This window comes from Janthinobacterium leeuwenhoeki, assembly GCF_051380795.1.
Lineage (GTDB): Bacteria > Pseudomonadota > Gammaproteobacteria > Burkholderiales > Burkholderiaceae_D > Janthinobacterium.
In genome coordinates, this window is record NZ_JBNYXT010000004.1 from 169,059 (window position 1) to 225,157 (window position 56,099).

Annotated in this window: 54 protein-coding genes and 1 pseudogene (2 of these 55 cut by a window edge); 25 read left to right on the forward strand and 30 right to left on the reverse strand. The window is 61.8% G+C overall.

The genetic code is table 11. The annotated features are described in order from the left end of the window. The 3 genes in view from nadA to ACQ4WS_RS05550 are tightly spaced (each overlapping or abutting the next) and all read left to right on the forward strand, a layout consistent with a single transcriptional unit that may run on beyond the window. A protein-coding gene (nadA, locus tag ACQ4WS_RS05540; protein WP_436474399.1) for a quinolinate synthase NadA crosses the window boundary here: on the forward strand, window positions 1-695 show its 3' portion. Its footprint begins 439 nt before the window's first position; the window shows 695 of its 1,134 coding nt (coding positions 440-1,134); its start codon lies off the left edge, out of view; its stop codon occupies window positions 693-695. Then, on the forward strand, window positions 692-1,558 hold the full coding sequence (gene nadC, locus ACQ4WS_RS05545) for a carboxylating nicotinate-nucleotide diphosphorylase (protein WP_436474401.1): 867 nt from the start codon (window positions 692-694) through the stop codon (window positions 1,556-1,558). The genes nadA and nadC overlap by 4 nt, the downstream gene beginning before the upstream one ends. Continuing rightward, window positions 1,558-2,316 carry a substrate-binding periplasmic protein gene (locus tag ACQ4WS_RS05550; RefSeq protein ID WP_436474403.1) on the forward strand — a complete coding sequence of 253 codons (759 nt, stop codon included), beginning with the start codon at window positions 1,558-1,560 and terminating at the stop codon, window positions 2,314-2,316. The genes nadC and ACQ4WS_RS05550 overlap by 1 nt, the downstream gene beginning before the upstream one ends. Before the next feature lie 74 nt (window positions 2,317-2,390). Here ACQ4WS_RS05550 and ypfJ read toward each other — a convergent pair whose 3' ends face one another. Beyond that, on the reverse strand, window positions 2,391-3,284 hold the full coding sequence (ypfJ, locus tag ACQ4WS_RS05555; RefSeq protein ID WP_436474405.1) for a KPN_02809 family neutral zinc metallopeptidase: 894 nt from the start codon (window positions 3,282-3,284) through the stop codon (window positions 2,391-2,393). 153 nt (window positions 3,285-3,437) lie between these two features. On the opposite strand from ypfJ, the gene ACQ4WS_RS05560 reads away from it, so the two are divergent. Then, a complete protein-coding gene (locus tag ACQ4WS_RS05560) occupies window positions 3,438-4,331 on the forward strand; it encodes a GNAT family N-acetyltransferase (protein WP_436474407.1) in 894 nt (297 codons plus the stop codon). 137 nt (window positions 4,332-4,468) lie between these two features. Here the strand turns inward: ACQ4WS_RS05560 and ACQ4WS_RS05565 are convergent, their stop codons facing one another. From ACQ4WS_RS05565 to ACQ4WS_RS05595, 7 genes are all read right to left on the reverse strand, one after another. Then, on the reverse strand, window positions 4,469-5,149 hold the full coding sequence (locus tag ACQ4WS_RS05565; RefSeq protein ID WP_436474409.1) for a DNA alkylation repair protein: 681 nt from the start codon (window positions 5,147-5,149) through the stop codon (window positions 4,469-4,471). A gap of 66 nt (window positions 5,150-5,215) precedes the next feature. Beyond that, complete coding sequence (locus tag ACQ4WS_RS05570) at window positions 5,216-5,992, reverse strand: peptidylprolyl isomerase (protein WP_436474411.1); 777 nt, start codon at window positions 5,990-5,992, stop codon at window positions 5,216-5,218. A 116-nt stretch (window positions 5,993-6,108) separates the two neighbouring features. Then, window positions 6,109-6,888: a peptidylprolyl isomerase gene (locus ACQ4WS_RS05575; RefSeq protein ID WP_077404793.1), complete on the reverse strand. Its 780-nt coding sequence runs from the start codon at window positions 6,886-6,888 to the stop codon at window positions 6,109-6,111. An 85-nt stretch (window positions 6,889-6,973) separates the two neighbouring features. Then, the gene (locus ACQ4WS_RS05580) at window positions 6,974-7,276 is read right to left on the reverse strand and encodes a BolA family protein (protein WP_436474413.1); all 303 of its coding nucleotides are present in this window, start codon (window positions 7,274-7,276) and stop codon (window positions 6,974-6,976) included. Further along, entirely contained in the window at window positions 7,273-7,902 is a 630-nt protein-coding gene (locus ACQ4WS_RS05585; protein WP_436474415.1) for a septation protein A, read from the reverse strand. Before ACQ4WS_RS05585 ends, ACQ4WS_RS05580 begins: the two co-directional genes overlap by 4 nt. Before the next feature lie 83 nt (window positions 7,903-7,985). After that, window positions 7,986-8,387, reverse strand: a complete 402-nt coding sequence (gene msrB / locus ACQ4WS_RS05590; protein ID WP_436474417.1) for a peptide-methionine (R)-S-oxide reductase MsrB — start codon at window positions 8,385-8,387, stop codon at window positions 7,986-7,988. 9 nt (window positions 8,388-8,396) lie between these two features. Further along, window positions 8,397-9,875 (reverse strand): protein adenylyltransferase SelO, encoded by a 1,479-nt coding sequence (locus tag ACQ4WS_RS05595; RefSeq protein WP_436474419.1) that lies wholly within the window; start codon window positions 9,873-9,875, stop codon window positions 8,397-8,399. A gap of 214 nt (window positions 9,876-10,089) precedes the next feature. Between ACQ4WS_RS05595 and ACQ4WS_RS05600 the strand changes: the two genes are divergently transcribed. After that, window positions 10,090-11,742, forward strand: coding sequence for a 3-(methylthio)propionyl-CoA ligase (locus ACQ4WS_RS05600; protein WP_436474421.1), 1,653 nt, complete (start codon window positions 10,090-10,092; stop codon window positions 11,740-11,742). A 104-nt stretch (window positions 11,743-11,846) separates the two neighbouring features. On the opposite strand, the gene ACQ4WS_RS05605 is transcribed toward ACQ4WS_RS05600, so the two are convergent. From ACQ4WS_RS05605 to ACQ4WS_RS05620, 4 genes are read right to left on the reverse strand one after another with little or no spacing between them, the layout of a single operon-like run. Beyond that, the gene (locus ACQ4WS_RS05605) at window positions 11,847-13,382 is read right to left on the reverse strand and encodes a chemotaxis protein CheW (protein ID WP_436474423.1); all 1,536 of its coding nucleotides are present in this window, start codon (window positions 13,380-13,382) and stop codon (window positions 11,847-11,849) included. Next, window positions 13,369-13,905, reverse strand: coding sequence for a chemotaxis protein CheD (locus tag ACQ4WS_RS05610; RefSeq protein WP_436474425.1), 537 nt, complete (start codon window positions 13,903-13,905; stop codon window positions 13,369-13,371). The genes ACQ4WS_RS05605 and ACQ4WS_RS05610 overlap by 14 nt, the downstream gene beginning before the upstream one ends. Next, window positions 13,902-14,726 carry a CheR family methyltransferase gene (locus ACQ4WS_RS05615; RefSeq protein WP_436474427.1) on the reverse strand — a complete coding sequence of 275 codons (825 nt, stop codon included), beginning with the start codon at window positions 14,724-14,726 and terminating at the stop codon, window positions 13,902-13,904. The genes ACQ4WS_RS05610 and ACQ4WS_RS05615 overlap by 4 nt, the downstream gene beginning before the upstream one ends. A 3-nt stretch (window positions 14,727-14,729) precedes the next feature. Further along, window positions 14,730-16,793: a methyl-accepting chemotaxis protein gene (locus tag ACQ4WS_RS05620; RefSeq protein WP_436474429.1), complete on the reverse strand. Its 2,064-nt coding sequence runs from the start codon at window positions 16,791-16,793 to the stop codon at window positions 14,730-14,732. A gap of 567 nt (window positions 16,794-17,360) precedes the next feature. On the opposite strand from ACQ4WS_RS05620, the gene ACQ4WS_RS05625 reads away from it, so the two are divergent. Beyond that, on the forward strand, window positions 17,361-19,448 hold the full coding sequence (locus ACQ4WS_RS05625) for a 3-hydroxyacyl-CoA dehydrogenase NAD-binding domain-containing protein (protein WP_436474431.1): 2,088 nt from the start codon (window positions 17,361-17,363) through the stop codon (window positions 19,446-19,448). A gap of 93 nt (window positions 19,449-19,541) precedes the next feature. On the opposite strand, the gene ACQ4WS_RS05630 is transcribed toward ACQ4WS_RS05625, so the two are convergent. The 3 genes from ACQ4WS_RS05630 to ACQ4WS_RS05640 form a co-directional block, all read right to left on the reverse strand. Beyond that, a complete protein-coding gene (locus ACQ4WS_RS05630) occupies window positions 19,542-20,390 on the reverse strand; it encodes an alpha/beta fold hydrolase (protein ID WP_436474432.1) in 849 nt (282 codons plus the stop codon). 114 nt (window positions 20,391-20,504) lie between these two features. Beyond that, complete coding sequence (locus tag ACQ4WS_RS05635) at window positions 20,505-20,903, reverse strand: VOC family protein (RefSeq protein WP_436474434.1); 399 nt, start codon at window positions 20,901-20,903, stop codon at window positions 20,505-20,507. A gap of 101 nt (window positions 20,904-21,004) precedes the next feature. Beyond that, complete coding sequence (locus tag ACQ4WS_RS05640; protein ID WP_436474436.1) at window positions 21,005-21,244, reverse strand: DUF2798 domain-containing protein; 240 nt, start codon at window positions 21,242-21,244, stop codon at window positions 21,005-21,007. Window positions 21,245-21,354: 110 nt separating this feature from the next. On the opposite strand from ACQ4WS_RS05640, the gene ACQ4WS_RS05645 reads away from it, so the two are divergent. After that, window positions 21,355-22,296 carry a LysR family transcriptional regulator gene (locus ACQ4WS_RS05645; protein WP_436474438.1) on the forward strand — a complete coding sequence of 314 codons (942 nt, stop codon included), beginning with the start codon at window positions 21,355-21,357 and terminating at the stop codon, window positions 22,294-22,296. Window positions 22,297-22,408: 112 nt separating this feature from the next. Continuing rightward, window positions 22,409-22,612: a hypothetical protein gene (locus ACQ4WS_RS05650; protein ID WP_436474440.1), complete on the forward strand. Its 204-nt coding sequence runs from the start codon at window positions 22,409-22,411 to the stop codon at window positions 22,610-22,612. Window positions 22,613-22,720: 108 nt separating this feature from the next. On the opposite strand, the gene ACQ4WS_RS05655 is transcribed toward ACQ4WS_RS05650, so the two are convergent. Further along, on the reverse strand, window positions 22,721-24,421 hold the full coding sequence (locus tag ACQ4WS_RS05655; protein ID WP_436474442.1) for an MFS transporter: 1,701 nt from the start codon (window positions 24,419-24,421) through the stop codon (window positions 22,721-22,723). Between the two features lie 227 nt (window positions 24,422-24,648). Between ACQ4WS_RS05655 and ACQ4WS_RS05660 the strand changes: the two genes are divergently transcribed. From ACQ4WS_RS05660 to ACQ4WS_RS05675, 4 genes are all read left to right on the forward strand, one after another. Beyond that, on the forward strand, window positions 24,649-25,827 hold the full coding sequence (locus ACQ4WS_RS05660; RefSeq protein WP_436474444.1) for an acetyl-CoA C-acyltransferase: 1,179 nt from the start codon (window positions 24,649-24,651) through the stop codon (window positions 25,825-25,827). 86 nt (window positions 25,828-25,913) lie between these two features. Then, window positions 25,914-26,216, forward strand: coding sequence for a Dabb family protein (locus ACQ4WS_RS05665; RefSeq protein ID WP_436474446.1), 303 nt, complete (start codon window positions 25,914-25,916; stop codon window positions 26,214-26,216). Window positions 26,217-26,332: 116 nt separating this feature from the next. Continuing rightward, a complete protein-coding gene (locus ACQ4WS_RS05670) occupies window positions 26,333-27,328 on the forward strand; it encodes an NADP-dependent oxidoreductase (RefSeq protein ID WP_436474448.1) in 996 nt (331 codons plus the stop codon). A gap of 60 nt (window positions 27,329-27,388) precedes the next feature. After that, on the forward strand, window positions 27,389-27,814 hold the full coding sequence (locus ACQ4WS_RS05675) for a GNAT family N-acetyltransferase (RefSeq protein WP_436474450.1): 426 nt from the start codon (window positions 27,389-27,391) through the stop codon (window positions 27,812-27,814). A 97-nt stretch (window positions 27,815-27,911) separates the two neighbouring features. Here ACQ4WS_RS05675 and ACQ4WS_RS05680 read toward each other — a convergent pair whose 3' ends face one another. From ACQ4WS_RS05680 to ygfZ, 9 genes are all read right to left on the reverse strand, one after another. Continuing rightward, window positions 27,912-28,922, reverse strand: coding sequence for an ABC transporter permease subunit (locus ACQ4WS_RS05680; RefSeq protein ID WP_436474452.1), 1,011 nt, complete (start codon window positions 28,920-28,922; stop codon window positions 27,912-27,914). A 24-nt stretch (window positions 28,923-28,946) separates the two neighbouring features. Continuing rightward, complete coding sequence (locus ACQ4WS_RS05685) at window positions 28,947-30,446, reverse strand: sugar ABC transporter ATP-binding protein (RefSeq protein WP_436474454.1); 1,500 nt, start codon at window positions 30,444-30,446, stop codon at window positions 28,947-28,949. Window positions 30,447-30,523: 77 nt separating this feature from the next. Continuing rightward, on the reverse strand, window positions 30,524-31,459 hold the full coding sequence (locus ACQ4WS_RS05690; protein WP_077404737.1) for an ABC transporter substrate-binding protein: 936 nt from the start codon (window positions 31,457-31,459) through the stop codon (window positions 30,524-30,526). Between the two features lie 64 nt (window positions 31,460-31,523). Next, window positions 31,524-32,474, reverse strand: coding sequence for a transaldolase (tal, locus tag ACQ4WS_RS05695; protein ID WP_436474456.1), 951 nt, complete (start codon window positions 32,472-32,474; stop codon window positions 31,524-31,526). A 2-nt stretch (window positions 32,475-32,476) separates the two neighbouring features. After that, window positions 32,477-33,961 carry a xylulokinase gene (gene xylB, locus ACQ4WS_RS05700; protein ID WP_436474576.1) on the reverse strand — a complete coding sequence of 495 codons (1,485 nt, stop codon included), beginning with the start codon at window positions 33,959-33,961 and terminating at the stop codon, window positions 32,477-32,479. A gap of 31 nt (window positions 33,962-33,992) precedes the next feature. Further along, the gene (locus tag ACQ4WS_RS05705; protein WP_436474458.1) at window positions 33,993-35,000 is read right to left on the reverse strand and encodes a LacI family DNA-binding transcriptional regulator; all 1,008 of its coding nucleotides are present in this window, start codon (window positions 34,998-35,000) and stop codon (window positions 33,993-33,995) included. A 294-nt stretch (window positions 35,001-35,294) separates the two neighbouring features. After that, the gene (locus ACQ4WS_RS05710; RefSeq protein ID WP_436474460.1) at window positions 35,295-36,032 is read right to left on the reverse strand and encodes an NRDE family protein; all 738 of its coding nucleotides are present in this window, start codon (window positions 36,030-36,032) and stop codon (window positions 35,295-35,297) included. Beyond that, window positions 36,023-36,313, reverse strand: a complete 291-nt coding sequence (locus ACQ4WS_RS05715; RefSeq protein ID WP_436474462.1) for a DUF4936 family protein — start codon at window positions 36,311-36,313, stop codon at window positions 36,023-36,025. The genes ACQ4WS_RS05710 and ACQ4WS_RS05715 overlap by 10 nt, the downstream gene beginning before the upstream one ends. A gap of 7 nt (window positions 36,314-36,320) precedes the next feature. Next, window positions 36,321-37,436, reverse strand: coding sequence for a CAF17-like 4Fe-4S cluster assembly/insertion protein YgfZ (ygfZ, locus tag ACQ4WS_RS05720; RefSeq protein WP_436474464.1), 1,116 nt, complete (start codon window positions 37,434-37,436; stop codon window positions 36,321-36,323). Window positions 37,437-37,612: 176 nt separating this feature from the next. Between ygfZ and mltG the strand changes: the two genes are divergently transcribed. From mltG to ACQ4WS_RS05765, 9 genes are all read left to right on the forward strand, one after another. After that, the gene (gene mltG, locus ACQ4WS_RS05725) at window positions 37,613-38,599 is read left to right on the forward strand and encodes an endolytic transglycosylase MltG (RefSeq protein WP_436474466.1); all 987 of its coding nucleotides are present in this window, start codon (window positions 37,613-37,615) and stop codon (window positions 38,597-38,599) included. Between the two features lie 24 nt (window positions 38,600-38,623). Further along, the gene (gene tmk / locus ACQ4WS_RS05730) at window positions 38,624-39,265 is read left to right on the forward strand and encodes a dTMP kinase (RefSeq protein WP_436474468.1); all 642 of its coding nucleotides are present in this window, start codon (window positions 38,624-38,626) and stop codon (window positions 39,263-39,265) included. A 15-nt stretch (window positions 39,266-39,280) separates the two neighbouring features. Further along, entirely contained in the window at window positions 39,281-40,309 is a 1,029-nt protein-coding gene (locus ACQ4WS_RS05735) for a DNA polymerase III subunit delta' (protein ID WP_436474469.1), read from the forward strand. 10 nt (window positions 40,310-40,319) lie between these two features. After that, window positions 40,320-40,505, forward strand: a complete 186-nt coding sequence (locus ACQ4WS_RS05740; RefSeq protein WP_436474471.1) for a VOC family protein — start codon at window positions 40,320-40,322, stop codon at window positions 40,503-40,505. Between the two features lie 97 nt (window positions 40,506-40,602). Further along, a complete protein-coding gene (locus tag ACQ4WS_RS05745) occupies window positions 40,603-41,382 on the forward strand; it encodes a TatD family hydrolase (RefSeq protein ID WP_436474473.1) in 780 nt (259 codons plus the stop codon). A 16-nt stretch (window positions 41,383-41,398) separates the two neighbouring features. After that, window positions 41,399-42,049 (forward strand): ankyrin repeat domain-containing protein, encoded by a 651-nt coding sequence (locus ACQ4WS_RS05750; RefSeq protein WP_436474475.1) that lies wholly within the window; start codon window positions 41,399-41,401, stop codon window positions 42,047-42,049. 270 nt (window positions 42,050-42,319) lie between these two features. Further along, entirely contained in the window at window positions 42,320-43,243 is a 924-nt protein-coding gene (locus ACQ4WS_RS05755) for a class I SAM-dependent methyltransferase (protein WP_436474477.1), read from the forward strand. 100 nt (window positions 43,244-43,343) lie between these two features. Further along, a complete protein-coding gene (locus ACQ4WS_RS05760) occupies window positions 43,344-43,592 on the forward strand; it encodes a hypothetical protein (protein ID WP_035819046.1) in 249 nt (82 codons plus the stop codon). Window positions 43,593-43,745: 153 nt separating this feature from the next. Then, the gene (locus tag ACQ4WS_RS05765; RefSeq protein ID WP_436474479.1) at window positions 43,746-43,940 is read left to right on the forward strand and encodes a hypothetical protein; all 195 of its coding nucleotides are present in this window, start codon (window positions 43,746-43,748) and stop codon (window positions 43,938-43,940) included. 63 nt (window positions 43,941-44,003) lie between these two features. Here the strand turns inward: ACQ4WS_RS05765 and ACQ4WS_RS05770 are convergent, their stop codons facing one another. Further along, window positions 44,004-45,122, reverse strand: coding sequence for a phospholipase A (locus ACQ4WS_RS05770; RefSeq protein WP_436474481.1), 1,119 nt, complete (start codon window positions 45,120-45,122; stop codon window positions 44,004-44,006). 271 nt (window positions 45,123-45,393) lie between these two features. On the opposite strand from ACQ4WS_RS05770, the pseudogene ACQ4WS_RS05775 reads away from it, so the two are divergent. From ACQ4WS_RS05775 to ACQ4WS_RS05785, 3 genes and pseudogenes are all read left to right on the forward strand, one after another. Further along, window positions 45,394-45,477 (forward strand): annotated as a pseudogene (locus ACQ4WS_RS05775) (GTP-binding protein); the annotation flags it as partial. Between the two features lie 29 nt (window positions 45,478-45,506). Further along, window positions 45,507-46,037, forward strand: a complete 531-nt coding sequence (locus ACQ4WS_RS05780; protein ID WP_436474483.1) for an SRPBCC family protein — start codon at window positions 45,507-45,509, stop codon at window positions 46,035-46,037. Between the two features lie 651 nt (window positions 46,038-46,688). Further along, window positions 46,689-47,177, forward strand: coding sequence for a hypothetical protein (locus ACQ4WS_RS05785; protein WP_436474485.1), 489 nt, complete (start codon window positions 46,689-46,691; stop codon window positions 47,175-47,177). 27 nt (window positions 47,178-47,204) lie between these two features. Here the strand turns inward: ACQ4WS_RS05785 and ACQ4WS_RS05790 are convergent, their stop codons facing one another. After that, a complete protein-coding gene (locus ACQ4WS_RS05790) occupies window positions 47,205-48,116 on the reverse strand; it encodes an alpha/beta hydrolase (RefSeq protein WP_436474487.1) in 912 nt (303 codons plus the stop codon). Window positions 48,117-48,256: 140 nt separating this feature from the next. On the opposite strand from ACQ4WS_RS05790, the gene ACQ4WS_RS05795 reads away from it, so the two are divergent. Beyond that, window positions 48,257-51,457, forward strand: coding sequence for a PAS domain-containing protein (locus tag ACQ4WS_RS05795; RefSeq protein WP_436474489.1), 3,201 nt, complete (start codon window positions 48,257-48,259; stop codon window positions 51,455-51,457). A 4-nt stretch (window positions 51,458-51,461) separates the two neighbouring features. Here ACQ4WS_RS05795 and ACQ4WS_RS05800 read toward each other — a convergent pair whose 3' ends face one another. The 3 genes in view from ACQ4WS_RS05800 to ACQ4WS_RS05810 are tightly spaced (at most 7 nt apart) and all read right to left on the reverse strand, a layout consistent with a single transcriptional unit that may run on beyond the window. After that, complete coding sequence (locus tag ACQ4WS_RS05800; protein ID WP_436474491.1) at window positions 51,462-54,341, reverse strand: hybrid sensor histidine kinase/response regulator; 2,880 nt, start codon at window positions 54,339-54,341, stop codon at window positions 51,462-51,464. A 7-nt stretch (window positions 54,342-54,348) separates the two neighbouring features. After that, window positions 54,349-55,536, reverse strand: coding sequence for a hybrid sensor histidine kinase/response regulator (locus ACQ4WS_RS05805; protein ID WP_436474493.1), 1,188 nt, complete (start codon window positions 55,534-55,536; stop codon window positions 54,349-54,351). After that, window positions 55,536-56,099, reverse strand: the 3' portion of a protein-coding gene (locus ACQ4WS_RS05810) for a CheR family methyltransferase (protein WP_436474495.1). Its footprint extends 315 nt past the window's final position; the window shows 564 of its 879 coding nt (coding positions 316-879); the start codon falls outside the window, past its right edge; it ends in the stop codon at window positions 55,536-55,538. Before ACQ4WS_RS05810 ends, ACQ4WS_RS05805 begins: the two co-directional genes overlap by 1 nt.

A 56,099-nucleotide genomic window follows, 5' to 3' on the forward strand; every position in this document is an offset into this window, starting at 1 on the left:
TGGTGGTCTACGCCAACACCAGCGCGGCTGTAAAAGCGCGCGCGGACTGGATGGTGACCTCATCCATCGGCCTCGACATCGTTGCTCACCTGCATGCGCAGGGCAAGAAAATCCTCTGGGCGCCCGATAAACACCTGGGCTCGTATATCCAGAAGCAGACGGGCGCCGACATGCTGCTGTGGCAGGGTTCATGCCTGGTGCATGACGAATTCAAGGGCATTGAACTCGATCTGCTCAAGGAAGAGTATCCGCAAGCCAAGGTGCTCGTGCATCCGGAGTCGCCCGCGAACGTGGTGGCGCTGGCCGACATGGTGGGCTCGACGTCGCAAATGATTGCGGCAGCGCAAACCATGGACACGGATACCTTCATCGTCGCCACCGATAACGGCATCTTGCACAAGATGCGCGCGGCCGCACCGGGCAAGCGCTTCATTGAAGCGCCCACGGCCGGCAACAGCGCCACCTGCAAAAGCTGCGCGCACTGCCCGTGGATGGCCATGAATGGCTTGCTGAACCTGGCGCAAACGCTGGAAAACATGCACAACGAAATCCACGTCGATCCCGCCGTCGGCCAGCTGGCCGTGCGCTCGATCAAGCGCATGCTCGATTTCGCCGCCGCCAAGAAGGCGGGCCTCAAGCCAGGCGCGGACCTGGCAAAAGAAACCACATTGTTCCAAGGAATCGGTCCAGCATGAGTACCCTCGTTAACTCATTCGCTCCTTTTGATCCGGCCCTGGCGCGCGCGTTCGAAGGCAATTTGCTGGCTGCCTTGCTGGAAGACGTGGGCCAGTGCGACCTGACGGGCGAGCTGGTGCCACCTGATCACATCGTCACGGCGCGTGTCATCGTGCGCGAAGCGGCCGTGCTGTGCGGCGCGCCGTGGTTCGAAGGCATCATGAAAAGCCTGGACCGCAGCATCGACATCGTTTGGCATTACGCCGAAGGCGACATGATGACGGCCGACAGCGTTGTCTGCACGATTCAAGCCCCGGCGCGCGCCTTGCTCACGGCCGAACGCAGCGCCCTCAATTTCCTGCAACTGCTGTCGGCGGTCGCCACGGCCACGCGCCAGTATGTCGATGTGGTCGCCGGCACCAAGGCCGCCATCCTCGACACGCGCAAGACCCTGCCTGGCCTGCGCCTGGCGCAAAAGTATGCTGTGCGCGTCGGCGGCGGCAAGAACCAGCGCCTGGCCCTGTATGACGGCATCCTGATCAAGGAAAACCATATCGCGGCCGCCGGCGGCGTCAGCCAGGCCCTGGAAAATGCGCGCAAGCTCGACGCGGGCGTGCCCGTGCAAATCGAGGTGGAAACCCTGGCGCAATTGCAGGAAGCGCTGGACGCGGGCGCCGTCTCCGTCTTGCTCGACAACTTCAGCAACGACATGATGCGCGACGCCGTGGCATTGACGCATGGACGGGCCTTGCTCGAAGCGTCGGGCGGCATCAATGTCGACACCGTGCGCGCCATTGCCGAAACGGGCGTGGACCGCATCTCGATCGGCAGCCTGACCAAGGATGTGCGGGCCACCGATTACTCCTTGCGCATCGTCGGCTGATGAACGGAGCAGGGCGGCGCCTGCTGGCCTTGGCGCTGCTGTGGCCGGCATTTGCCGTGCCGGCGCAGGCGCGCGAACTGCTGGCCGTGGGCGCGCAGTTCGAGCACGTGTTCGAGTATCAGGACAGCGGTGAATATGCTGGCCTGGGCGCGGAACTGCTGCGCCTGATGGCGGCGCGCACGGGCAACACCGTGCGTTTTCGCATGGTGCCGTGGGCGCGCGCGCAAGCCATGCTGGTGCAGGGACAGGCCGATATCCTGATCGGCCCCTACAAGACGCCCGAGCGCATCGCCAGCATGGCGTTTTCCGACAAGCCGTTTTACCAGGACCAGATGGTCTTTTATACGCGCCAGGACGCCAGCTTTGGCTGTGATGGCGACTACGCGGTGCTGAAGAACCGCCGGGTGGTGCTGCTCAATGGCTGGGCCTATGGCGCGGAATGGGAGCGTGTGCGGCCCGGTTTGCAGGTCAGCGTGGCCAACAATGTGGAAAATGGCTTGAAGATGCTGGTGCACAACCACGTCGACGTGTTCGTCAGCAACCGCCGCAATACCGACCCCGTTATAGCCCGTCTCGGCTATGGGCGCCAGGTGAAACCTTTACCCAAAGTCATCGACATCCAAAACGGCTATTTCGCCTTCCCCCGCTCGCCCACCTTCGACAAGCTGCGCCTGCAGTTCGACCAGGAACTGAATAAGCTGATCGAGACGGGCGAGCTGAAAAGACTGGGCAAGCGCTACGACCTTACTCTACCCTGATGCATGCGCATGCCGTCCCGCAGGGCGGCATGCGTGGGTGGTGTTTGCAGCTAGCTACAGCTAGCTACAGCTGGCTATAGCTGGCGTGCTTCAAACGTATTGCACTGGGCAATCTGGCCGCTTTCGATGCCCTTGTTGAACCAGCGCACGCGCTGTTCCGAGGTGCCGTGCGTAAACGAGTCGGGCACGACATGGCCTTGCGACTGGCGCTGCAGCGCATCGTCGCCAATGGCCGTGGCCGCTTTCAGGGCCGCTTCCACGTCGCCCTGTTCCAGGATCTTGCGGTCGGCGTTGGCGTGATACGCCCACACGCCGGCAAAGCAGTCGGCCTGTAGCTCCAGGCGCACGGACATGGCGTTGGCCTGGCGCTCCGATTGCGTGCGGCGCGCCTTGTCGACCTTCTCGGACAAGCCCAGCAGGTTTTGCACGTGGTGGCCCACTTCATGCGCGATCACATAGGCTTCGGCAAACTCGCCCGAGACCTGGAAGCGCTGCTGCATCAGCTTGAAGAAATCGAGGTCCAGGTAGACTTTCTGGTCGCCGGGGCAATAGAAGGGCCCGCTGGCGCTCTGGCCCGTGCCGCAGGCCGTCGGCGTGCTGCCGGAAAACAGCACCAGCTTGGGTTTCACGTAGCTGCCGCCTTCGGCCTTGAACAGGGCGCTCCACGTATCTTCCGTATCGGCCAGCACGGTTTTCACGAAGCGGGCCATCTCGTCCGATTCGGGTGGTTGGCGCGCCGGCGCCTGGCTTTGCTGGGTGCTGACCTGGCCGCCACCGCCGCTGAGCAGATTCAGCAAGGTCAAGGGATTGACGCCCAGCACATACGAGCCGACGAGGGCGATGACGATGGTGCCGATGCCGATCGAGCGCCCGCCAAAACCAAAGCCCCCACCGCCGCCGCCCCCACCACCGTCTTCGCCACGGCGGTCTTCCACATTGTCGCTTTCGCGATTGCCTTCCCATTTCATGATATCTACTCCTGCTGCGATTTGCGATTAATTGGTGACGCCTCAAGATGGCTCTTGGGACGAATCTTATAATTATCGCAGCAAACCGCGCCGCGACAGGGGCGACAGTGTTACGCTTTGCAACTTTATAACGACATCACAACAGGTGCACGCATGGCGCTTGCCAACGATACACGCATTTCGCCCACGGCGGTGGTCCAGGCCCAACTGGACGCCTACAACGCACACGACGTGCCGGCCTTGTTGACCATCTATGCCGATGATGCGCAGCAATTCCAGCATCCCGATACCTTGCTGGCCACGGGCAGCGCGCAGATCGGCACCCGTTTCATGGCCCGTTTCGCCGCCAGCCGGCCGCGGGCGCAGTTGCTCAACCGCATTGCCTGCGGCAAGCTGGTGATCGACCATGAAATCGTCCATGGCGACACGGACGATGGCGTGTCGGCGCAGGAACTGGTGGCCACATATGAAGTGGCGCAGGGACGCATCAGCCGTGCCTGGTTCAGCTTTGGCGCCTTGACCAGCCTGCGCGTGGCGCTGCCGGCCGATGTGCCGCAAATGGATGTGCTGATTGCCCGTTCCGGCGTGGCACTGAGCGCGGGGTTTTATACGCAGGAACAGGCCGAGTCCGTGACGCGCCATGTGTTCGGCGTCGATACGCAGCTCGTTGCCGACCGGACGTATTTCGTGATCGAACGCGCTGGCGCCATGCTGGCCTGCGGCGGCTGGAGTCAGCGCGCCACCCTGTATGGCGCCGACCGCGCCAAGAGCGGGCCGGACCCGCTGCTCGATCCGGCCAGCCAGCCGGGCCGCATCCGCGCCTTCTTTGTGGAACCCGCCGCCGCCCGCCAAGGCCTGGGCAGCATGCTGATGCGCCATTGCGAACGCCAGGCGCTGGTCGCCGGTTTCAGTGCACTGGAACTGGCCGCCACCTTGCCCGGCGTGCCGCTGTACCTGGCCAGCGGTTTCTCCGTCACGGAAGATTTTCACCTCGACTTGCCCGATGACATCAAACTGCCGCTGGCGCGCATGCACAAGCGGCTGTAAGGCTGCTTACCAGGGCAACGGCGCCTTTTCCCCATTGGCATGCTCGCCGTTGGTGATTGCCAAGCCGCTGCAGCAGATAGCGTTAGGCTTGCTGGTGCCCGTACCGTCCTGGGTGCTTCTGCTGGGTGGGCCGGCGTTCAGCGCGGCTGGTGCTTCAGCGCTTCGCGGTAGCTGAGCGCCGATAGCCGCTGGCGGTGCGCGCTGGCAAACGCCGTCACGGCCTCGGGCGCGTGGCGCGCGTAATCGCGCAAGGCCCAGCCGATGGCTTTGCGGATGAAAAACTCGTCTTCATGCGCCAGCGCCAGCGCCGCGTCAAATAGCCAGCCGGCATCCGTGTCGCCGCGCCAGCCCAGCTGGTGCAGCATGGCGATGCGGCGTAGCCAGAAATCGTCATGGCGCAAGGCCGCGTCCATGTGCACATGGCAATCGCCGCCGCGCTGCTTTTCCGCTTGCAGCACGTCGCCGACGATGCCCGCCATGCCGTCGACGCTGTCCCACCAGGCGCGCTGGCGCGCCAGTGCCAGCAGGGCAGGGATGTGCTCCGGTTGTAGTTGCCGCCGGTGCAGGGCCAGCATGTCGAGCGCCACATGCTGGTATTCGCGTTCCGGCTGTTGCCACAGCAGTTGCGCGTGTTCCAGCAGCACATCGGCCGCCACGCCTTTCAAGCTCGCCAGCAAGCCCCTGGCGGCCAGCCGCCGCTGCGGCGCCGCCACGCCCAGGAAAATGAACTGGTCGCGCATATAGGCCTGCATGGGCGCCGCGCGGCCCGGTTCGGCCGCCGCTTCGAGTGCAATTTTCAAACCCGCGTGCAAGTCCATGCTGTTTCCTCATGTTCAGGCGTAAAAAAGGCGCTCCGTGGAGCGCCTTTTCATCTTCATCCAATATTATTGGATTTTTGCCTTTTTCATCAACTCATCGCGGTAGGCGGCGAGTTTCTTCTGTTGCAGCGACTCGGCCACTTGGCCCTTGACTTCGTCCAGTGCCGGCAGCTTCGTCGGACGGGTTTCTTCCAGCTTGATCACGTGGAAGCCGAATTGCGATTGCACGGGCGTTTGCGTGACCTGGCCTGGTTTCAGGGCGACCATGGCGTCGGAGAATGGCTTCACGTAGGAAGCTGGGCTAGCCCAGTCCAGGTCGCCGCCATTGGCTGCGGAACCGTCTTTCGATACTTTTGCCAGCTCTTCGAACTTGGCGCCGCCTTTCAGCTTGGCGATGATGTCTTTCGCTTCCGCTTCGGTGGCTACCAGGATGTGGCGTGCATGGTATTCCTTGTCGCCCGCTTGCGCCTTGAACTTGTCGTATTCGGCCTTGATTTCAGCGTCCTTGACCGGGTTTTTCTTGACGTAGTCGGCCAGCAGGGCGTTGATGATGATGCTTTGACGGGCATTGTCGATCTGCGACTTGACTTCCGGACGCGTGCCGTAGCCTTGCTTGTCGGCTTCCTGGATCAGCACTTCACGGCCGATCAGGTCTTTCTTGATGGCTTCGCGCAATTGCGGCGAATCGGCTTGCTTGCCTTGGGCGACGACTTGCTTGACGACCTGGTCGACGCGCGACGATGGAATGGCCTTGCCATTCACGGTGGCCACGTTTTGCGCGAACGCAGGGATCGCTACAACGGCGACCAAGGCTAAGATCAGGCGGGCTGGCTTCAAAATCATGTTCATTCCTAATAAATATACAAAAACTGATACAAGAGATTGCGACTGCCGGGCAGTTCGCATTCAGGCGCAGAATACACGACCGGCGCCGAAAGGGGCGCCGGGGAGGTCAGCTCTTACTGAACTTTCGCTTTTTTGATCATTTCTTCCTGATACGCTTGCAATTTCTTTTGCTGCAGCGCTTCGGCGATCTGTGGCTTGACTTCTTCCAGCGTTGGCAGTTTTGCCGCGCGGGTGTCGTCCAGTTTGATCACGTGGAAACCGTTAGGCGTTTGCACCGGAGTATCGGTGACTTGGCCTTTTTGCAGTTTCACGAAGGCGTCGGAGAACACTTTCGGGAACGACGATGGCGCTGCCCAGTCCAGGTCGCCGCCGTTGTCGGCCGAACCGGCATCTTTCGATTGCTTGGCCAGGTCTTCGAACTTGGCGCCGCCTTTCAGCTTGGCGATGATGTCTTTCGCTTCCGCTTCGGTGGCCACCAGGATGTGGCGCACGTGGTATTCCTTGTCGCCGGTCTGGGCTACGAAGCGGTCGTATTCCGCCTTGATTTCAGCGTCGTTGACAGGGTTCTTTTTCAGGTAGTCGCCGACCAGGGCGTTGATGACGATGGCCTGGCGCGCGTTCTCGATTTGCTGCTTGACGGCTGCATCTTTACCGAAACCTTTGTTTTCCGCTTCTTGCATCAGCACTTCACGGCCGATCAAGTCTTTCTTGATCATTTCGCGCAGTTGCGGCGAATCCGGTTGCTGGCCTTGGGCGACGACTTGCTTGACGACTGCATCAACGCGCGACGATGGGATAGGCTTGCCATTAACAACGGCAACATTTTGCGCAAAAACAGGTACCGCGACAACGGCGAGTAGTGCGATCAGCAAGCGGGCTGGCTTAAAAGTCATTATTAAATCCTGTTAGGGAAAGTTTCGTAAAAAACGCATGGAAAGAAATTGATAACATGGCTCGGGTACGCCAAAAACGCCATCCTTACTCTACTTCGGACGGCGCCAGGGCCACAATCGCCAATGCATGTATCTCATTATGCATCATATCGTGCACGGAATCATACACCAGACGATGACGCATGACGAGCCTGAGCCCCTCAAATTGACTAGAAATAATGCGTAGATTGTAATGGCCTCCGCCCGAGGCGGCACCCGCATGGCCCCGGTGGCGCGCCGAGTCGTCTTCCAGCACGCATTCCAGAGGGGAAAGTGCCGTTTCCAGGCGGCTACGAATGCGCTCCATCCGTGTTTCCGGTGAAGTATTCTCGGTGGTGGAGATCATCATGCGTCTTCCTTGATATGTTTGGCCAGGAACAGGGTTTGCACCACGATAAAGGCAAAGAAGATGCCTGTCGCGCCAAACGCCTTGAAACTGACCCAGGCAGCCATGTCGCCCTTGTACAGCACGAAGGCGACGAACAGGTTCAGCGCGCCGATGGCGCCAAAGAAAATGATCCAGGCGGCCAGCAACTGGTTCCAGACGGCATCAGGCAATTGCACTTGCGCTTCCATGGTCTTGCGGATCAGGTTTTTCTTGAAACCCAGGTGGGCGATCAGCAGGGCCAGGCCGGACAACCAGTAGATCAGGGTCGGCTTCCACTTCAGGAAGAAATCGTCATGCAGGTAGATGCTGGCGCCGCCGAATACGACAAAGATGAACAGCGACAGCCACAGCATGCCGTCCACCTTGCGCCCGCGCAGCAGCAGATAGCTGACCTGGCAGGCGGTGGCGACGATGCCGACGAGGGTGGCGAGTATCCACGGCGCCTGGTCAGCCTTGATCAGGCCGCCAGACACGAAGCCGGACAAATATTGCTGCACGAAATCGTGCGTGGCTGCTTCATACATGCCGCCCAGTTTAAACGCGGCGAAGAAGGCGATCAGGGGGAATAGGTCGAATAGAAATTTCATGGCGAGACTTTACACTGGTCTTATTAAATTCATCTTAGGAATGGCTTAGGAGCAACTGAGGTGCTCCCAAGCGTTCCTGTGTCTCAGGGCTGCGGATCGAAGCGCAAGGAGGCCGAATTGATGCAATAGCGCAAGCCGGTCGGCGGCGGGCCGTCCGGGAAGACGTGGCCCAGGTGCGCGTCGCAGACGGCGCAAATGATTTCCGTGCGCAGCATGCCGTGGCTGCGGTCATTGACTTCCGTCACGTTGGCCGGATCGAGCGCCTGGAAATAGCTGGGCCAGCCGCAGCCGGAATCGAACTTGGTGTCCGAGGCAAATAATGGCGTGTTGCAGCAGACGCAGGTGTAGACGCCATGTGCATGGTGGTCCCAGAACTTGCCCGTGAAGGCGCGTTCCGTGGCCGCGTGGCGCGTGACTTCGTATTGCATCGAGTCGAGCATGGCACGCCATTCGGCATCGGTTTTTTTGACTTTATTGGTGGTCATAATGACTCCTTAGGATGAGCAACTGACTTCAAGCTGGCTGGCCCAGTCGGGCGGCAGGGCCGCATAGTGCTGGTGTTCGGGCTGTTCGTCAAATGGCTTTTGCAATATTTCCAGCAATTTCGCCACTTCCGTGTAGTCCTGCTGCTGGGCTTTCTCGATGGCCACTTGCGCCAGGTAGTTGCGCAGCACGTATTTCGGGTTGACCCGGTTCATGGCCGCTTGCCGCTCGGCATCGACACTGTGCTCCTGCCGCAGGCGCGCACGATAGGTTTCTGCCCACGTATCGAAGGCGGGGCGGTCGATGAACATGTCGCGCAGTACCGTGTCGTGCTCGGGCGACGCCACCTGCAGCGTCGCCAGGGCGCGGAAAAAGTTGGTGAAATCCACATGATTGGCTTGCATCAGCGCAAACATGCTGTCGAACAGCGCCGTATCGTCATCCGCGATGGTCTGCAAGCCCAGCTTGGCGCGCAGCAAGGCATTCATCTTCTCCGCAAAGGCGCTCTGGTAGCTGTCCAGCGCTGCCTGCGCCTCGGCCACTTCGCCAATCAGCGGCAGCAGGGCCTGGCCCAGCGCATAGCAGTTCCAGTGGCCCACCTGCGGCTGGTTGGCGTAGGAATAGCGGCCCTGCTGGTCCGTATGGTTGCAGATGTGCTCGGCATCGAACGCTTCCATGAAACCGAAGGGGCCGTAATCGAGCGTCAGGCCCAGGATCGACATATTGTCCGTGTTCATGACGCCATGCATGAAGCCCACGGCTTGCCAGTGCGCAATCATGTGCGCCGTGCGCACGCACACTTCGGCCAGCAAGGCTTGATATGGATTTGATGCGGCGCGCAAATGGGGATAAAAACCGTCGATGACGTAATCGGCAAGGATTTTCAGCTCGTCCGGCTTCTTGCGGTAAAACCAGTGCTCGAACGAGCCGAAGCGAACAAAACTAGGGGCCATGCGCGTCACGACGGCGGCCGTCTCGACGGTTTCGCGCAGGATGCCTTGCTGCGACCCCATGATGGACAGCGCGCGCGAGGTGGGAATACCCAGCGCCGCCATGGCTTCCGAGCAGAGGAATTCGCGGATGGATGAGCGCAGCACGGCGCGGCCGTCGCCCATGCGCGAATACGGCGTGGCGCCGGCGCCTTTCAGCTGCAGTTCCATCGGACCGTCTGCGGTGGCGATATCGCCCAGCAAGATGGCGCGGCCATCGCCCAGCTGGCCGGCCCAGACGCCAAACTGGTGGCCCGAATACACGGCCGACAGGGGCAGCGAGCGCTCGGCAACCGTATTGCCGCTCAGCAGCTCCACGTAATCGGCTTCGGCCAGGCGCGCCGCGTCCAGGCCGACCAGGCTTGCTGCCGGCGCGCTGGCGGCCACGAAATACGCGGCGGGCAGGGGCGTGGGCATCAAGCGCGTATAGAACGCGGGCGGCAAGGCCGCAAAGGCGTTATCCAGTGGTAAGGTATGAGCGCTGATGGCAATTCCATTCAAGTAGATGCGCCGGCAAGGTGCGCCAGGCTGAAAGGCGATTTTACCGCACAGCGCCAAGGCGCGTGGCGGAGGTCCGGGAGGCTAGAAAACGGAATCAACAATTCCATGCTGCATCGCAATATCGAAATGCGTTGACGATTTCCGCACGACCGTACGAAACTAGGAAAAATCTTTAAATTCCAACAATAACCGAGTATCCACCCCAGGAGAGACGATGTCGGCATTCCCCTTGAGCCCAGTGATGGGCCAGATGATGAATCAGCCCTTGCTGATTTCCAGCATTATCGAGTTTGCAGCGCGTCATTACGGGGGCAGCGAAATCATTTCGCGGCGGGTGGAAGGCGACATGCACCGCTACACCTACCGCGATTGCCACCAGCGCGCGCGGCGCCTGGCGAACGCCTTGCATGGACTCGGCGTCGGCATGGGCGACCGGGTCGCCACGCTGGCCTGGAATGGCTACCGCCATCTGGAAGCCTATTATGCCGTGTCCGGCTCGGGTGCCGTCTTGCACACCATCAATCCACGCCTGTTTCCCGATCAGATCGCCTATATCTCGAATCACGCGCAAGATCAGGTTCTACTGTTTGATTTGACCTTTTTGCCGGTGGTGGAAAAAATCGCCGCCGACTGCACCTTTGTCCGCCATTTCGTGCTGATGTGCGACCGCGAGCGCATGCCCGCCAGCAGCACGATCCCCGACCTGCTGTGCTATGAAGACTTGATCGCCACGCATTCCGACGATTACGCCTGGCCCCTGTTCGACGAGAACGCGGCCGCCACCCTGTGCTACACCTCGGGCACGACGGGCAACCCCAAGGGCGCCCTGTATTCGCACCGCTCGACCGTGCTGCACGCGTATGCCTCGGCCATGCCCAGCGCCCTGAACGTGCGCGCCTCCGACACGGTGCTGCCCGTCGTGCCCATGTTCCACGTGAATGCCTGGGGTTTGCCATACTCCGTGCCCCTGTCCGGCGCGCGCATGGTGTTTCCCGGCGCGGCGCTCGATGGCAAGTCGCTGTACGAACTGTTCGAGGCGGAAAAAGTGACGTTCTCGGCCGGCGTGCCGACTGTCTGGCTGGGTTTGCTGAACCACGCCTTGCAAAACAAGCTGACATTTTCCACCTTCCGCCGCACGGTGATCGGCGGCGCCGCGTGTCCGCCGGCCATGATGGATACCCTGATCGACAAGTTCGATGTGGAAGTCATCCACGCCTGGGGCATGACGGAAATGTCGCCGCTGGGCACGGCCGGCGGCTTGCAGACCAAGCACCTGGACTTGCCGAAAGACGCGCAGCGCAAGATCCTGCAAAAGCAGGGCCATGCCATCTACGGCGTGGACATGAAGATCGTCGACGACGATGGCAAGGAATTGCCGTGGGATGGCATCAGTTATGGCCATTTGCTGGTGAAAGGGCCGTGGATCATTGCCTCGTACTACAAGAACGAGGGCGGCGACGTGCTGCAGGATGGCTGGTTTCCCACGGGCGACGTGGCCACCATCGATGCGGATGGCTACATGCAGATCACCGACCGCAGCAAGGACGTGATCAAGTCGGGCGGCGAGTGGATCGGCACCATCGACCTGGAAAACCTGGCCATGGCGCATCCGGCCGTGCTGCAGGCGGCCTGTATCGGCGTATTCCACCCGAAATGGGACGAGCGCCCCGTGCTTGTCGTGGTGCTGCGTCCCGGCATGACGGTCACGCGCGAAGCGCTGCTGCAGTTTTTCGAGGGCAAGATCGCCAAGTGGTGGACGCCCGACGACGTGCTGTTCGTCGACGCCTTGCCCATGGGCGCGACGGGCAAGATCCAGAAGAACAAGCTGCGCGAGCAGTTCAAGGGGCACCAGTTGCCGGGGATGTAATTCATTCACGAGCAATGGCTTGATGCACCCAACAGCAAGGGCTGGGGTCGTACCCTGAGGGTACGATCCCGGTATCTTTATGCCGTTGGGTTAATTCTTGCTTTTTATGCCGCCTGCGGCAGCGCCGCCCCCAATTTTTCCAGCAAATGATCGCACTGGAAGACGCACAGGGTCTGGCGCTGCGCCTGCGTGCCGATATCGATCATTTCATCCATTTCGCTGCGCAGGTCGTCATGTTCTCCCGTGCGGATGATTTGCGGCGCCGCAAAGCGCTGGCTATCGGAAATGGTCATGATGTTGTCGACATGGTCAACGAGAAAGCCGTAGCGCTCGGCGCCCCGCTCCACGATGAGGATCTTGCCCGCGCTGGGGTCAGGCAGGGCTGGCATCGCGTACAGCTGGCGCAGGTCGATGATGCTGATCATTTGCTGGCGCAAGTTCAGCATGCCGCGCATGCAGGCCGGCATGCCCGGTGGCGTGGTGATGGCGCCGCTGAAGTCGATGATTTCGCGCACTTGGCCGATTTCCACGGCGAAGCGGGTTGCTACGGTAAACGTGATGTAGACGCGGCGCGGCGCCTTGCGCGTGGCCGTGCTGGCCGTTTCCGCGTCGGCCGGGTACAGGCGCGCGTGGCCGTCGCGCATCTCGACGATTTCCGCCTGCGACAGGATACCCTTGTGGTCGAGGAATATGATGTCGCCCAGCCCCTCTTTCGTGATGCAGCCGGCAAACATGGCGGCGCGCGCCTTGCTCAGCAGGGGAATCGGCAGCACCTCGTCGCCAAAGAAATGCACGATGCTGTCGACGGAGTCGACGAGGAAGCCCACGCTCGTGTCATCGAGGCGCACGACGATGACGCGCTGGTCCAGCGTGACCGCCTTGGCCGCAGGGCCGGACCCGGCCGCCTGCAGCAGGGCACCGAAATCGACGACAGCCACCTGGCTGCCGCGAAAATGCATGCGCCCCAGGCACAGTTCGCTGTTCAGCAGGGAGCTGTGCAGTTCCGGCACCCGGATGATTTCCTGGATGGCCAGCATTTCGAAGGCAAACGTGGCGCCGGCCGCATGGAAGCTGACGCACTGGCGGCGTTCGCTTTGCGCATGGTAGCGGGCCGTGCTCAGCTTGGCGCCGGTCGCCTGCAGGGCCAGCACATGGGGCACGTTCTCGATGCGCAGCAGGGCGTGCGGGTTGAGCACTTGCAGCAGGCGCGCGCCGCCATCCTGCAAGATCGTGCCGGCGATGACGGCGTGGCTGTCGCCGGCCGCATATTGCAGGGCGCTGCGGGCGCTGGCGGGCACGCGCAGGATCTCGCCCGTATCCTGGAAAACGATGCCGATCAGCACTTGCTGGAAATCGAGGATGGCGATCTTGTCGGTGGCCACGGCGCGCGGCGCATCGGCGCGGAACAGCCGCCCCAGGTTGACCACCGGAATGACGCTGCCGCGCAGGGTGAACATGCCTTCCAGATAGGCTGGCGACAGGGGCAGGGCGGTGACTTTCGCGGGGTAGTTCACCACTTCGCGGATGCAGCTGGCGGGCAAGGCGAATTCATCTTCGCCCAGGTGGAAGGAGCCGAACAGTTCGGTGGCCGTGTCGCTTGCGCCCTGCGCTTGCAAGCCCGTCGCTTCATGCATATCCATATGCGCCTTCCTTACGTGGTGTCAATTCGCGTGGCGCCACCACATCGGTGACGGCATAGCTGTGGCGGGCGCAATCGATCAGCAACTGGCGCCCGTGGCGGCCGCCCAGCGCGCAAAAACTGACATGCAAACCGCACTGGTCCAGGTATTTTTGCGCCGCTTGCGCGTTTTGCCGGCCCACCTGCAGCCGGCCATGGGCATGGGCAGGGCCAAACATGCTGGCGCCGCCCGCCAGCACCACCTCGATATCGGCGTAATCGGCCTGGCGCACGCCCATCATCCTTAGCAGCGACGGCACGGCCTGGCTTACATAGCGTGCCCCCAGGCCGCTGTCGGCGCCCGGCGCTTCCGGTAGCAAACAATGGGCCAGGCCGCAGCAGGGGCCATTCTTCCAGAGGAAGCCGATGCCGATGCAAGAGCCGAGCAAGGCTTGCAGCTGTTCGCCATGCGTGCCCACGCTGAGTTGCCCCATGCCAACCAAGTGCAGCGGCGGCGCGTCAGCCGCAGTGTGTGTGTGGATCATGCCAGTCCCGCCTTATAGATCATGGGAAACTCGAATTGATAGCCGGTACCGAGGCGGGCGATGGTTTCCGACTCGCCCAGGATCAGCCGCCCCTCGTCCTTGAGGCTGAGGCGTGCCTGGCGCAGCACGGTTTCCTGGTGCTCGGCATCGAAATAGATCAGCACATTGCGCAGGAAGACCAGGTCGAATTGCCGCGCCGGGCGCAGCGCTTCGAGCAGGTTGTGCTGGGCAAAGCTGACGTGCTGCCGCAGCTCTTCGTTGACCTTGACGCCATATGGCGCGGGCGTAAAATATTTGCGCAGCAAGTCCGGGTGCGACAAGCGGATGCGCTCGACGGAGCGCCCGCTGTACTGGCCCACGCGCGCCGCGCCCAGGATTTGCTGCGAAATGTCGCTGGCCAGGATCTGGTAGCGGAAAGCGGGCGTTTGCAGCTTGAATTGCTCGCATAGCATGGCGATCGAGTACAGTTCTTCACCGCTGGCGGCGGCCGCTGACCAGATTTCCAGGCAGCCGCCCGGGTGGGCGCGGGCCCAGTCGGGCAGGTAGCGGTCGCGGAAATAATCCCAGATCTGCGGCGTGCGGAAGAACAGGGTGTCGTTGGTGGTCACCAGGTCGATGAAGTGGGCCACCTCGTCGCGGTCGCTGGCCACCCTCTCCAGGTAAGCCTGGTAGCTGTGCAGGGACAGCGCTCGCAGCCGTGGCTGCAAACGCCGTTCCAGCAAGACGCTCTTGCGCGCCGTCATGGCGATGCCCGTATGCTCGCGCACCAGCGCGATCAGGCGCGTCAGCACCTCGGGCGTCAGGGTGGCCGCGTGGCTCATGGCCTACACCACGAAGCCGGAGACAGTCTGGTTCAGGCTGCCCGCGCGCTCGTTCAAGCCATCCGTCGAGCGGGCGATGCTGTCGCAGTTGGCGGCCGACTTTTCCGTTTCCTCGGCGATGTACTGGATTGCCGTGGAGACTTCGCGCGCCGTCAGCAACTGTTCATTGGCCGCCTTTGAAATGTCCGAGATGGCCAGGGTGGTCTTCGCCACGCCCGAGACGATCTTGTCGAAGGCGTCGCTGGCCTGGCGCGAAATCTCGCTGCCGGTGGATACGCGCTTGACGGACTCGTTGATCAGCTTGGAGATTTCCTTGGTCGCTTGCGAGGAACGCTCGGCCAGCTTGCGCACCTCGTCGGCGACGACGGAAAAGCCCAGGCCGTGCTCGCCCGCGCGCGCCGCCTCGATGGCCGCATTGAAGGCCAGCATATTCGTCTGGTTGGCGATTTCGCTGATGACCTTGACGATCTCGCCGATGTCTTCCGAGGAGCGGTTGATGAGGTCCATCGCTTCGATCGACTTGGCGACGGCGCGCGCGCCCGCTTCCGCTTCCTGCTGCGTGGCTTTCGCCAGGAAATCGGCATTCGACGTGTTTTCCGCGATGGAATTGATGGAAAACGTCAGGCCGTCGATGGAGGCGTTCATTTCTTCCACCGTGGCGCCCAGCGCCTGCGTGCCCACGGCCACCCCCGTGGCCCGTTCGGCGATGGCGTGCGAAGCGTCGGCAAAGCCGTTCGCGGCCGACACCACGTTGCCGATCACGCCGCGCAAGTCGACGATCATCTTGCTGATGCCGCCGGCCAGCAGGTCGATCGGCTCGTCGCCCTCGGGCACGATTTTGCAGGTCAGGTCGCCTTGCGCCGCGCGCGCCACCGAGTCGAGCAGGGCATTGACCTTGCGGCTGTCGTTGGCGGCCTTGGACTGGATGCTGTTTTCCAGGTTCACCTGTTCCGTGATGTCGATGGCGAACTTGACCACTTTATACGGCTTGCCGTTCAGGTCCAGGATGGGGTTGTAGGTGGCCTGTATCCACACCACCTTGCCATGGTTGCCCAGGCGTTTGTAGCGGCCCGCGTCGAATTCGCCCCGGTTGAGCTTTTGCCAGAATTTCTTGTAGTCGGCGCTGCTGGCATACTCGGGCTCGCAGAACATGCGGTGGTGCTCGCCCTGAATGTCGTTCAAGTCGTAATCCATGACGGCGAGGAAATTGTCGTTCGCGTCCAGCACATTGCCCTGCATGTCGAATTCGATCACGGCCTGCGCCTTGCCAATGGCGCTGACCTTGCCTTCGTATTCGGCATTGCGCATTTTCAGGGCCGTGATATCGCTGGCGAACTTGACCACCTTGAAGGGCCGGCCTTCCGCATCGAAAATGGGATTGTAGGTGGCGTTGAGCCAGATTTCGCGGCCATCCTTGGTGACGCGCTTGTATTCGCCCGCGTCGAACTTGCCTTGTCCCAGCTTCTGCCAGAACTGCGCATAGTCGTCGCTGTGGGCGTACTCGGGCAGGCAAAACAGGCGGTGGTGCTGGCCCTTGATCTCGTCGAGCGAGTAGCCGACGGACGTGAGGAAATTCTCGTTGGCGTCGAGAATGGTGCCGTCGAGCCGGAACTCGATCACGGCCTGGGCCTTGCTGATGGCGTCGATCTTGCCTTCGTAATCGGCGTTGCGGCGTTTGCTGGCCGTGATGTCGGTGGCGAACTTGATGACTTTATACGGTTTGCCGTCCGCGTCGAGGATGGGGTTGTAGGAAGCGTTGATCCACACTTCGCGGCCATCCCTGGCGCGGCGCTTGTATTCGCCCTGGTCGAATTCTCCGCGTGCCAGTTTGGCCCAGAAGTTGGCGTACTCGGCCGTTTTCACATGCTCGGGGTCGCAGAAGATGGCATGGTGCTTGCCCTGTACCTCGGCCAGGCTATACCCGACGACGCGCAAGAAATTGTCATTCGCATGCAGGATGGTGCCGTCGAGTTCGAATTCGATGACAGCCTGGACACGGTTCAAGGCAGTATTTATCGCTTGTAAGTCCAGATCCTGGGAGTGGCTGACATGGCTGGCTGCGTCCATAGTATTTCCTTCGGGGTGAGAAGAGGAATGGGAGCGATAAGGCTGCTTTTATTATTTTTTCTGCGATCGGTTCAAGACAGGCATTAAGGCTGTGATGTTATTGCATTGGTCGAGATCTGGTGGTAATTGGTGAGAATGTGCGTGATCAACGGCTGCCATTGTTCGCCCTGCGGTTTGCCTTATCGTCGATAAATTGTAGAGTATTGATTTGTATCAACAATTTTATTATTCCCCAGCACCTGGCGAAAAACAAGAGGTGGTAATAAATAATGTACAAATTGTCGCAATTGCCCCCTGCTGGCATATAACAAAGCTATCCTTCCGCATAAAAAACGACATTATTATTATTGCTATTTTTTCATTTAAATGAATATTCAAGTGATAGCTTCTATGGGAGCTTGCTGCTTGCAGCAGAATCTTTCCGCAAACGATGTTGTAACATGGCGTAGCATGCTGGCGGCCGCGCGCACGCGACAAAAATAATACGAGCGTTCTTTTATACGGTATAGTGAAGCTTCACCCCTTGCAACCACCTCATCGCCAGGCAAAAACCAATAAGGAAGAGACATGAGTGCTGAATATCAAGTGAACGGCGCCGTTGCCGTCATTACCCTCGCCAACCCGCCCGTGAATGGCCTGGGCCTGGCGACCCGCACGGCCGCCGTGGCTGGCATCCGCCAGGCGCTGGCGGACGAGGCCGTCAAAGCCATCGTCATCACGGGCGCCGGCAAGGCCTTCTCGGGCGGCGCCGATATCAAGGAATTCAATTCGCCCAAGGCGCTCACGGAACCAACCCTGCACACCCTGATCAACGTCGTCGAGCAATCCACCAAGCCGGTGGTGGCGGCCATCCACAGCGTTTGCATGGGCGGCGGCCTGGAGCTGGCGCTGGGCTGCAACTATCGCGTGGCCGCGCCAGGCGCGCAAATGGCCTTGCCGGAAGTCAAGCTCGGCATCTTGCCGGGCGCGGGCGGCACCCAGCGCCTGCCGCGTGTGCTGGGCCTGGAAATGGCCCTCAACATGATCGTCTCAGGCACACCCGTGGCCTCCGAAAAACTGGCCGGCACGGCCCTGTTCGAGGAAGTCATCGCCCCAGGTGCCGACTTGCTGAAAGCTGCCGTCGCCTTCGCTACCAAGGTCGCTGATGTGCGTCCGCTGCCGAAAGTGCGCGAGCGCAAGGTCGACTACCCTAATCACGAAGCCTTTTTGCAGTTTTCGCGCAATACGGTGAAAGCCATGTCCGGCCCATTCCCCGCGCCGCTGAAATGCGTCGATGCCGTGGCGGCCGCCGTGACGATGACATTCGACGATGGCTTGAAGTATGAGCGCGAACTGTTCATGCAACTGGTGCAGTCGCCCGAGTCGAAAGCCTTGCGCCACGCCTTCTTTGCCGAACGCGTCGCCAGCAAGGTGCCCGACGTGCCGTCCGACACGCCCGTGCGCAGCATTGCCAGCGCGGCGATCGTCGGCGCCGGCACCATGGGCGGCGGCATCGCCATGAATTTCGCCAACGCGGGCATCCCCGTGAAGCTATTGGAAACGCGGCAGGAAGCGCTGGACAAGGGCCTGGCCACGATCCGCAAGAATTATGAAAACACGGTGAAGAAGGGCAAGCTGACGCCAGAGAAGGCCGAGCAGCGCATCGCCCTGGTCAGCGGCACCTTAGCCTATGCGGATATCGCGCAAGCCGACATCGTCATCGAAGCCGTCTTCGAAGAGCTGGGCGTCAAGGAAACCGTCTTCAAGCAGCTCGACGCCGTCATGAAGCCGGGCGCCATCCTCGCCTCGAACACCTCCACGTTGGACCTGGACAAGATCGCCGCGTTTACCCAGCGTCCGCAAGACGTGATCGGCACGCATTTTTTCAGCCCGGCGAACGTCATGAAGCTGCTGGAAATCGTCCGTGGCGCGAAGACTGGCAAGGATGTGCTGGCGACGGCGCTGGCGCTATCGAAAAAGCTGAAAAAGACGGGCGTCGTCTCGGGCGTGTGCGACGGTTTCATCGGCAACCGTATGATCGAGCAATATAGCCGGCAAGCCGGTTTCCTGCTGGAAGAAGGCTGTCTGCCGGAACAAGTCGACAAGGCGGCCGAGAAATTCGGTTTCGCCATGGGCCCGTTCCGCATGGGCGACCTGGCCGGCAACGACATCGGCTGGGCCATCCGCAAGCGCCGCACTGTGGAAAAACCGGAAGTGACGTATTCGAAGACGGCCGACCTGCTGTGCGAGCTGGGGCGCTATGGCCAGAAGACGGGCGCCGGCTGGTATGACTACAAGCCGGGCGACCGCAAGGCGTATCCGTCGGAGCAGGTCAACGCCATGATAGCTCAGCATTGCGCCGACATCGGCGTGGCGCGGCGCAAGATCGGCGACCAGGAAATCGTCGAACGCCTCGTGTATGCGCTGGTCAACGAAGGCGCACGCATCCTGGAAGAGGGCATCGCTCTGCGTGCTTCGGACATCGACATGGTGTACTTGACGGGCTACGGCTTCCCGCTGTTCCGCGGCGGGCCGATGTTCTATGCGGACACGGTAGGCTTGCCGAACGTGCAGCGCGCGATTGCCGGCTACGCCAAAGGCCGCCACGGCGAAGCGTGGACACCGGCGCCGCTGCTGGTGAAACTGGCGGGCGAAGGCAAGGGATTCAACAGCTGAACGTTAAAGCCCCAAAAAACTGCTGGGGTCAGTCCCTTCGGGATCGGAATTTTTCTCATTGGGAAAAATTCCCCCGTTGGGTCTGACCCCGGATTATTTCTTCTTCGCCACCATCTTGATGGCCTCGTTGACGATGACGGGGTTGTCTTTCTGGATGTAGTAGCCGGCGCCCGTGATGCGCTCGATGGCGGGCGCGCCGGACAGGCGCTGCCAATCCTTTTCCTGGGCCCGCACCACATTTTCAAACGAGCCCATTTCCTCGATGCCGAACTTGTCGCGCACCAGCAGCATGGCGGGCATGCGCAGCGGGCTGCGCATGTCGACATGCTGCAGGCATTGCGTCTGGGCATCGAACTCGGCCGATTCCGTACTGTTGAACATGAGTTTGCGCCGCGTCTTCACGAGCATGGCGTAGGCGGACGCGTCCGTTTGCATCCGGTTCCATTGCTGCGGGTGCGTGGGATCGAGCAAGACCAGACCGGCCACCTCCTGCGGGTACAGCCTGGCATACACATACTGGTACAGCCCGCCCAAGCCATGACCGACCAGTACATACGGTGGCTTCAGGCCCGCTTGCGCCAGCAGGGCGCGCTGCTGGGCAGCGATGGTGCAGGGATCGCGCGGCGTGGTGGTTTTTTTGCTGTCGCCGTAGCCGGGACGGTCATACACGAGCACGCGGTGCTGCCGGGCCACTTCGGGCACCACCTTGGCCCACGCATCCTTGCCGTCGCCCATGGCCGATTGGAACACCACGGGCAAGCCGCCCTGGCCGCTCAGGGTATAGGCGATGCTGGCGTCGGGCAGGGCGGCGGTGGCCGGCACGCCTGGCATGGCCGGCGAGGACGGCAACAGGGAGCAGCCGGAAAAACAGCTTGCCAGCAGCAAGCCGGCGCTGGAGAGGAGCATGGTGCGCGCGGGGCGGCCGACGAATAGATGATGCATGAATCTCCTTCTTGGTGCACGGACCGGTAGCCGGTATGCGGTATGGTTTGCCAGCCATTATAGGCAAATCGTGCCGAAGTGGAAATGCCGAACAGAGGCGGATTTCCCGTCCTGTCAGCCGGCGTCGGCGTGGTGGCAGACGGCTTCGATGCGGTTGCCGTCAGGATCGAACAAAAAGGCCGCGTAATAGCTGGCGTGATAGTGGCGCAGGCCGGGCGCGCCCAGGTCGATGCCGCCGTGCGCCAGCCCGGCGTGCCAGAACGCGTCCACGGCCGCGCGCGAGGCGGCCTTGAAGCAGCAATGGCGGCGCGGCGCGTCGTCTGGTATCGGGCCCAGGCGCACGGAAAAATAGCTGCGTTCCGGATGTTCGGCATCGCTGCGCTCGCCATAGCCTATCCACGCATCGGCATGGTCGCTGCCCACCTTGGGCACCTCCAGCGCGGCGAAGATGGCGTCGTAGAAGCGCTCGGCGCGTTCCAGGTCGCTGACGGTGAGGGAAACGTGATCGAGCATGGGCACTCCACTGTAAAAACAAGGAAGGCCATAGCATAGCCCGGATCAGGGCGGCCGTGGACGGGAGTGACCGAGTGATACTGTTGCTGGCCGACTGTCGGTCAAGGGCGGTTGGCGAGTCGGGCCACGATGCTGCGGCTGAACAGTTGCACGCGGGGCGCGAACAGCATCACGGCGCAGAAGGCCACGGGCCAGGCGGCAAAAAACGCGTGGCGCCAGCGGGGCAGGAAGTCCGCCTGCAGGCCGATATTGAGCCAGGTGACCCAGGCACTCATCAGCAGGGTCATGAGCAGCGACATCAGGAAGGCAAATACGCAGCGCAGGCGCAGGGCGTCGGACATGGTGCACTTTCAAAGTGTGAAGAGATGGCAGCGTAACGACTTGCGGCAATCTATACTAGAGCCATATTTTTAATTTCAAATTCCAAAAATGCAATCATGCTCGACGAATCATGCTCGATGACCTAGCCCTGTTTGTCGCCATCGTGGAGGCGGGCAGCCTGCATGCGGCGGCCGTGAAGGAAGACTTGCCTGCCGCTACCGTCACGCGCCGGCTACAAAAGCTGGAAAGCCAGCTCGGCTACCGCTTGCTCAACCGCAGCGCGCGCCGCTTGCAGCCGACGGCGGAAGGCTGGCAATACTACGAGCAATGCCGGCCCCTCGTGCACGCGCTGCGGCAGGCCACGCAGCAGCTCGACGCCAGCCTGTCGGCCGTTTCGGGCAGCATCCGCGTGCTGGCGCCCGTCAACTTCGCCAGCGGCTTGCTGACGCCGGCCTGGGTCAGCTTCATGCAGCAGTACCCGGACATCCGCCTGGAGCTGGAACTGTCGAACCGGCTGCAAGACCTGGTGGGCAGCGGCGCCGACCTGGCCATCCGCGTGGGCGCGCTCGACGATTCTTCGCTGATGCAGCGCCGGCTGGGCAGCGCCGCGCTGGTGATGGTGGCCGCGCCCGCCTACCTGGCGCGCGCCGGCATGCCGCGCGACTTGCAGGAGCTGGAAAAGCACCAGTTGATCGTGGCCGAACCGCTGCGCTCCTGGCGCTTGCGGCGGCCCGGCGACGGCGCCGAAATGGTGATCGAGCCGCAGGCGCGCCTGCGCGTCAATGAAATGCGCCTGGCCGTGGAAATGGCCGACGCGGGCATCGGCATCCTGTTGTGTCCGCTTTTACAGTGCCGCGACGAAGTGGCCAGGGGCAGCCTGGTGCGCGTGCTGCCCGACTGGATGCCGCAGCCGCGCCACGTGTATGCCGTGTGGACGCAGCGGCGCTACCTGCCGGCCCGCGTGCGCGTGCTGCTCGAACACCTGGCGGCGTTTGCGGCGGACAATCCGCTGTTGAACGAGGATGCCGGCGCCGATCAGGTCCTTGTGCCGGGAATCCTTTCCATTCAGTAATACCGAGCGCTTGTACTTTTCGTCAAGATCGCGTTAAGATAAAGCTGCCCGCTTATCCAGTGGGCAATCTGGTGTTTTTATGCGCAATCCGTCCCTATCCATGAGAGTAGCAATGAAATATCTGATCGTTCCCTTCTTGCTGGCCATGACTGGCTGTGAAGTACTGTATGACGCGAACCGGGACAAGATCGGCGAGTACTGCAATAGCCTGAACAATTTCGACGACCGCAATGCCTGCCGCAAGCGCAACCAGACCAGCTACCAGGAATACGTGCAGCAGCGCGACCAGCTGAAAAAGAGCCAGAGCGACAAATAGGCTCAGGCTTGCCGCCGCAAAGCAAAACGCCGCTGACCAGTCAGCGGCGTTTTGCTTTGCGGGCTCCGGCCTTGCGGCCGGGGCCCGGGGCCCGCATCGGATATCAGATTAATCGTCGGCGTAGATATTGTTATCCTTGGTTTCCTTGACGAACAGGGTGCCGATCACGACAGTCGCCAGGGCGACGACGATCGGATACCACAGGCCATAATAGATATCGCCCTTGAAGGCCACCAGCGCGAAGGCCGTGGTCGGCAGCAAGCCGCCGAACCAGCCGTTACCGATGTGGTAGGGCAGGGACATCGAGGTGTAGCGTATGCGCGTCGGGAACATTTCCACCAGCATGGCGGCGATCGGGCCGTACACCATGGTCACGTACAGCACCAGGATGAACAGCAGCAAGACGACCATCGGCTTGTTGATCTGGTCCGGATCGGCTTTCGCAGGGTAGCCCGCTTCCTTGATGCCGGCGCCCAGTTCTTTCTTCAGCGCCGCTTCCTTGGCCTTGCTGTCCGCATCGAAGTTCAGGCCATCGGCTGTCATGACGGCGTTAAACGAGGAAAATTCCTTCGTGCCGATGCGTACCTTGGCGATGCTGCCGGCCGGCGCGTCTTCCTTCGTGTAGTTCACCGAGCTGTTCGACAGGAAGCCGGTGGCGATATCGCACGACGATGGGAATTTCTTCGTGCCCGTCATGTTGAACTGGAAGTGGCAGGAGGCTGGATCGGCCACCACCACCACTGGCGAGCTCTTCAGTGCTGCTTCCAGCTGCGGATTGGCGAAGTGGGTCAGGCCGTTGAAGATCGGGAAGTAGGTCGCTGCGGCGATCAGGCAGCCGCCGAGAATGATGTACTTGCGCCCGATGCGGTCGGACAGGCTGCCGAAGAAGAGGAAGAACGGCGTGGCCAGCAGCAGGGCGATGGCGATCAGCACGTTGGCCGTTGCCAGGTCCACTTTCAAGGTCTGGATCATGAAGAACAGGGCGTAGAACTGGCCCGTGTACCACACGACAGCCTGGCCGGCGGTCAGGCCGATCAGGGCCAGGATGACGATCTTCAGGTTCTTCCACTTGCCGAACGCTTCCGTCAACGGGGCTTTCGAGGTCTTGCCCTCGGCCTTCATCTTGGCAAACGCCGGCGATTCATTCATGGCCAGGCGGATCCACACGGAAATGCCCAGCAGGACGACGGATACCAGGAAGGGAATGCGCCAGCCCCACGCCTCGAAATCCTTCTCGCCGGTCGCCAGGCGGGTGCCCAGGATGACCATCAGCGACAGGAAGAAGCCCAGGGTTGCCGTCGTTTGTATCCACGCCGTGAACGCGCCGCGCTTGCCTTCAGGCGCGTGCTCGGCCACATAGGTGGCCGCGCCGCCGTACTCGCCGCCCAGCGCCAGGCCTTGCAGGATGCGCAGGAAGACGAGGATGATCGGTGCGGCGATGCCGATGGAGGCGTAGCCCGGCAGCAAGCCGACGATGAAGGTGGAGCCGCCCATGATCAGGATGGTGATCAGGAAGGTGTACTTGCGGCCGATCATGTCGCCCAGGCGGCCGAAGACCAGCGCGCCGAACGGACGCACGATGAAGCCGGCGGCAAAGGCCAGCAGCGCGAAGATGAAGGTGGTGGTAGGGTCGCCGATGAAGAATTGCTTGGCGATGATGGAAGCGAGCGAGCCGTACAGGTAAAAATCGTACCATTCAAAGACGGTGCCCAAGGATGACGCAAAGATGACCTTGCGTTCTTCAGGCGTGATCGGAGTGCCTTTGGTGGAAAATTTCCGTACGTCGGCCGGGCCGGATGGTGTTGCCATGGTTTGTCTCCCTATGTTTTATAGTGAACCATTGCCGAGGTCTTTTTGACCATTCTTGCAACAGCTGGAGGCGAGTGTGTTCTCTGAACCTTACGTCATGCTTGCTTGAAACTTACACCAAGCTTACAAATGGACAGGCGCCAGAACTTTGCGAACGACCGTACTTAAATGTGCTATTCTGATTCCGCAGATACCCACCCATAATATTTCCCACAAGGAGACACAGCATGAATGAAGCCGTCATCGTATCGACCGCCCGCACGGGCCTGGCCAAGTCCTGGAAGGGCGCCTTCAACATGACGCATGGCGCCACCCTGGGCGGCCATGTGCTGGCGGCGGCCGTCGAGCGCGCGCGCATCGAGGCGGAGGAAGTGGAAGACGTGCTGGTCGGCTGCGCCTTTCCCGAAGGCGCCACGGGCGGCAATCTCGCGCGCCAGGTGGCCTTGCGCGCAAGCTGCCCCGTCACGACGGCGGGCATGACCGTCAACCGTTTTTGTTCCTCTGGCTTGCAGGCCATCGCCCTGGCGGCGCAGCGCATCATTGCCGGCGAAGGCGATATTTATGCGGCGGGCGGCGTGGAGTCGATTTCCTGCGTGCAAAATGAGATGAATATGCATATGGTTCGCGACGTCTGGCTGCAGCAGCACAAGCCGGAAGTGTACTGGCCCATGCTGCAGACGGCCGAAACCGTGGCCAAGCGCTACCAGATTTCGCGCGAGCGCCAGGATGCCTACGGCGCGCAAAGCCAGCAGCGCGCCGCCGCGGCCCAGGCCGCCGGCCTGTTCGACGCGGAAATCGTGCCGATGAGCACCATCATGGGCGTGGCCGACAAGGCCAGCGGCATGCTGGTGTCGCGCGAAGTGACGATCTCAAGCGATGAAGGCATCCGTGCGGACACGACCTACGACGGCGTGGCCAAGATCCGCCCGGCCATTCCTGGCGGCGTCATCAGCGCTGGCAATGCCAGCCAGTTTTCCGATGGCGCGGCGATGGCCATCGTCATGAATGCGAAAGTGGCCGAAGCGAAAGGGCTACAACCGCTGGGCATCTTCCGCGGCTTTGCCGTGGCTGGCTGCGAACCCGATGAAATGGGCATCGGCCCCGTGTTTGCCATCCCGAAACTGCTGAAAAAGGCGGGCTTGACTGTCGCCGACATCGGCCTGTGGGAACTCAACGAGGCGTTTGCCGTGCAAGTGCTGTATTGCGCCGATACCCTGGGCATCCCCATGGAGCGCCTCAACGTGAATGGTGGCGCGATTGCCGTCGGCCATCCCTACGGCGTGTCGGGCGCGCGTTTGACGGGCCACGCCTTGATCGAAGGCAAGCGCCGTGGCGTCAAATACGTGGTGGTGACCATGTGTATCGGTGGCGGGCAGGGCGCGGCCGGGCTGTTTGAAGTCGTCTAGTCTGGCCTGATGGCGTGCGTGCTGCAGAGTGGGCCGATAGCGGTTACAGTATCGGCTCTCTCCGCCTACTCTGCATCGCATCGACCATGATCAAGCACATCGTTTTCTGGAAACTGTTAGACCACGCCGAAGGCGCCGACCGCGCCACGAATGCCTTGAAACTGAAAGCCTTGCTCGATTCCTGCGCGGACCTGGTACCCGGCATCCTGACATTCGAGGTAGCCGTGGCCCAGCCGGGCCTGGAAGCGACCTATGACATCGTGCTCTACAGCGAATTCGCCAGCCGCGCAGCGCTCGACGCCTATCAGAACCATCCCGAGCACGTCAAAATCAAACCGTTTTTTGGGGCGGTGCGGGAGGCGCGGCAGTGCATGGACTACGAAGTGTAAATCTGGGGTCAGTCGCTTCGCGATCGGAATGCGTCCCATTGGGACACATTCCCCCGTCGGGTCTGACCCCGGTCTTTGCTCTAGGGTTTAGATTGTTCGTCCAACAAGGAGCATTCATGAGCACCTACCAACGCATCGTCCTCGCCTCGCGCCCCACGGCCGAAGTGCAGCCGGACAACTTCCGCCTGGAAACTGTCGAGATTCCCGCCATCACGGATGGTGAATTGCTGGTACGTAACCAGTTCCTGTCGCTGGACCCTTACATGCGCGGGCGCATGAGTGCAAGCAAAAGCTATGCGGCGCCGCAGGCGCTCGACGAAACCATGATCGGCGGCACGGTGGGCGTGGTGCTGGAATCGAAGCATGCGAAGTTCGCCGCGGGCGACACGGTGGTGGGGACGTTGGGCTGGACGGAAGTGGCGGTATCGGACGGCACCATGCTGCGCAAGGTCGACACGACGCACATCGCTGCCTCGGCCTATCTGGGCGCCGTCGGCATGCCGGGCATGACGGCGTGGTATGGCTTGAACCAGATCATGGCACCAAAAGCGGGCGACACCGTGGTCGTGTCGGCCGCCAGCGGCGCCGTCGGCAGCGTCGTCGGGCAACTGGCGAAATTGAAAGGCTGCCGCGTCGTCGGCATCGCCGGTGGGGCGGAGAAATGTGCGTATGTCGTCAAGGAACTGGGTTTCGATGCCTGCGTCGACTACAAGGCGGGCAATCTGGAAGCCGACCTGGCGGCGGCCACGCCGGACGGCATCGACGCCATCTTTGAAAACGTGGGCGGGACCATCTTCGATGCGGCCCTGGCGCGCACCAACGCCTTTGGCCGCGTGGCCGTGTGCGGCTGGATTGCCGGCTACAATGGCGAGCCGACGCCGCTCGACAATGCGCGCTTCATCCTCACCAACCGCCTCACCGTACGCGGCTTCATCGTCTCGGAGCAGCCGGAATTCTGGCCGCAGGGACTGGCGGAACTGGGTGCTCTGGTGGCGACGGGCCAGCTGAAATTGCGCGAATCCGTGGCCGATGGCCTGGCCAGCGCGCCCGAGGCCTTCATCGGTCTGTTGAAAGGCCGTAACTTCGGCAAGCAGTTGGTCAAGCTCAGCTGATCTCTCTGTGGAAAGGCAGGCCGTGCGACAATAACGGCCTGTCTCTTTCTACATTACACCATGACCAAGCACACCATCCGCCTCGGCGACTGGGCCACCCTGGGCCCTGATGCTACCGCCATCCGTTTTGAAGTTTTCGTTGATGAACAGAAAGTCCCGGCGGAGATCGAACTCGACGACATGGACGCCGTCTGCCTGCACGCCGTTGCCTACGACGACTTTGGTGCCGCCATCGGCACGGGCCGTTTATTGCCAGACGGTCACATCGGCCGCATGGCCGTGCGCCAGCCGGGCCGTGGCACGGGCGTGGGCGGTGCCATTTTGACTTTGCTGATGGAGAAAGCGCGCGCACGGGGCGATGCGGCGGTGGTGCTGAATGCGCAAACCGTGGCCGCGCCATTCTATGCGCGCCACGGTTTCGTGCAGCTGGGGGAACAATTTGAAGAGGCGGGGATTGCGCATGTGGAGATGCGGCTGGTGTTCTAGGGTGTTGTCGGATTACGCGCGTAGCGCTAATCCGACCTACGACGTCAACGGTAGGTCGGGTTAGCGCGCAGCGCGTAACCCGACACCACCAGCACCATCAGTTCTGCGCGTGCGACTGGCGCCATTTATCCAGGATCACGGCCAGCACGATCACGACACCCTTGGCCACATACTGCCAGAACGATGACAGTCCCAGAATCGTCAAGCCATTGTTCATCACGCCGATGATCAGGGCGCCGATGACGGTGCCCCAGACGGAGCCCACGCCGCCCATCAGGCTGGTACCACCGAGCACGACGGCAGCGATGGCGTCCAGTTCATAGCCCGTGCCCCAGTTGCCGTTGGCCGCGTACAGGCGGCTGGCCGACATGGCGCCGCCCAGGCCCGCGAACAGGCCGCTGATGGTGTAGACAAACATCAGCACGAGGCCGACCTTGATACCGGTCAAACGTGCCGCCTGGATATTGCCGCCGACGGCGTAGATATGCAGGCCGAGCGTGGTCTTGCGCAGGATGAACCAGGTCAGCACGACGACGGCCGCGGCCAGCCAGATCAGCCAGGGAATGGCCAGGAAGCTGCCGTTACCCATCCATTCGAAGCTGGGGATTTCCGTGTTCAGCACGCTGGTGCCGTCGGCGAACAGGTAGGCGGCGCCGCGCAGGGCCGTCATGGTGCCCAGGGTGACGACGAACGGGTTCAGGCCGACGAGGGCTACCAGCACGCCATTGAGCGCGCCCAGCAGCAGGCCGACGATGAGGAAGGCGGGAATCGAGAAACCGGCGAATTGCGCCGACAGCGACATCAGCATGCCTGCCACGGCCGAGACGGCCAGCACCGAGCCGACGGACAAATCGATGCCGCTGGTCAGAATGACGAAGGTCATGCCGGAGGCCAGCACGATATTGATCGACACCTGGCGGAAGATGTTCATGGTGTTATTGCTGGTCATGAACGTCGACGTGCCGTCGGCCGAGAAATACACGGTCAGGCCATACATGGCCAGGTAGAGCACCACCAGCACGGGCAGCATGCCCAGGCGGCGCATCAGGTTCGAGGCATTGAAGGGTTGGCGCGCGCTTGCGGCGCCGCCGGTAGTGGTGGTAGTCATGATAGTTCTCCCTGTATTGATTTTTTAAGCGGCGTCCAGATGGGTGGCATAGGCGAGGATGTTTTCCTGCGTGATGTCGTCGCCCGTCACTTCGCCCGTCAGGCGTCCTTCGCACATCACCATCACGCGGTCGCAGATGCCGACCAGCTCGGCCAGTTCGCTGGAAATGCACAGCACGGCCGTGCCCGCATCGGCCAACTGGTGGATGATCTTGTAAATTTCACTCTTCGCGCCCACGTCCACGCCCCGCGTCGGTTCGTCGAGAATCAGCACTTTCGGGGCGATGGCCAGCCAGCGCGCCAGCAAGACTTTCTGCTGGTTGCCGCCAGAGAGCCCGCCGACGATGCCTTCCGGCCCCGACACCTTGACGTTGAGGTTGGCAATCGCCTCGCGCGTCAGCTGCGTCAGTGCGCCACGGTTGACCACGCCCGCCGTGGAATGCTTGGACAGGATATTCATCGACATGTTTTCCATGGCCGACAATTGCATGAACAAGCCCAGGCTCTTGCGGTCTTCCGGCAGGTAGCCGATGCCGTGGCGGATGGCCGCCAGTGGCCGCTGGATATGCACTTCCTGGCCATCGAGCCACACTTGCCCCGATTGCTTCTTGTCGGCGCCAAAGATCAAACGCGCCAGTTCCGTGCGGCCCGCGCCAACCAAACCGGCGAGGCCCGTGACTTCGCCCGCATGCAGGGCGAACGAGGCAGGCTTGACCTTGCCACCGCCCACGTTTTCCACGCGCAAGCGCTCGGCGCCCCGCGTGGTGCGGCGCTGGTGCGCATAAAAGTCGTCGGCGGGGCGGCCCACCATCATTTGCACGACTTTCTTTTGATCCAGCTCATCCTTGCCCAGTTCGCCCACATAGGCGCCGTCGCGCAGCACCGTGATGCGCCGCGCCAGGCGTTCCACCTCGGCCATGCGGTGGCTGATGTAGAGCACGGCCAGGCCCTTGTCGCGCTGTTCTTCGATGATGCGGAACAATTGTTCGGTTTCGCGGTCGGACAGGGCGGCAGTGGGCTCGTCCATGATCAGGATGCGGCTTTCGTGCACGAGGGCGCGGGCGATTTCCACCTGCTGCTGTTCGGCGATCGACAGGGACGAGACCATGGTGTCGGCGTCGAAACGGGAACCAAGGTCGGCCAGGATGGCGTTCGTGCGCGCGCGCATTTCGCCGCCCTTGACGGTCCAGAACGGTCCTTGCGGCTCGCTGCCCATGAAGACGTTCTGCGCCACCGTCATGTTCTTGGCTACGCTCAATTCCTGGTAGATCAGATTGATACCCAGGGCGCGGGCCTCGCCCGGGTTGCGGATACGGATCGGTTTACCGTCGAGTATGATTTCACCCGCATCGGGGGTGTACACGCCCGAGAGGATTTTCATCAGGGTGCTCTTGCCGGCGCCGTTCTCTCCCATCACGGCATGGATTTCACCGCTGCGCACCGTCAGGTGCACGCCGCGCAGCGCGCGCGTGGCGCCAAAGCGCTTCTCGATGCCGCGCATTTCAAAAATAATATCGTCGCTCATGACTGTCCTTCCTTGCTGGTGAAACTGGCGCCGCCCGCCAACTGGCCGGCGGCGCCACGTGGTTCAGGTCAGGCAGATCAGTTCTTTACCCAGCCCGTGTAGGTGGCGACGTTTTCCTTGGTGATGGCCGGGGTCGGCAACAGCACCATGGTTTGCTTCGGCGTGCGCCCGTTCATGATGTCGTAGCCCATCTGCACGGCGTCGGTCGCCATGCGGTAGGGGTTTTGCGCCGAGGTGGCGGCAAACAGGCCGGCCTTGTTCTTCAGGGCGTTCTGGCCATCGGGCGCGCCATCGACGGCCGTAATCAGTTTCACGTCCGTGCGCTTCGATTGCTTGATCGCCAGTTCGGCGCCGATGCCCGTCGGGTCATTGATGGCGAATACGCCGTCGATCTTCGGATGGGCCGTCAGCAAATTCGACATCACGGTCATGCCGCCGTCGCGGCTGCCGCCCGCGTTCTGGTTGTCGGACAGGATCTTGATATCCTTGAACGCGGCCAGGGTTTTCTTGCAGCCATTCACGCGGTCGATCACGGACGTGACCGGCGGGCCGTTGAGGATCACCACATTGCCCTTGCCGCCGATCTGCTTGGCCAGGTAGGCGCACGAGACGTCGCCCGCCATGGTGTTGTCGGACATCACGGTGGCGGAAGCGCCCACGGCGCCCACGTCGACGGCGATCACGACCACGCCCGCATTGCGCGCCTTCTTGATGGCTGGCGCGATGCCCTTGGAATCGACGGCGTTCAGGATGATGATGTCGGTTTTATTGGCGATGAAGTTCTCGATCTGGTCCACCTGGGTGTTCAGGTCATACTTGCTGGACACCGTGGTGACTTTCACGCCTGGGCCGCCCAGCTTTTTCGCGCTTTCTTCCGCGCCGCGGCCGATGGCCACGAAGAATGGGTTGGCCAGGTCGCCCACGCTCACGCCGATGGATTTGAGCGGTTTGTCGGCGGCGAAAGCGCCGCAGGCGGCGGACAGCAGCAGGGAGGCGGTAATGACTTTTTTCATGAGGATCTCCAAGGGTTTTTATTGTAAAAACAAACGGTGCTACGGGTGAAACTTATTGACTGCGTTAGTGAGTACGTAATTTCTCGATCATGGCGTCCAGCTTGCCCGCATCGATGGCAAAGCCGCGTATGCCTTCGGCAAGTTTTTCCGTTGCCATCGCATCGTCGTTCAAGGCGTAGCGGAAAGCGGCCTCGTCATACGTGATGGCTGGCTGCGCCGCGCCCAGGTCGCCGCCCAGGGCACGCTCGAACGGGGCGTCAAGCGCTTCGAGCTTGGCCAGCAGGTCCGGGCTGATGGTCAGCAAGTCGCAGCCGGACAGGGCCGTGATCTGTCCCACGTTGCGGAAGCTGGCGCCCATCACTTGCGTGGCGATGCCATGTTGCTTGTAGTAATTAAAGATGCGCGTGACGGACTGCACGCCTGGATCGTTGGACAGGCTGCGCGCCGTTTCGTCCCATGCCGCGCCCAGCGATTTTTTGTGCCAGTCGTAGATGCGGCCCACGAATGGCGAAATCAGGCGCACTTGCGCATCGGCGCAGGCGACGGCCTGGCAAAATGCAAACAGCAGGGTCAGGTTGCAAAAGATGCCATCGGCTTCCAGTTCGCGCGCCGCCTGGATGCCTTCCCAGGTGGCGGCGATCTTGATCAGCACTCTTTCGCGTCCGATGCCGGCCGCTTCGTACAGGGCGATCAAACGGCGCGCCCGGGCCACGGTGGCGGCGCGGTCAAAGCTCAGGCGGGCATCGACTTCTGTCGACACGCGGCCTGGCACGACTTTTAATATCTCCAGGCCGAAGCGCACCAGTACCTGGTCGACGATATCGTCCAGCGTAGCGTTCTTGTGCGCGGCGACCGTGCTTTCCAGCAAGGGCGCGTAATCGGGCTGCAGCACGGCCTTCAAGATCAGCGACGGATTGGTGGTGGCGTCTTGCGGCGCGAAGCGCGCCAGTTGCAAGAAGTCGCCCGTGTCGGCGACGACGGTGCTGTGTTGCTTCAATTGTTGCAGCTGATTCATTACTATTCCTTATCACTGAGTTGGTGCAAGGCTTGCACGGCGGGAAACAGGCTACGGTAGCGGCCGTAGCGGATGCTCAAGGCTGCGCTGTGCGCGGCATCGGGCAGAAAAGTGTTTTTGATGGGCAAGCTGGTGGCCAGCAGCTGGCGCTGGCCGATGGCGGCAAAGCCCAGCTTGGCCGCGCCCAGGCTGGCCGACAGTTCACTGTTGTGCAGGGTGCGCATTTCGCGGCCCAGCACATTGGCCAGCAACTGCGCCCAGTACTGGCTGCGCGCGCCGCCGCCCACCAGCATGCAATGGGGCACTACGGCGCCGGTCGAGGTGACGGCCGCCATGGCGTCGCGCAAGGCAAAGGCCACGCCTTCGAGCACGGCATAAGCGAGCTGCGCTGGCGTGCTGTCGTGGCCCAGCTGCAAGAAGGCGCCGCGCACTTGCGGGTCGTTATGCGGCGTGCGCTCGCCCGACAGGTAGGGCAGGAACAGGGGCGCGGATGGGGCGATGGCGGTATCGAGCGGCAAGCCCGCTTCCACCAGCGCCAGCAGGCTTGCCTCGTCGGGCTGGCCCAGCACACCCGTCGCCCAGCGCAAGCAGCTGGCGCCGGACAGGATCGCGCCCATGGCGTACCAGCGCCCCGGCAGGGCGTGGCAAAAGCTGTGCACGCCGCCGGCCGGGTTGCCCAAGGGCGCTTCGGTGACGGAAACGATGGCGGCGCTGGTGCCCAGCGAGATAAAACTGTCGCCGCCGTTGACGGCGCCGATGCCGACGGCCGAGACGGGATTGTCGCCGCCGCCACCGGCCACCACCACCTCCATGGGCAAGCCCAGCTCGCCGGCGATGGCGGCCAGCACGGTACCCGTGGCGGCATCGCCTTCGGCCAGCGCCGGCATTTGTTCTGGCGCCAGGCCGCAGGCGGCCAGCATGGGCGCGAACCAGGCGCGAGCGGCCTCGTCCAGCCACAGGGTGCCGGCCGCGTCGGACATGTCCGTCAGTTTGATCCCCGTCAAGCGCAAGCGCAGATAGTCTTTTGGCGACAGCAGGCAGGCGATGGCGGCAAACGCGTCAGGCTCGTGCGTTTGCAGCCACAGCAATTTTGGCGCCGTCAGGCCCGCCATGGGCAGGCTGCCGGTCACGTCGGCATACGCGGGATAGTCGCGCGCCAGGGTGGCGGCCTCGGCTTCGGCGCGCGCATCGTTCCACAGGATGGCGGGACGGATCACGTTATCGTTGGCATCGAGCAGCACGGCGCCATGCATCTGGCCCGACAGGCCGATGCAGGCGATCTGCGCGTAGTCCTGCGGCCAGCCGGCGCGCAGCTGGCCCAGCGCGTTGACGCAGGCGGCCCACCAGTCCTGCGGCGCTTGTTCGGACCAGCCCGGTTGAGGGCGGCTGACGTCCAGGCGCACGGAAGCCTGGCCGCGCACACTGCCAGTGCTGTCCATCAGCACGGTTTTCAGTTCGGAGGTACCGAGATCGATACCGAGGGAAATCGCTGGAAGCATGTTGATTTACAGTAAAAGGTCAGGGGCAGCCGCAGGAATTGCGCACGCGCAGGGCCGGCGACAAGCGCTGCACGTGCTGGGCGCGGCCCGGGTTGGCGATGCGGTCGATCAACAGGTCGACGGCCATGGCGCCCAGCTCTTCGAGCGGCTGGGCCATCACGGTCAGGCGGGGGCTGAAATAGTCGGCCCAGTCGAAATCATCGAAGCCGGCCAGCGCGACGTCTTGCGGTACCGCAATGTGCGCGTCGCGCAAGGCATGCATGGTGCCGATGGTCATCAGGTTATTGCCTGCCACGACGGCCGTCGGGCGCTGTGCGGCGGGCAGGGCCAGCAATTCGCGCGTGGCCATGCCGCTGCGCTCCAGATTGGAGTCGCCCGAGCGCAGCAGGTCCGCATCGAAGGCGATATTGGCGCGCTGCAAGGCCAGGCGGTAGCCTGCGATACGCTCGTCCGTGGTGGACAGGCCGGGCGCGCCGGCAATGAAACCGATGCGGCGGTGGCCGTGGGCTGTGATCAGATGGCTGACCAGCTGGGCCGTCGCCTCGATGTTTTCCACGCCCACCTGGTCGAACGGCTGTGGCGACATGCGGTCGACCAGCACGGACGCGATCTTGTTGCTGCTCAAATAGTCGAGGGCGCGGTTGTGGGGATCGCCCGAGGGCGCCAGTACGATGCCGTCGACCCGGCGCTGGTGCAAGTTCTGCACCACTTTCAATTCCTGCTCGGGATCGTCATGCGTATCGGAAAACAGCATCATCAAGCCATGGCGCGTGCAGGCCGCCTCGATGGCGCGCACGGTTTCGCTGAAATAATGATTGGTGAAGGCGGAAATGGCCACGCCGATGGTGCCCGACGACGAGCCGGCCAAGGCGCGCGCCAGCATGTTCGGCACATAGCCGATCTGCTGCATGGCCGCATTGACGGCGGCGACGGTTTTCGGGCTGACCTTGCGGGTGCCGTTGACTACGTGAGAGACGGTCGACAGCGATACGTCCGCCGCCCGCGCTACATCTTCCATGGTGGCCATGGTGTCTCCTGGTGGTTTTATTATTATTGTGTGCTGCGATAGTGTGCGGCTGTGTCGCCGCGTTTGAATCTATCGTAAACAAAAGAAAGCGCTTGCGCAAGCGCTTTCTTTTTTGTGCGGACGCATGCCGAGTGGCTTTTCGATGAAGACAAGGGGAAGCGTGCGTGGGTCGGATCAGCGCGCCGCAGGCACGCGTAATCCGACGTTGGGGATGGCGGCGATGCCGGTTGAGGGGGCTGGTGTTGTCGGCTTACGCGCTTGCGCGCTAACCCGACCTACCCCGACCTACCCGACCTACTGTATCACCAGCTCATGCAGTTCACCGGGGGAGTCCGGGAACAGTTTCACGACGGTGGAAGTGCGCGTGCCGTAGCCCGGCGTTTCGATGCAGACGGCGGAGAGCACACGTTCGAGGTTGAGCGGCACGCCCGTGTCGGGCAAGCGGAAGTCGGGCGCGCGCGTGGTGTCGGCCAGCATGTCGAAATACGCCTCGTCGGGCGCGCCCTGGCACAGCAGGCTGGCGAACTGGGCCTTGGTCTTCAAGACTTTCGGCCACGGCGCGTCCAGCAGGGCGTTCGACAGGCCGTAGATGCCCGGTTCTAACGGTTGGGCATTGCGCGCATCGCCATCGCCGCGGTTGGAAAACCAGATCAGCGTATGCGCATCGCCCAGCACCAGATTAAAGCCGTTGTAGGCTTTGCAGCCGGGGCGGATTTGCGCGATGTAGTCTTGCGGCGACATATTGCCGGCCAGGTAGTCGGCCACCAGGGCGCCGCGCGAGGGGGCGTCCGGGTTGCGGTCTTGCGGACTGCGGATATTCGTGATGGCGGCAAAGCGCGAGCTGCCGCTGCCGCTCTGGGTGATGCCCATCCAGCTGCCGCCTGCCTGCAGGTCGCGGCCCGCATACACTTGCGGGTGTTCAGGCCAGGCGCCGGCGGGGGCGCTGGCGCGTTCATAAAATTCGTCGCGGTTGGCGGCGGCAATCAGCGGGATGTGCGGATTGACTTTCCAGGCAAAAACGATCAGGCACATGGAGGCAAATCCATGAACACTTCCGTATGGCGCGCGCCAGCCGTCAGGGACAGCAAGCCCGCTTCGTCGGATGCGCTGGCCAGCAGTTCGGCAAAACCTTCGCCGACGACGGGATAGATTTCCATCCACGTCTGCAAGCCATCCTTGGCTTCCGGACGGCGCTTGAGTTGCGGTGCGACGCCGGAGGCGGCCGCCAGCTTGGCTTGCAAGGCGCGCACCCGGGCTTCCAGCGCCTGGGCGTGCTCTTCCTTGACTTGATAGTAAATGTACAGATCTTTCATGGCATTCTCACAAGTCGAGTGCGTCGAGCACGTAAGGCATGGGCAGGAACTGCACCTGAACGCCCAGCGCCGAACCGTAGCGCACGGCGCCGGTGGCGCTTGAACCTTCTGCAATCGCCCCCAGCTTCATTTCAACGAGGGCGTCGATGCCGCCCACGCCGTTGGGCGCTGCGTTGACGACCATGCCGCAAGGCTGCTCGGGGTCGCTGACGGCAAACAGTTCGCCGCCGGCCAATACCGCGGGATCGGCAATGCTGACGAGGGTGGTGCGGCGCTTGAGCTTGCCCAAATACTGGCTGCGCGCGACGATTTCCTGGCCCGGGTAGCAGCCTTTCTTGAAATTGACGCCGCCCAGTAATTCAAAATTGACCATTTGCGGCACAAATTGTTCTTGCGTGGCGGCCGTGATCTGCGGAATGCCCGCGTGGATGTCCGACAAGCGCCAGGCGTCATTGCCACCCTTGGCCAGCTGTTGCGTCAATTGCGGCCAGGCGTCGCGCGCCGTGGCGGCCGACGTCAGCCATTCATAGCGGGCGCTGCCGAAGGCATCAGCCACGCGCAGCAGCGTGCCCAGCGCATGCTCAACTTTGCTGAACGGCGTGGCGGGCAGGGTGGAAAACAGAGCGGACAGGGCCGCGCTGGCCCTCTGGCCGCCGAGGCCCAGGATGACCTGCTTGGCTTCATCAAAGGACGCATCGTGCAGCTTGGCCTTGGCGCGCAGCACGAACATCTGCAGGCGCTTCTGGATGGCCGGCTGTATGGCGCGCGGCAATTGCAAATAAATGGTGGTGGCGCTGCGCCACATCAGGAAACTGGCCAGCAGCCGGCCCTTCGGGGTGCAGTAACCGGCCAGGCGCACTTGCTCCTGGCTCAGGTGTTCCACATCGTTGGTCAGCTGGCCATGCAGGAAACTGGCTGCCTCGTCGCCGTTCAAGCCGATCAAGCCTTGGTCCGTGATGGCCGCGACAAAACCTTCTTGCAGCTGGGGCACTGTCAGGGACTGGCCGAAATCGTGGATACAGGCGGCGGCGATAGGGGTGGTGCTATCAGGCGCGCCATCGGAGGCAACGGGGCGGGCGCCTTGTGCTGTTAAAAATTGATTCCAGTTATTCATAATTTCCATTAGATCAGCGATTAAGCATTATCATTACGGGTTCATTATAGTGATGTCGCGCAGATTGCGTCGGCAGCGGCAAGTTTGCCAGTATTGGTGCCGCTTTGCGCGCACTTGCTTCACAAATGAACGATCATAACAAGCGGACGCTGGCCATCAGCGCCCGCATCACAAGAATCGGAACAATGGCTTTCTTTAAAAAACTTGTAGTCAGTTCAGTCATCGCCGCCATCGGCGTCGGCGGTACTTTTGTGTACTGGGCGCAGCAACCCATCACCACGGAAGGCGACGCGATCCCGTTTACGATCGCGCCGGGCAGCGGCGCGCATGCGGCCGGCCAGCAGATTGCGGACGCGGGCGTGCCCATCGAGCCCATCCTGCTCAACATGCTGGCGCGCATCGAAGGCAAGACCTCGAAGATCAAGGCCGGTTCCTACGAACTGAAACCGGGCACCACGCCGCAGCGTCTGATCACGCAACTGGCGCGCGGCGAGTTTGCGCAAGAGTCGCTGACCATCATCGAAGGCTGGACTTTCAAGCAGATGCGCCTGGCGATGGCGAATCACCCTGGCCTCAAGCACGATACCGTGGGCCTGTCCGACAAGGCACTGATGGCGAAAATCAGCCCGGAATATGTGCATCCGGAAGGTTTGTTCTTCCCGGATACGTATCTGTTCGCCAAGGGCGCCAGCGAGATGCAGATTTTCAAGCAGGCACACACGGCCATGATCGGCCGCCTGTCCGAAGCGTGGGACAAGCGCGATCCGGCCTTGCCCTATAAGAACCCGTACGAAGCGCTGATCATGGCTTCCATCGTGGAAAAGGAAACGGGGCAAAAGTCCGAGCGCGCCATGATCGCCGGCGTCTTCGTCAACCGCCTGAAAACAGGCATGCTGCTGCAGACCGACCCGACCGTGATCTATGGCATGGGCGACAACTACCAGGGCAAGATCCGCAAACGCGACCTGGAAGCGGACACCCCCTACAATACCTACACACGCGGCGGCTTGCCGCCCACGCCAATCGCCCTGGTTGGCGCGCAATCGCTGACGGCGGCGCTGGCACCGGCCCGCACGCAAGCGCTGTATTTCGTCGCGCGCGGCGACGGCACCAGCCAGTTTTCGGCCAATTTGCCCGACCACAACCGCGCCGTGAACCAGTATCAGCGTTAATATCATTACAAGATTAAGAGTTTCATGACACAACACTATCAACCCCGTTTCATCACCTTCGAAGGCATCGATGGCGCGGGCAAGTCGACGCATATCGGCTTTGTCACCGACTACCTGCGGCAGCGGGGCGTCAGCCTCGTCTCGTCGCGCGAACCGGGCGGCACCAGCCTGGGCGAAAAACTGCGCGAACTGCTGCTGCATGAAAAAATGCACCTGGAAACGGAAGCATTGCTGATGTTCGCCAGCCGCCGCGAACATATCGCGCAAGTCATTGCGCCCGCCCTGGAGCGGGGCGAGTGGGTCATTTCCGACCGCTTCAGCGATGCCAGCTTCGCCTACCAGGGGGGCGGACGCGGCATGGACCTGGGCAAGATGGAAGCGCTGGAAGCATGGGTGCATCCGCACTTGCAGCCGGACCTGACGTTCCTGTTCGACGTGCCGCTGGCCGTGGCCCGTGCCCGCCTGGACGCCACGCGTGCGCTCGACAAGTTCGAACAGGAGCGATCGGATTTCTTTGCCGCCACGCGCAACGAGTATCTGCGCCGTGCGGCCCAGTTTTCTGAACGCTTCCGCATCATCGATTCCACGCAAAGCATTGCCGATATTCAAGTGCAGCTTGCGCAACTGCTTGATGTATTGCTTGATAAAAGCGTCGCAAGCAACTGATTGGCAAGGAATAAAATGACCAGTTCTCTCTATCCGTGGCAACAGGACGCCTGGCAGCAATTGCAAGCCTTGCGCCCGCGCATGCCGCATGCCATTCTGTTCCATGGTGCGCAGGGCATCGGCAAGGCCGATTTCATCGAGCATTTCGCGCAGGCCTTGTTGTGCGAAGACGTGCGCGCCGACGGCCACGCCTGCGGCGCCTGCGCCTCGTGCGGCTGGTTTAGCCAGGGCAACCATCCCGATTACCGCCGGGTTCGTCCGGAAGCGCTGGAAGACGACGTGGCGGACGATGGCGAAGACGGCGACGGCGCGAAGAAAAGCGCCAAGACCAAGACGCCGTCGAAAGACATCAAGATCGAGCAGATCCGCAACCTGGCCGACTTCATGAACATTTCCACGCACCGCCAGGGCTTGCGCGTGGTGGTGCTGTACCCGGCCGAAGCACTCAACACGCCTGCGTCGAACGCCTTGCTGAAGACCCTGGAAGAACCGCCGCCGGGCACCTTGTTCCTGCTGGCCTCGAACAGCCTGGACCGATTGCTGCCGACGATATTGTCGCGCTGCAGGAAATTTGCCTTGCCCATGCCCAGCCACGAGCAGGCTTTGACCTGGCTCAAGCAACAAGGCTTGAACGATGCGGACAGCTGGCTGCGCGAGCAGGGCGGCGCGCCGCTGGCCGCGCTGGCCCAGTCCGAATCGGGCGGGCGTGAAGAAACGGAACAATTGCTGCAGGTGCTGGCCAACCCGGGCGTGGAAGCGGCCCTGAAAGCGGCCGACAAGCTGCAGAAAGCGCCGCTGGCGCCGCTGGTCGCTTCCTTGCAGCGCTGGCTGTACGACGTGTTTTCCGTCAAGTTGTCCGGCACCATCCGCTACTACCCGCGCCACCGGCGTGAACTCGAAGCGCTGGCCGGTCGCATCAACGTGAGCCGTTTGATGGCTGCCATCAAGGCCGCCAACGAACGCCGCGCGATTGCCGAACACCCGCTGTCGCCCAAGCTGTTCCTGGAAGACATGCTGCTCGATTACGCAACTAGTTGTCAATAGAATCAAATGCTTGTGCTGTAAAGTTAAAGTAAATGACCTATTTCTGGGCGCTGGAGACGGGCTCGCGCAGCAAGCCTTGCGCGACGAGGGCTGTAACGTGCTGGAGAAGGCGCCCGACTCCGAGTATGGCCAGTTCGGCTGGGTCATCGATCCCGAGGGCAACAAGGTGGAGTTGTGGCAGCCGCAGGGGCCGTAGGCGAACCACGCGGGAGTAGCGTGGGAGTAGTTAGCGGCAGGACGGATTTGCGCCTTGCCCCTGCCAGATTCCGCTCCCTCCGGTACAATCCCGCCTTATGTATATCGATTCCCATTGCCATATCAATTTCCCCGAGCTGGCTGCTCGCATGCCCGAGATCCTCGCCAAGATGGCCGAGAACAAGGTGACGCACGCCTTGTGCGTGTCCGTCGACTTGCCGGACTTCCCACAAGTGCTGGCCCTGGCCGAGCAGTATCCGCATATTTTTGCTTCCGTCGGCGTGCATCCCGATTACGAGGACACGCCTGAACCGTCCGTGGAAGATCTGGTGCGCCTGGCCGATCACCCGAAGATCATCGCCATCGGCGAGACGGGCCTCGACTATTTCCGCCTGACGGGCGACCTCGAATGGCAGCGCGAGCGTTTCCGCACGCACATCAAAGCTTCAAGAATCACGCGCAAGCCCTTGATTATTCACACAAGAGCGGCTAGTGTAGATACCATCCGCATCATGCGTGAAGAGGGCGCGGGCGTGTCTGACGGCGGCGTGGCCGGCGTCATGCATTGCTTTACTGAATCGCTCGAAGTGGCGCGCGCCGCTATCGACATGGGTTTCTATATTTCCTTTTCCGGCATCGTCACGTTCAAGAGCGCGAAAGACTTGCAGGCCGTGGCGCTGGAAGTGCCGCTCGAGCGCATCCTCATCGAGACGGATTCGCCGTACCTGGCGCCCGTGCCCTTCCGCGGCCGCATGAATGAACCCGGCTATGTGGCCCACGTGGCGGAATACCTGTCGACCTTGAAAGGCATTCCTCTGGCCCAGGTGGCGCAGCAGACGACGGATAATTTTTTCAAGTTATTCAATCAGTTGTCATAACTTCTTAAGGTTAAACATGATGAAAAAACTCGCCCTGGCGATGCTGCTGTGCTGCGCGGCCGCCAGCCATGCGGCGCCGGAACCGGACGCTTTCTTTCGCGCCGTGTCCGTCAATAATGTCAGCGGCGTGCGCAGCATGCTGGCGGAGGGCATGAATCCGAACCAGCCTGACGCGCAGCGGGGTGACATTCCCCTCGTGCTGGCTTTGCGCGACGATGCGGACCGGGTTTTCCAGGTGCTGCTCGATGCGCCCGGCATCGACCTGGAAGCCCGTTCGGCGAACGGCAACACGGCGCTGATGATGGCCGCCTACAAGCACAAGCAGGACGCCGTGAACGCCTTGCTGGCCAAGGGCGCCAAGGTCAACCAGAGCGGCTGGACGGCGCTGCACTATGCTGCCTCGGCGGGCGACTTGTCCATCATGAAAATCCTGCTCGACCGTGACGCCGTGGTCGATGCGCGCGCACCCGCCAGCGTCACGCCACTGATGTTTGCCGCCCGCGAAGGGCAGGAGGGCGCCGTCAAGCTGCTGCTCTCCTGGGGCGCGGACGCCAGCCTGAAAAGCGACCATGGCTGGACGGCCGTGCAGTTCGCCCAGGCGGGTGACAAGCCCGGCGTGGTCGCCATCATCGACGCGGCACAGAAGGCGCGCGCGGCACGTAAATAAGTACACGCAAGTGATGTTTTAATTTCAATGATTTCCATGCCAGCGCTGAAACTGGCATGGAATTGCCTCTCACCTCAGCCCTTTGTTCTCCCTGCCGATTAACGATAATGGTTGTGTCGCATTAATCAGGAGATACCTCACATGGGTCATCACATCACCGTCAGGCGCCGGCTGTATTGTCGCCGCCCCTCGCGCAGCCCGTGCGATATCACTGCTTTCTGGAATGACAAAACCGATCGGCCATCGGAGCCAGACTCCAAGAGGACAGACATGCTGAATGAACGAGAAATCGAGAGTTGTTACCTGGGGCAATTTATCCCCGTCCACTACCATCACAATATGCTGATGGATCAGAACCGCATGCACGGGTTCAAGTCGGCGATCGATTACGCGGTAAAACCCGGCATGAAGGTGCTGGAGCTGGGCGGCGGCACGGGCGTGCTGTCGTGGTTTGCGGCCGCGCGCGCCGACAAGGTGTGGTGCGTGGAGTTCAATCCGGACATGGTCAAGGAAGCGCGCAAGATGCTGGCGCTCAATCCCAACGGTGAAAAAGTCGAAGTCGTCCATGCGGATGCCTTCGAATACTTGCCACCCGAGCCTGTCGATGTGGTTATCTGCGAAATGATCCATGTCGGCATGCTGCGCGAAAAGCAGGTGGAAGTGATCGAATCGTTCAAGCGCCGCTACCTGGCCCGTTTTGGCGGCCCGCTGCCCATCTTCCTGCCCGAAGCCGTCATCATGGCCGTGCAGCCGATGCAGCAGGAATACGATTTCGAGGGTTTTTATGCGCCCATCGTGCAATTCCAGGAAACCACGGCCATTCATCCTGGCGTGCAGGAACTGGCGCCGCCTTCCGTGTACAGCATCATCGACTTCAGCCAGCCGACGGACAGCGTGTTCGGTTTTGACGGCAAGTTTGTCGTCGAGCGCAGCGGGACCCTGAACGCCTTGCGCTTCGTCACCAAGAATATCCTGGCCGTGGTGCCCGAGCGTTCGACCACCATCGACTGGCTGAACCACTACATGTGTTTGCCGCTGGCCACGCCGGTCGCCGTGAAGGCGGGCGATGTGCTGCAAGTGAGTTTTCAGTACCGCGCCGGCGGCTCGATTCCTTCGCTGGAAGCGTCGATCCGCGCGCAGGTGATCTATGACGTCAGTTTGCAACCAGTGGTACAGAACGCCGTCTACGCATAAGTACCATTAATGTAAAGGCAACGCCGCAGGTATTTCGTCCTGCGGCGTTTGTCCATTCAGGGTATATTTCGTCTTTTAGCCACTGGACAGCTTTACTATCATGGAACAGATCGATCAGCGTTACCTCGTGCAACAGAACAAAATCAGCGATGGCGAGACCAGGCCACCCGTGTTTGCCAAGGTAATGCGCAGCAAGGAAGGCGTGTTTGAAGGCGTGTCCTTCATCAAGTCGAAGGACAAGGCCACCATCATGACCATCGAAGATGCCAACCAGGCTATCAAATGGGCCACCAGCAAGAAGCCGAACGCGCATGAATACATCACGAAAGTGATTTGCGTCGGCCAGTAAGTCCCCGTTCATTCCCGTTTTTGCACCGTTCATCCCCGCAGCACGCAGTTCATCGCATGGCCGTTGTCGCCGTGGCGGCGCTTTTATACAGTGCTGTCACGGTAGCGGGGCAAGCACGGCTTGCTCCGCACATTTCATTCTAGGGGGAAGGCGATGCTGGGATTCGTGCTGTGGCTGTTGCTCTTGCTGGTGTGCTGGCCCCTGGCCTTGCTGGCGCTCGTGCTGTATCCGCTGGCCTGGCTGCTGTTGCTGCCGTTCCGCCTGATCGGCATTGGCGTGGAAGGCGTGTTCGAATTGCTGCGCGCCATCGTCATGCTGCCGGCGCGCGTGCTGGGCGGCTGGCGCTAAACCAGACATTTCCCATAAAAAATGGCGCCCTCGGCGCCATTTTCGTTTCTGCCACTGTGCTGCTTACAGGTCAACCATGAAACCGGCGCCGATCGATTTCTGCGAATAGTTGTAGTCGATCAAGCTCTGGCCATAGCCGGAGAACAGTTGCAGATAGCCTTTCAGGTTGGCCTTCAATGGGAAAGCCCAGCTTGCCTGCATGGAGCCATGCTTCTTGCTGAAATTGCGGCGGGCCGTCACGGCATACTCGTGACCCTTGTTGCGGTAGCTCACGCGCAAATCGCCATGCCCCATGTAATCGGTGATGTCGATATTGTCATTGTCGGTCTTGCCATTGTCAAGGCGATGCCAGATGCGCGTCGTGACGGCCAGGTTGTCTTTTTCCACGCCCAGCTCGGCATACACGCGGTTCCAGCTGCGCGACAGGGTCGACGTCTGTCCATTGGACTGGTGCACGAGGCCGAAGTTCAGGTAATTGAATTCCAGGCCAGCAAAATTCTTGTTGATCGGCATGACCAGCATCAGTTCCGGCTGGTAATTGGTCTCGCGGAACGGGCTCGATGCCTTGCGGTTGTACGCCTGCCAGAAGCTTTGCTGCGTGTAGCCGAACCACATGTCGATGGGTGTGCCGGCGATGTCTTCCAGCAGCTTCATCTTGAAGCTCAGCTGGAAGGTCAGTTCCACATGCTGGCTCTTGATGCCGCCCGGCGTGAAATCCTGGAATGGCTCGTCGTTCGAGGCGTTGCTGTAATTGGCCAGCAGCAGATAGGTGTCGCGGTGCGGGCGGAAGTTGAACAGGCCGCGTTTCGCGGCGTCGTTGAGTTCCCATGATTGCTGCGTGCGCGAAATCGGCGCTTCCGGTGGCGTGGCGCCAGCCTGTGCAATGGCGGGAATGGCGGCGTTGACGGCTTCCGGCGTGGCCACGCCCGGCAGGCTCACTGGCGTGAGGGGAGCTGCCTCGGCGGCCGCCGCCAGGGTGGCGGCCGCAGTGACGGGATCGCCGCCGGCGGCGAAGGTGGCCTTTTCTGCCGCCTTGGCCAGGGTGTCGAAGCAGCCCAGGCGGGCGCTGGCGTCGCCAAGCACGGCGCAACGCTGCATTTGTTGTTCCAGTTCACCGGCCATGGCCAGCGCCGGCGATGCCAGCAGGGAGGAGAGGATTATTTTTCTTAGTTGGATAGTCATAGGCTGTATGGGGAATTCGTTCGGTGCGCACCTGGGCGGCATGCCGGCGGCGTCGCCTTACACGATAAATTACCGTGCGTCTTGATTCCTATTAATCTTTAGTGGATTAATAGATGTGAAAGTATAGCGGAATACCTTGTTTATTCTCTGTCCCAGACGTGTGTGCGGCGGACAGTGTTGTGCGCTTGGTAAACGACCCGCTGCCATGCCGCCCAAATCGATGTCTGCTACACTGAAAAACCAGTTGCCGGGGCTAGCCTTGGAGATTGTGATGGCCCGCAAAACAGCTATCGAGCGCTACCGCAATATCGGCATCAGCGCCCATATCGACGCCGGCAAGACTACCACCACCGAGTGGCGCCGCCACCAGCTCAGGGAGACAGCATGACGATGGAAAAACAGAAGCAGGAAGGACAGCATCGCGACAGCAGCGACTTTGTCATCACGCAAACCTTCGACGCGCCGCGCGAACTGGTATTTCAATCGTGGGTGGAGCCGGAACGGCTGGCCCAGTGGTGGGGGCCTGTCGGCTTCGAATTGAGCGTGCTGGCGCTGGACCTCAAACCGGGCGGAGTTTTCCACTACGGCATGCGCGCCGACAATGGCTATGAGATGTGGGGCAAGTTTACTTATCAGTCTATCGAAGCGCCGGACAGGATCGTGTCGATTTTGTCGTTTGCCGACAAGCAGGGCAATGCCGTGCAGCACCCCGTCAGCGCCACCTGGCCGCTGGAATCGTTCAATGTCATGACGCTCACCGAGGAAAATGGCAAGACGACGATGACTTTGCGGTCGACGCCGCATAAGGCCACGGATGAGCAGCATCGGACTTTCCTGGAAGGGCATGATTCGATGAAGGAGGGGTTTAAGGCGACTTTCGCCCAGTTAACCCAGTACCTGGCGCGGGTTCAGTGATGGTATTGTTTTGAACGGCGGGCCGGAGCAGCGGGCCCGGGGAGCCTTTGTTTGAGGCGCGGGCGTGTTCTTGCTGTTGTTACCAGTTTTGATGAATCTACTAAGAAATCAGATGTCGCATAGATAGTATATGCGCCAAGGTTAGGCGGTCCTTGCGCGTTCGAGGTACTATTGATAAAAACGCGCTGCATGCACGATGATTATTCTTAGGAGAAACAAATTTCCTCTGTAGTCCAAAACCTTACTCGTGCAGGCATGTTCAGTAATCTAAGGCCTGGAGATGCGGTCGTTTTGCAGAATATTCTTCGATTTCTGAGCCAGGATCCTGATGGACGATATTGGTTAAAGAGCGTAAATGGGATAAAAATCACCCCATCTGGGCGTTACGACTTTGTAACTATGTCAGATGGAATTGTCCGTGTAGCGCGGCAGAATAGCAATTTTGATTACTCAACGCATCTGGGTCTGAGCGGAGGTAAGGATGTGGCTTATGCTGGATCGATTCGTTTCGCGAATAACATGGGCCCAAAGCGCGGAACGATTGTCCACTGGAAAAACGACTCTGGTCATTACCAACCGTTGGATACAAGAGCGTGTTATGCCAAATTACCCCTTGGGCTATTTCTGAATTATTGAAGGTCGGAGGTTTGCATGAATAACCAAACTAAACTTGAAGCCAAGCTCAAAGGTTTGGCATCTGAGGATGCTGCAAGTTATCTAATGGAAATCTTTCCAATAGAATCTGAAAACTACAGTGAAGCTTTCAAGGTTATGGCACATCGATCTTGGAAGAAAAATGATCAATTGCGCCTGGCTCGCTTCTACCTCAGAAAAATCCCATTCGCCAACTCGAAACCATACGAAGTATTTGCTTCATTCATGTCTTTGCCAAATTTAATTTCTGTGGTTAAGGAAGCTATATCCAATAAGCCCGATGATTCGGATTTGATCGTTTATTATGTGGCGCCAGTTTTAAAGGATAGTATTAAAACAGACAAGGATCGCAGTCTTGTCGAAAAATTTATGGTTGAATTAAACTCCATGCCACGAGTGGCGGTCGAAATGGAGGGCGGACAATTTCAGCCGGCAATTTCGCGGCTTTCATTGACCACAATGAAAGCTAATTCGCTGAAACGGTGATTGTTGCTGGGTTAATAAAGACCTTTACTACACATTTTCACGCTCCATCCCCAGCATCTCCCGAACCACCAGCAAAATCATCCCCCAAGCATTCGACGTCGCCGCAATTTCGTCATAATGACTGGCCCCAGGCAAAATCAGCACCTCCGCATGGTCGCCAGCCAGCTTGGCCTTGGCCGCATAGTCGTGCGCGACGCGGGGTGGGGAGATGGTGTCGAGCTCGCCCGTGGCCAGCACGGTGCGGCTGCCGTTGGGCATCAGGTCGGCGGCGTTGGTGTCGCTGTAGATGTCGGGGCGCTCAGTGCTGGGCTGGCCTGCCATTTGCGCGATGTCGCGCTCGCAGCTGGTCTTGATCAAGTCCTTTTCATGGCGCAGGTCGGCCAGGCCGCCCAGGCTGAGGATATTCTTGATCGGCAGGAACTTGTCGCGGTACAGGGGGCTGGTCTTGGGCAGTTTTTCCCGGCCGGCGATCCATTGCACCAGCTGGCCGCCGGCCGAGTGGCCCATGGCGAGGATGCGGTCCGTGTCGAGTTGGTACTGGTCTGCGTGCTGCTGCAGGCTATCCAGCGCCGCGTGCATGTCTGCATACGTACCGGGATAGCCGCCGCCCGGCTCGTCGACCCGGCGGTACTCGACATTCCACACGGCGATGCCTTGCGCAACGAGGGCGCTGGCCACGTTGCGCATCTGCTTGATGCCGCCGAAGGCCACCGTCCAGCAGCCGCCATGCACCAGCACGACGACGGGGAACGGTCCGCTGCCTTCGGGCCGGAACAGCTGTGCGTATTGCGACGCCGCGGGGCCATAGGCGATCTGCGCTGTGGGCGGAGGGCCGTTCAGGGCCAGGTAGTCATCCAGGCGCATGGGGGCGGCGACGGCGCCGTGGACGGAGGCGAGCAGGGCGGTGGCGATCAGGGAAGACGGCAAGGAGGTAGGCATGCTGGGATTCGCTTGAGAAGAGAGCAATACTTTAGCATAGGGCCGCGTGGACGCCGAGATCAAGCGGCACGCTGTTTTCCTCCTGCAAGAGGGGCGCCCCATGGTATATTTCGGGCATCAGTTTCCCCCATCTCGACACGGTGCACGCAAACAACATTCTTTCCTTGCTGGACGCCGAGCATAGTGCGCTGGGCAGCATCGCGACAGGCGCCGACCTGGCTCATGCATTGGAGCATTTGTTGCTGGCGCTGCAAGACCTGGCCGAGGGCGGCGCGCATGCCTGCCTGGTGCTCATTGACGAGGCCGACCGCTTTTGCGGCCTGTCCGCGCCCAGCCTGCCACAAGATATGTGCCTGGCCTTGCGCCACGGCGGCGAACAGCCTTCCCCGTTCGGCACGGCCGCCTTTTCCGGCGCGCCCGTGTATTGCGGCGACATCACACGCGACGTACACTGGAGCGCGGGACGCAAGGAAGCCATGCTGCACGGCTACCGCGCCTGCTGGGTCGCTCCCGTGTTCGGTGCCAAGGGGCATATCCTGGGCGTGCTGGGCCTGTTCTTCCAGGCGCCATGCCACCCCACGCAACCCGAGATCGAATTGTTGGCGCTGGCCGCGCGCGTGGCCGCGCATGTCATCGAGCGGGGCCAGCTGGAACAGGCGCTGCACGACAGCCGCGAACACTTTCATTACGCCATAGAACTGAACACGCAAGTGCTGTGGACGGCCGACATCGACGGCAAGCTCGACTATGTCGCACCGCGCTGGCGCGATTGGACGGGTAGTAGCGGCCTGGGCACCAGCTGGCTGGACGCCATCCACCCCGAAGATATCCCCCATTCCCTGGCGGCCTGGAGCGAAGCGCTGGGCAGCGGCCAGCCGTTCGACCAGGAAATGCGCGTGCGCCGGCAGGACGGCCAGTACCGCTGGGTGCATACCCGCGCGTACTGCCGGCAGGACGGGCGCGGCCAGCCCGCGAAATGGTATGGCTCGTGCGAGGATATCGACAAACACTGGCAGGCGCGCAACGCCTTGCTCGACAGCGAAGCGCAGTTCCGTTCGCTCGCTTCGGCCATGCCCAACCAGGCCTGGCTGGCGCATGGCAACGGCGCCACCTACTGGGTCAACGAACAGGTGTGCGAATACACGGGACAATCGCTGAAGTCGCTGGTGTCCAGCGGTTTTCTCCACTGCGTGCATCCGGACGACGTGCAGGCTTCGCAGAAAAGCTGGGAACGGGCCGTCGCCACGGCCAGCGCCTATGAGCACGAGTTCCGCATGCGCCGCGCCAGCGACGGTGCCTACCGCTGGTTCCTGGCGCGCGCCTTGCCCCTGTTCGACGAGGCGGGCACGGTGCTGCGCTGGGTGGGTACGAATACGGACGTGCAGGAACAGAAGAACGTGCTGGAAAAGATGGCTTACCTGAATTCCTCGCTGGAAGTGGAAATGGCCAACCGCACGGCCGATCGCGACCGCATGTGGCGTCTGTCCACCGACATCATGCTGGTGGCGGATCTGGCGGGCATGATCATCGCCGTCAATCCCGCTTGGAGCAAGATCCTCGACCGCCCGGAAATCGAGTCGCTGGGCATGGATTTCATCAGCCTCGTGCATCCCGACGACCGTATGGCGGCCTTGCAGGACTTGTCGCGCCTGGCCCATGGCGCGTCCACCTTGCGCATGGAAAACCGCTACCGGCGCCGCGATGGCGGCTACCGCTGGATTTCCTGGACGGCGGTGCCGGCGCAGAAGCTGATTCACGCCATTGGCCGCGATGTCACCGATGAAAAAGAGGCGCGGCTGGCGCTGGTGCGCAGCGAGCAAGCGTTATTGCAGGCGCAAAAGCTGGAATCGATCGGCAAGCTGACGGGCGGCGTGGCCCACGATTTCAATAACGTGCTGCAAATCATTTCGGGCAATTTGCAGTTGCTGAAACTGACGGTGGCCGACAATCCGCAGGCGGCCCGGCGCCTCGCTTCGGCGGCCTCGGCCGTCGAACGGGGCGCCAAGCTGTCCTCGCAACTGCTGGCCTTTGCGCGGCGTCAACCGTTAAGGCCGCTGGTGACGGACCTGGGGCGTTTGCTGCGCCGCATGCATGAGCTGATCCGCCGCGCCTTGGGCGAAGCTATTTCCGAGGAAACCTTCATCAGTGCAGGCTTGTGGCATACGCTGGTCGACCCGAACCAGATGGAAAACGTGCTGCTGAACATGGCCATCAACGCGCGCGACGCGATGGACAAGGGCGGGCGCCTCACGTTTACCTTGAGCAATGTCACGCTCGACGCTGCCTACGCCAGCCTGCATGCCGACGTGCAGGAGGGGCAATACGTGCTGCTGACCATCACCGACACGGGCCATGGCATGGAGCGCGACGTGATCGACCAGATATTCGAGCCATTCTTCACCACCAAGCGTGAAGGCGAGGGCACGGGGCTGGGCCTGTCCATGGCTTACGGCTTCATCCGCCAGAGCGCGGGCCATATCAAGGTGCACAGCGCTCCAGGCGCCGGCACGACTTTCAAGATTTACCTGCCCCGTTCGCTGGAAAAGCTGGCCGAGCCGCCACCGGGCCTGACGGGCCCCGTACTGGGCGGCAGCGAGACCATCCTCGTGGTGGAAGACGATGCACCCGTGCAGCACACGGTGGTCGACATGCTGCGCGGCCTCGGTTACGAGGTGCTGCATGCGGATGATGGCGCCTCGGCGCTGGCCCTGCTGGGCACGGGCGTGGCCGTCGACCTGTTGTTTACGGACGTGGTCATGCCAGGCCACGTCAGCAGCAAGGAACTGGCGCAGCAGGCCAAATTGCTGCTGCCGGAACTGGCCGTGCTGTTTACCTCGGGTTACACGCATAACGCCATCATGCAGGGCGGACGTCTGGACCCTGGCGTGGAGCTGCTCAGCAAACCCTACCAGCGCGAAGACCTGGCGCGGCGCATCCGCCACGTGCTGGCCGACCGTCGCCTGGTGGGGGCGCCCGACCCGTCCGGGCGGCGCATCCTGCTGGTGGAAGACAACGACGATGCGCGTGTAATGACGACGGAAATGCTGAATATACTGGGGCACACCGTGCATGGCGTGGCCAGCGCCGAGGAAGCCTTGCCCCTGCTGGCCATGCCGGGCCTGGACGTACTGGTGACGGACATCAGCCTGCCCACCATGTCCGGCCTGGAACTGGCGCGGCATGCGCGCGCGCACTGGCCGCAGCTGGACGTGGTATTTGCTTCCGGGCACGACTGGGGCGCCAGCCTGATGCAGGACGCCAGCGCGCGTTTCCTGCGCAAACCGTTTGGCCTGGAAGAACTGGCCAGCGCACTGAAGGCGCGCCGGCTCGACGTTTACTAGGCGGTTAAGCCGGCGCCAGCAAGGCTTGCTGCAGTTGCTCGACCGTAAATGGTTTCACGAGGAAGCGCGCGGCAGGGTCCAGCACGCCGGAATTGGCCGGCGCATGGCCGGTGGAAAACACTACGTCCAGCTGGGGATAGCCACGCGCCGCGACCTCGGCCAGTTCGACGCCTGACATCTGCGGCAGGCTGATATCGGTCAGCAACAGTTCCAGTCCCGGCGTGCCCAGCAGGGGCAAGGCTTCCTCGGCCGTGCCCACGGCCAGCACCGTGTGACCCAGCATGGCCAGCAGTTCGCCCGTCATGGCGCGCGCGTCCGCATTGTCTTCCACCAACAGAATATGTCGTCCCGCTGGCTGCGCGGGTGTGGGAGGTTGCGGCGCCAGCTGCGCGCGGTACTGATGCAGGGCCGTCACGTGGCGGCCGTTGGCCAGCAAGTGGCGGATGCGCCGCGCCAGGTCTTCGCGCCGGTACGGCTTGCTCAACAGCTCCACGCCCGGTTCCAGTCGCCCGCCCTGCATCATGGCGTCCTGCGTGTAGCCGGAGGTAAACAACACGGCCAGCTGCGGCAGCAGCAATTTGGCCTGGCGCGCCAGTTCCGTGCTGGCCACCTTGCCCGGCATCACCACGTCCGTAAACAGCAGGTCGATGGGGACGCCGCTGCCGATGATGGCCAGCGCGCTTTCGCCATCGCTGGCGCGCTGCACGGCATAGCCGAGGCCGCGCAGCATGTCCACCACCGTCGTCTGCACCTGCACGTCGTCCTCCACGACGAGGATGGTTTCCTTGCCGCCCAGCACGGGGCCGCTCAGTTGCAGCGGCAGTTCCGTTTCCGCTTCAAGCGAACGCGGCAGATAGATGCGGAAGGTGCTGCCATGGCCGGGCAGGCTGTCCACCGTCAGGTGGCCGCCGCTCTGGCGCAGGAAACCGTACGCCATGGACAGGCCCAGGCCCGTGCCTTCGCCTTTCGTCGTGAAGAACGGTTCGAAAATCTTGTCCAGCAGTTCCGCAGCAATGCCGGTGCCCGTGTCCGAGACGGCCAGCTGCACGTAGTCGCCGGGCGCCATGTCCGCATGGCGCGCCGCGTAGTCGCTACCCAGCACGCAGTTGCTCAGTTCGATGGTCAGCCGGCCATGGCCATCCATGGCGTCGCGCGCGTTGATGGCCAGGTTGAGGATGACGTTTTCCAGCTGGTGCGGGTCGACCAGGGCGCGCCAGCAGTCGTCGGCCAGCAGCAAGCGGGTGTCGATACTTTCGCCCGTGGCGCGCCGCAGCAGCTCTTCCGTCGAACGCAGCAGTTGCGCCAGGTCCGTCACCAGCGGTTTCAAGGGTTGACGCCGCGCAAAGGCCAGCAGCTGGGCCGACAGCTTGGCGCCCCGCTCTACGGCGGACGAGGCGTTGGCGATGCGCCTGGCGGCCAGGGGATCGTCGTCCAGGCTCATCTGCAGCAACTGCAGATTGCCGGAAATAATTTGCAGAACGTTATTGAAATCATGGGCCACGCCGCCCGTCAGCTTGCCCAGCGCTTCGAGCTTTTGCGATTGCAGCATGGCCATTTCGCTGTGGCGCAGCGATTCCTGCATGCTGCGCAAGGTGGCTTGCGCCTCTTTTTCCTGGGTGATGTGGCGTCCGGTGGCAAACACCAGGTCACCTTCGATTGCTGTCACCCAGGACAGCCAGCGGTGGCCGCCATCGCGGTGCCGGTAGCGGTTTTCAAAGCTGGGCATGGATTCCTTGCCGGCATGCAGCAAGGCCTGGCGCGTGGCGGCGGCATCCTCTGGCAGTACGAAATCGAAGATGCTGCGGCCCAGCATTTCCTCGGGCAGCCAGCCCAGGATGGCTGCCGAGGCCGGGTTGACGGCGGCGAAGCAGCCTTCGGCATCGATGGCCAGCATCAGGTCTTGCGCGCTGCGCCACAGCCGTTCGCGCTCGCTGTTGCGCGCGGCCAGGTCCGCTTCCAGTTTCTTTTCCAGCGTGATGTCGCGCGCGCTGCAATATACCTTCTCGCCCTCGGGCACGGCCACCCACGACAGCCAGTGCCAGCCGCCCAGCTTGTGGCGGTAGCGGTTTTCAAAGCGCAGCGCCGGCTGGCCCTGCTTGGCCGCCTCCCAGGCCGCATGGGTGCGCGGCAAGTCGTCGGGATGGACCAGTGCCAGGAAGCGCGTCGTGCGGATTTCCTCTGCCGACCAGCCCAGCGTGGCTTGCCAGGCGGGGTTCGCGTGCTCGAAATAGCCGTCGAGGTTGAGCACGCCCAGCAAATCGGGGCTGACATTCCAGGTGCGGCCGCACTCGCGCGTGCGCTCGGCCACTTGCGTTTCCATGCTGGCACTGAGGGCGCGCAGGCGCGATTCCGCCTGGGCCCGCAAAATGCTCGACCAGACCCGTTCCGACACTTGCACGGCCAGTTCGATGTCGTCCGCATGCCACAGGCGCGCCGCGCGGCTGTGCACGACGAACAGGGCCGCCAGCTGGCCATCCTTGGCAATGGGGATATTCAGGAAGGCACGGATGCCCAGGCGCTCGAACGTGGCCAGCGCGGCCGGCAGGGCCGTGCGCGGGTCGCTTGCCACATCGCTGACGGCCAGCGCCTGGCCGGCGCCGAGCGCCTCGGCCAGGCTTGCCGCGTAATCGCCGAGGAAATACTCGCCGGCGGCGCCCGGCGGCATGCCGTCGCTCCACGCATGCTGCAGGGTGGGGCACTGCAGGGTCTGGTCGATATCGAAACAGGCCACTTGCTGGGCGCCCAGGCGCTGTCCCAGCAGTTGCGCCGACAGGGCGAGAATATCGCCCGTGTCTTGCAGCAGCCGCAGCCGGCGTTCCAGTTGCAGCAGGAACGCCACGCCGCTGGCGCCGGCCTGGCTGCTGGTGGCAGGGGACCTGTTCACGCGGGCCTCAGCTGCCGGCCAGCGGCAGGGTGACGCTGAACAGGGCGCCATTGCCGGGCTGGCTTTGCAGGGTGATGGCGCCGCCATGCGCATCGACCAGTTGCTTGGTGATGAACAGGCCCAGACCGAGTCCGCCCGTGCGGTCCTGGTGGATGACGCGCTCGAAGGCGTCGAAGATGCGTTCCTGGTCGCGCGCATTGATGCCGATGCCATGGTCGCGCACTTCGATGACGGCGCTGTTCTGCGTGCGCGCCAGGCTGATTTCCACGGGCTGCCCCTGGCCGTAGCGCACGGCATTGCTGATCAGGTTGACAACGATCTGTTCGACACGGAAGGCATCCCAGAAACCCTCGATGGATTCAACGGCCTGCACTTGCAGCACGCTGCCCGTGGTGGCCGCATACGGCGCCAGGTCGTCGGCCACCCGGTGCACCAGGCTGGTCAGGTCGACGGCGACACGGCGGATCGACAACTTGCCGCTGGTGATGCGCGAGACGTCGAGCATGTCGTCGATCAGGCGCACCATGCTGCAAATCTGGCGTCCGTCGCGCGCCACCATCTTGCCCAGCTTTTCCGGCTCGAAGGCGGTCAGGTTGCCCCGTTCCAGGTTGACGGTACGCATCTGCGTTTCCAGGAACAGCGTGTTTAAAGGCGTGCGCAATTCATGCGCCACCATGGACATGAATTCGTCGCGCAGGCGCAGCGAGCGCTGCAGTTCGGCCTGGGTGGCGCGCAATTCCTTCAGCAGCGCTTCCTGCTGCTGGCGGCTGTGCTCCAGCGCCTGCACCTGGCGCCGCGTTTCGCTGCGCTGCTGGTGCAGGGCGACAAAGACGTTGACCTTGCTTTGCACGGCATTGATGTCGAGCGGCTTGTGCAGGAAGTCGACGGCGCCGCTTTCATAGCCCTGGAAGGAAAAATTCATTTCCTTGCCCGCCGCCGTGACGAAGACGATGGGGATGTGGCGCGTCTTTTCCGTGCCGCGCATCAATTGCGCCAGTTCAAAACCATCCATTTCCGGCATTTGCACGTCGAGGATGGCCAACGCGAAATCGTGTTCCAGCAGCAGGGCCAGCGCTTCTTCGCCCGAGGATGCCTGGTACACGCTGCGGTCGCTCTCGCGGATCAGCGCATTGAGCGCGCGCAAGTTTTCCGGCAAGTCGTCGACGATCAGCAGTTTGGTGCTTGTTTCATTCATTATGTTTCATTCCTGGCATGGCTTTGCCGTCCAGCGTAGTGGGAAGCAGCGTGCGAAAGCGCACGCTTGCGGTAGAGCTTTTCGGGACCCGGCAATGGCTCGAAGTCGGCGGCAAAGCGGGTGAAATGCGTGCTTTCCTTGCTGCCCAGGCCCAGGAAACCCCGGTGGCACAGCGAGTCGTGGAACAGGCCCAGGGCCCGTTCCTGCAAGGTTTTATTGAAGTAAATCAGCACGTTACGGCACAAAATCAATTGCGTTTCAATAAAGACGCTGTCCGTCGACAGGCTGTGGTCGGCAAAGTTGATACTGTCGAGCAGGCGCTGCTGGAAATGTGCCGTGGCATGCTCGACCGTGTAGTACTCGGCCAGCTGGCCCAGGCCGCCCGCAGCCAGGTAGTTGTCGCTGTAGTCGGCCATGCGGTGCAGCGGATATACGCCGCGCGCGGCCGTGGCCAGCGCTTGCGGATTGATGTCGGTGGCGTAAATCGTGCTGCGCTCGAGCAAGCCTTCCTCGTGCAGCACGATGGCCAGCGACAGCGCTTCTTCACCCGTGCAGCAGCCGGC

Coding starts and splice junctions, on each gene's coding strand:
- nadC (WP_436474401.1), top strand. CDS start 692: ATGAGTACCCTCGTTAACTCATTCGCTCCTTTTGATCCGGCCCTGGCG.
- ACQ4WS_RS05550 (WP_436474403.1), top strand. CDS start 1,558: ATGAACGGAGCAGGGCGGCGCCTGCTGGCCTTGGCGCTGCTGTGGCCG.
- ypfJ (WP_436474405.1), bottom strand. CDS start 3,284: ATGAAATGGGAAGGCAATCGCGAAAGCGACAATGTGGAAGACCGCCGT.
- ACQ4WS_RS05560 (WP_436474407.1), top strand. CDS start 3,438: ATGGCGCTTGCCAACGATACACGCATTTCGCCCACGGCGGTGGTCCAG.
- ACQ4WS_RS05565 (WP_436474409.1), bottom strand. CDS start 5,149: ATGGACTTGCACGCGGGTTTGAAAATTGCACTCGAAGCGGCGGCCGAA.
- ACQ4WS_RS05570 (WP_436474411.1), bottom strand. CDS start 5,992: ATGATTTTGAAGCCAGCCCGCCTGATCTTAGCCTTGGTCGCCGTTGTA.
- ACQ4WS_RS05575 (WP_077404793.1), bottom strand. CDS start 6,888: ATGACTTTTAAGCCAGCCCGCTTGCTGATCGCACTACTCGCCGTTGTC.
- ACQ4WS_RS05580 (WP_436474413.1), bottom strand. CDS start 7,276: ATGATGATCTCCACCACCGAGAATACTTCACCGGAAACACGGATGGAG.
- ACQ4WS_RS05585 (WP_436474415.1), bottom strand. CDS start 7,902: ATGAAATTTCTATTCGACCTATTCCCCCTGATCGCCTTCTTCGCCGCG.
- msrB (WP_436474417.1), bottom strand. CDS start 8,387: ATGACCACCAATAAAGTCAAAAAAACCGATGCCGAATGGCGTGCCATG.
- ACQ4WS_RS05600 (WP_436474421.1), top strand. CDS start 10,090: ATGTCGGCATTCCCCTTGAGCCCAGTGATGGGCCAGATGATGAATCAG.
- ACQ4WS_RS05605 (WP_436474423.1), bottom strand. CDS start 13,382: ATGGATATGCATGAAGCGACGGGCTTGCAAGCGCAGGGCGCAAGCGAC.
- ACQ4WS_RS05610 (WP_436474425.1), bottom strand. CDS start 13,905: ATGATCCACACACACACTGCGGCTGACGCGCCGCCGCTGCACTTGGTT.
- ACQ4WS_RS05615 (WP_436474427.1), bottom strand. CDS start 14,726: ATGAGCCACGCGGCCACCCTGACGCCCGAGGTGCTGACGCGCCTGATC.
- ACQ4WS_RS05620 (WP_436474429.1), bottom strand. CDS start 16,793: ATGGACGCAGCCAGCCATGTCAGCCACTCCCAGGATCTGGACTTACAA.
- ACQ4WS_RS05625 (WP_436474431.1), top strand. CDS start 17,361: ATGAGTGCTGAATATCAAGTGAACGGCGCCGTTGCCGTCATTACCCTC.
- ACQ4WS_RS05630 (WP_436474432.1), bottom strand. CDS start 20,390: ATGCATCATCTATTCGTCGGCCGCCCCGCGCGCACCATGCTCCTCTCC.
- ACQ4WS_RS05635 (WP_436474434.1), bottom strand. CDS start 20,903: ATGCTCGATCACGTTTCCCTCACCGTCAGCGACCTGGAACGCGCCGAG.
- ACQ4WS_RS05640 (WP_436474436.1), bottom strand. CDS start 21,244: ATGTCCGACGCCCTGCGCCTGCGCTGCGTATTTGCCTTCCTGATGTCG.
- ACQ4WS_RS05645 (WP_436474438.1), top strand. CDS start 21,355: ATGCTCGATGACCTAGCCCTGTTTGTCGCCATCGTGGAGGCGGGCAGC.
- ACQ4WS_RS05650 (WP_436474440.1), top strand. CDS start 22,409: ATGAAATATCTGATCGTTCCCTTCTTGCTGGCCATGACTGGCTGTGAA.
- ACQ4WS_RS05655 (WP_436474442.1), bottom strand. CDS start 24,421: ATGGCAACACCATCCGGCCCGGCCGACGTACGGAAATTTTCCACCAAA.
- ACQ4WS_RS05660 (WP_436474444.1), top strand. CDS start 24,649: ATGAATGAAGCCGTCATCGTATCGACCGCCCGCACGGGCCTGGCCAAG.
- ACQ4WS_RS05665 (WP_436474446.1), top strand. CDS start 25,914: ATGATCAAGCACATCGTTTTCTGGAAACTGTTAGACCACGCCGAAGGC.
- ACQ4WS_RS05670 (WP_436474448.1), top strand. CDS start 26,333: ATGAGCACCTACCAACGCATCGTCCTCGCCTCGCGCCCCACGGCCGAA.
- ACQ4WS_RS05675 (WP_436474450.1), top strand. CDS start 27,389: ATGACCAAGCACACCATCCGCCTCGGCGACTGGGCCACCCTGGGCCCT.
- ACQ4WS_RS05680 (WP_436474452.1), bottom strand. CDS start 28,922: ATGACTACCACCACTACCGGCGGCGCCGCAAGCGCGCGCCAACCCTTC.
- ACQ4WS_RS05685 (WP_436474454.1), bottom strand. CDS start 30,446: ATGAGCGACGATATTATTTTTGAAATGCGCGGCATCGAGAAGCGCTTT.
- ACQ4WS_RS05690 (WP_077404737.1), bottom strand. CDS start 31,459: ATGAAAAAAGTCATTACCGCCTCCCTGCTGCTGTCCGCCGCCTGCGGC.
- tal (WP_436474456.1), bottom strand. CDS start 32,474: ATGAATCAGCTGCAACAATTGAAGCAACACAGCACCGTCGTCGCCGAC.
- ACQ4WS_RS05705 (WP_436474458.1), bottom strand. CDS start 35,000: ATGGCCACCATGGAAGATGTAGCGCGGGCGGCGGACGTATCGCTGTCG.
- ACQ4WS_RS05710 (WP_436474460.1), bottom strand. CDS start 36,032: ATGTGCCTGATCGTTTTTGCCTGGAAAGTCAATCCGCACATCCCGCTG.
- ACQ4WS_RS05715 (WP_436474462.1), bottom strand. CDS start 36,313: ATGAAAGATCTGTACATTTACTATCAAGTCAAGGAAGAGCACGCCCAG.
- ygfZ (WP_436474464.1), bottom strand. CDS start 37,436: ATGGAAATTATGAATAACTGGAATCAATTTTTAACAGCACAAGGCGCC.
- mltG (WP_436474466.1), top strand. CDS start 37,613: ATGGCTTTCTTTAAAAAACTTGTAGTCAGTTCAGTCATCGCCGCCATC.
- tmk (WP_436474468.1), top strand. CDS start 38,624: ATGACACAACACTATCAACCCCGTTTCATCACCTTCGAAGGCATCGAT.
- ACQ4WS_RS05735 (WP_436474469.1), top strand. CDS start 39,281: ATGACCAGTTCTCTCTATCCGTGGCAACAGGACGCCTGGCAGCAATTG.
- ACQ4WS_RS05745 (WP_436474473.1), top strand. CDS start 40,603: ATGTATATCGATTCCCATTGCCATATCAATTTCCCCGAGCTGGCTGCT.
- ACQ4WS_RS05750 (WP_436474475.1), top strand. CDS start 41,399: ATGATGAAAAAACTCGCCCTGGCGATGCTGCTGTGCTGCGCGGCCGCC.
- ACQ4WS_RS05755 (WP_436474477.1), top strand. CDS start 42,320: ATGCTGAATGAACGAGAAATCGAGAGTTGTTACCTGGGGCAATTTATC.
- ACQ4WS_RS05760 (WP_035819046.1), top strand. CDS start 43,344: ATGGAACAGATCGATCAGCGTTACCTCGTGCAACAGAACAAAATCAGC.
- ACQ4WS_RS05765 (WP_436474479.1), top strand. CDS start 43,746: ATGCTGGGATTCGTGCTGTGGCTGTTGCTCTTGCTGGTGTGCTGGCCC.
- ACQ4WS_RS05770 (WP_436474481.1), bottom strand. CDS start 45,122: ATGACTATCCAACTAAGAAAAATAATCCTCTCCTCCCTGCTGGCATCG.
- ACQ4WS_RS05780 (WP_436474483.1), top strand. CDS start 45,507: ATGACGATGGAAAAACAGAAGCAGGAAGGACAGCATCGCGACAGCAGC.
- ACQ4WS_RS05785 (WP_436474485.1), top strand. CDS start 46,689: ATGAATAACCAAACTAAACTTGAAGCCAAGCTCAAAGGTTTGGCATCT.
- ACQ4WS_RS05790 (WP_436474487.1), bottom strand. CDS start 48,116: ATGCCTACCTCCTTGCCGTCTTCCCTGATCGCCACCGCCCTGCTCGCC.
- ACQ4WS_RS05805 (WP_436474493.1), bottom strand. CDS start 55,536: ATGAATGAAACAAGCACCAAACTGCTGATCGTCGACGACTTGCCGGAA.